The sequence below is a fragment of the Burkholderia sp. AU31652 genome, from assembly GCF_002223155.1.
In the GTDB taxonomy this organism is placed as follows: domain Bacteria; phylum Pseudomonadota; class Gammaproteobacteria; order Burkholderiales; family Burkholderiaceae; genus Burkholderia.
The window spans coordinates 2731951-2789621 of the sequence record NZ_NKFG01000005.1; the positions used below are offsets into that span (position 1 = coordinate 2731951).

The 57671-nt window shown below is 68.1% G+C and carries 46 protein-coding genes (2 of these 46 only partly in view); 24 read left to right on the forward strand and 22 right to left on the reverse strand.

Annotated features, from left to right (window positions below; all coding sequences use genetic code 11):
• From CFB40_RS29800 to CFB40_RS29820, 5 genes are all read left to right on the forward strand, one after another.
• Positions 1 to 1184, forward strand: partial view of a TonB-dependent siderophore receptor gene (locus CFB40_RS29800; protein ID WP_089433197.1) — the 3' portion only. 1006 nt of this gene lie to the left of the window's left edge; the window shows 1184 of its 2190 coding nt (coding positions 1007–2190); its start codon lies beyond the left edge, outside the window; its stop codon occupies positions 1182 to 1184.
• Between the two features lie 423 nt (positions 1185 to 1607).
• On the forward strand, positions 1608 to 2399 hold the full coding sequence (gene tetH, locus CFB40_RS29805; protein WP_089433198.1) for a thiosulfate dehydrogenase: 792 nt from the start codon (positions 1608 to 1610) through the stop codon (positions 2397 to 2399).
• A gap of 10 nt (positions 2400 to 2409) precedes the next feature.
• Positions 2410 to 3468, forward strand: coding sequence for a molybdate ABC transporter substrate-binding protein (locus CFB40_RS29810; protein WP_089433199.1), 1059 nt, complete (start codon positions 2410 to 2412; stop codon positions 3466 to 3468).
• Positions 3469 to 3526: 58 nt separating this feature from the next.
• Complete coding sequence (locus tag CFB40_RS29815) at positions 3527 to 4213, forward strand: c-type cytochrome (RefSeq protein WP_089433200.1); 687 nt, start codon at positions 3527 to 3529, stop codon at positions 4211 to 4213.
• The gene (locus CFB40_RS29820; protein ID WP_089433201.1) at positions 4210 to 5145 is read left to right on the forward strand and encodes a c-type cytochrome; all 936 of its coding nucleotides are present in this window, start codon (positions 4210 to 4212) and stop codon (positions 5143 to 5145) included. The genes CFB40_RS29815 and CFB40_RS29820 overlap by 4 nt, the downstream gene beginning before the upstream one ends.
• A 43-nt stretch (positions 5146 to 5188) precedes the next feature.
• On the opposite strand, the gene CFB40_RS29825 is transcribed toward CFB40_RS29820, so the two are convergent.
• A complete protein-coding gene (locus CFB40_RS29825) occupies positions 5189 to 7111 on the reverse strand; it encodes an SMP-30/gluconolactonase/LRE family protein (protein WP_089433202.1) in 1923 nt (640 codons plus the stop codon).
• A gap of 645 nt (positions 7112 to 7756) precedes the next feature.
• Positions 7757 to 8950 carry a porin gene (locus tag CFB40_RS29830; RefSeq protein ID WP_089426719.1) on the reverse strand — a complete coding sequence of 398 codons (1194 nt, stop codon included), beginning with the start codon at positions 8948 to 8950 and terminating at the stop codon, positions 7757 to 7759.
• 306 nt (positions 8951 to 9256) lie between these two features.
• Here CFB40_RS29830 and CFB40_RS29840 point away from each other — a divergent pair, with 306 nt between their 5' ends.
• The 4 genes from CFB40_RS29840 (at position 9257) to CFB40_RS29855 (ending at position 11954) form a co-directional block, all read left to right on the forward strand.
• Positions 9257 to 9889 carry a LysE family translocator gene (locus tag CFB40_RS29840; RefSeq protein ID WP_089433203.1) on the forward strand — a complete coding sequence of 211 codons (633 nt, stop codon included), beginning with the start codon at positions 9257 to 9259 and terminating at the stop codon, positions 9887 to 9889.
• Between the two features lie 12 nt (positions 9890 to 9901).
• Entirely contained in the window at positions 9902 to 10435 is a 534-nt protein-coding gene (locus tag CFB40_RS29845; protein ID WP_089429029.1) for a GNAT family N-acetyltransferase, read from the forward strand.
• Between the two features lie 111 nt (positions 10436 to 10546).
• On the forward strand, positions 10547 to 11281 hold the full coding sequence (locus CFB40_RS29850) for a metallophosphoesterase family protein (protein WP_089433204.1): 735 nt from the start codon (positions 10547 to 10549) through the stop codon (positions 11279 to 11281).
• A gap of 61 nt (positions 11282 to 11342) precedes the next feature.
• On the forward strand, positions 11343 to 11954 hold the full coding sequence (locus tag CFB40_RS29855; RefSeq protein ID WP_089433205.1) for an alpha/beta fold hydrolase: 612 nt from the start codon (positions 11343 to 11345) through the stop codon (positions 11952 to 11954).
• A 60-nt stretch (positions 11955 to 12014) separates the two neighbouring features.
• On the opposite strand, the gene CFB40_RS29860 is transcribed toward CFB40_RS29855, so the two are convergent.
• Complete coding sequence (locus tag CFB40_RS29860) at positions 12015 to 13337, reverse strand: ATP-binding protein (protein ID WP_089433206.1); 1323 nt, start codon at positions 13335 to 13337, stop codon at positions 12015 to 12017.
• On the reverse strand, positions 13334 to 14074 hold the full coding sequence (locus tag CFB40_RS29865; protein ID WP_089426714.1) for a response regulator: 741 nt from the start codon (positions 14072 to 14074) through the stop codon (positions 13334 to 13336). The genes CFB40_RS29860 and CFB40_RS29865 overlap by 4 nt, the downstream gene beginning before the upstream one ends.
• Positions 14075 to 14301: 227 nt before the next feature.
• Here CFB40_RS29865 and CFB40_RS29875 point away from each other — a divergent pair, with 227 nt between their 5' ends.
• Positions 14302 to 14883: a thioredoxin family protein gene (locus CFB40_RS29875; RefSeq protein ID WP_089426713.1), complete on the forward strand. Its 582-nt coding sequence runs from the start codon at positions 14302 to 14304 to the stop codon at positions 14881 to 14883.
• A gap of 55 nt (positions 14884 to 14938) precedes the next feature.
• On the opposite strand, the gene CFB40_RS29880 is transcribed toward CFB40_RS29875, so the two are convergent.
• Positions 14939 to 15577, reverse strand: a complete 639-nt coding sequence (locus CFB40_RS29880) for an FMN-binding negative transcriptional regulator (RefSeq protein ID WP_089433207.1) — start codon at positions 15575 to 15577, stop codon at positions 14939 to 14941.
• A gap of 123 nt (positions 15578 to 15700) precedes the next feature.
• On the opposite strand from CFB40_RS29880, the gene pdxR reads away from it, so the two are divergent.
• Together pdxR and CFB40_RS29890 are read left to right on the forward strand one after the other, a co-directional pair.
• Positions 15701 to 17215, forward strand: coding sequence for a MocR-like pyridoxine biosynthesis transcription factor PdxR (gene pdxR / locus CFB40_RS29885; protein ID WP_089433208.1), 1515 nt, complete (start codon positions 15701 to 15703; stop codon positions 17213 to 17215).
• Positions 17216 to 17407: 192 nt separating this feature from the next.
• Positions 17408 to 19636, forward strand: coding sequence for a penicillin-binding protein 1A (locus tag CFB40_RS29890; RefSeq protein WP_089433209.1), 2229 nt, complete (start codon positions 17408 to 17410; stop codon positions 19634 to 19636).
• Positions 19637 to 19682: 46 nt separating this feature from the next.
• Here CFB40_RS29890 and CFB40_RS29895 read toward each other — a convergent pair whose 3' ends face one another.
• The 4 genes from CFB40_RS29895 to CFB40_RS29910 form a co-directional block, all read right to left on the reverse strand.
• Positions 19683 to 21608, reverse strand: a complete 1926-nt coding sequence (locus CFB40_RS29895) for a WG repeat-containing protein (RefSeq protein WP_089433210.1) — start codon at positions 21606 to 21608, stop codon at positions 19683 to 19685.
• Positions 21609 to 21662: 54 nt separating this feature from the next.
• On the reverse strand, positions 21663 to 22925 hold the full coding sequence (locus CFB40_RS39275) for a hypothetical protein (RefSeq protein WP_256976922.1): 1263 nt from the start codon (positions 22923 to 22925) through the stop codon (positions 21663 to 21665).
• A gap of 407 nt (positions 22926 to 23332) precedes the next feature.
• The gene (gene add, locus CFB40_RS29905) at positions 23333 to 24433 is read right to left on the reverse strand and encodes an adenosine deaminase (RefSeq protein WP_089433211.1); all 1101 of its coding nucleotides are present in this window, start codon (positions 24431 to 24433) and stop codon (positions 23333 to 23335) included.
• Between the two features lie 46 nt (positions 24434 to 24479).
• Positions 24480 to 25829 carry an NCS2 family permease gene (locus CFB40_RS29910; protein ID WP_089433212.1) on the reverse strand — a complete coding sequence of 450 codons (1350 nt, stop codon included), beginning with the start codon at positions 25827 to 25829 and terminating at the stop codon, positions 24480 to 24482.
• 94 nt (positions 25830 to 25923) lie between these two features.
• On the opposite strand from CFB40_RS29910, the gene CFB40_RS29915 reads away from it, so the two are divergent.
• Entirely contained in the window at positions 25924 to 26835 is a 912-nt protein-coding gene (locus CFB40_RS29915) for a LysR family transcriptional regulator (RefSeq protein WP_089433213.1), read from the forward strand.
• Positions 26836 to 26841: 6 nt separating this feature from the next.
• Here CFB40_RS29915 and CFB40_RS29920 read toward each other — a convergent pair whose 3' ends face one another.
• From CFB40_RS29920 to CFB40_RS29935, 4 genes are all read right to left on the reverse strand, one after another.
• Positions 26842 to 27894 (reverse strand): nucleoside hydrolase, encoded by a 1053-nt coding sequence (locus CFB40_RS29920; protein ID WP_089433214.1) that lies wholly within the window; start codon positions 27892 to 27894, stop codon positions 26842 to 26844.
• A 10-nt stretch (positions 27895 to 27904) separates the two neighbouring features.
• Positions 27905 to 29017, reverse strand: coding sequence for a porin (locus CFB40_RS29925; RefSeq protein WP_089433215.1), 1113 nt, complete (start codon positions 29015 to 29017; stop codon positions 27905 to 27907).
• A gap of 160 nt (positions 29018 to 29177) precedes the next feature.
• Positions 29178 to 30497, reverse strand: a complete 1320-nt coding sequence (locus tag CFB40_RS29930; RefSeq protein ID WP_089433216.1) for a hypothetical protein — start codon at positions 30495 to 30497, stop codon at positions 29178 to 29180.
• 387 nt (positions 30498 to 30884) lie between these two features.
• Positions 30885 to 32303 carry an MFS transporter gene (locus CFB40_RS29935; protein WP_089433217.1) on the reverse strand — a complete coding sequence of 473 codons (1419 nt, stop codon included), beginning with the start codon at positions 32301 to 32303 and terminating at the stop codon, positions 30885 to 30887.
• Positions 32304 to 32752: 449 nt separating this feature from the next.
• Here CFB40_RS29935 and CFB40_RS29945 point away from each other — a divergent pair, with 449 nt between their 5' ends.
• On the forward strand, positions 32753 to 35197 hold the full coding sequence (locus tag CFB40_RS29945; protein ID WP_089433219.1) for a DUF3772 domain-containing protein: 2445 nt from the start codon (positions 32753 to 32755) through the stop codon (positions 35195 to 35197).
• 117 nt (positions 35198 to 35314) lie between these two features.
• On the opposite strand, the gene CFB40_RS29950 is transcribed toward CFB40_RS29945, so the two are convergent.
• Positions 35315 to 35809, reverse strand: coding sequence for a hypothetical protein (locus tag CFB40_RS29950; RefSeq protein ID WP_089426699.1), 495 nt, complete (start codon positions 35807 to 35809; stop codon positions 35315 to 35317).
• Positions 35810 to 35972: 163 nt separating this feature from the next.
• Entirely contained in the window at positions 35973 to 37484 is a 1512-nt protein-coding gene (amaB, locus tag CFB40_RS29955) for an L-piperidine-6-carboxylate dehydrogenase (RefSeq protein ID WP_069252500.1), read from the reverse strand.
• Positions 37485 to 38105: 621 nt separating this feature from the next.
• Between amaB and CFB40_RS29965 the strand changes: the two genes are divergently transcribed.
• From CFB40_RS29965 to CFB40_RS29975, 3 genes are all read left to right on the forward strand, one after another.
• Positions 38106 to 39686, forward strand: a complete 1581-nt coding sequence (locus tag CFB40_RS29965; protein WP_089433221.1) for an amino acid permease — start codon at positions 38106 to 38108, stop codon at positions 39684 to 39686.
• Between the two features lie 156 nt (positions 39687 to 39842).
• Positions 39843 to 41111 carry an NAD(P)/FAD-dependent oxidoreductase gene (locus CFB40_RS29970; RefSeq protein ID WP_089433222.1) on the forward strand — a complete coding sequence of 423 codons (1269 nt, stop codon included), beginning with the start codon at positions 39843 to 39845 and terminating at the stop codon, positions 41109 to 41111.
• 116 nt (positions 41112 to 41227) lie between these two features.
• Complete coding sequence (locus CFB40_RS29975) at positions 41228 to 41902, forward strand: TetR family transcriptional regulator (RefSeq protein ID WP_089426695.1); 675 nt, start codon at positions 41228 to 41230, stop codon at positions 41900 to 41902.
• Positions 41903 to 41977: 75 nt separating this feature from the next.
• Here CFB40_RS29975 and CFB40_RS29980 read toward each other — a convergent pair whose 3' ends face one another.
• Positions 41978 to 43771 carry a phospholipase D-like domain-containing protein gene (locus CFB40_RS29980; RefSeq protein ID WP_089433223.1) on the reverse strand — a complete coding sequence of 598 codons (1794 nt, stop codon included), beginning with the start codon at positions 43769 to 43771 and terminating at the stop codon, positions 41978 to 41980.
• Positions 43772 to 43876: 105 nt separating this feature from the next.
• Positions 43877 to 44635 (reverse strand): DeoR/GlpR family DNA-binding transcription regulator, encoded by a 759-nt coding sequence (locus CFB40_RS29985; protein ID WP_089433224.1) that lies wholly within the window; start codon positions 44633 to 44635, stop codon positions 43877 to 43879.
• A gap of 208 nt (positions 44636 to 44843) precedes the next feature.
• Here CFB40_RS29985 and CFB40_RS29990 point away from each other — a divergent pair, with 208 nt between their 5' ends.
• The 3 genes from CFB40_RS29990 (at position 44844) to nadE (ending at position 47172) form a co-directional block, all read left to right on the forward strand.
• A complete protein-coding gene (locus CFB40_RS29990) occupies positions 44844 to 45029 on the forward strand; it encodes a hypothetical protein (protein WP_006480515.1) in 186 nt (61 codons plus the stop codon).
• 181 nt (positions 45030 to 45210) lie between these two features.
• Positions 45211 to 46080: a DMT family transporter gene (locus CFB40_RS29995; protein ID WP_089426693.1), complete on the forward strand. Its 870-nt coding sequence runs from the start codon at positions 45211 to 45213 to the stop codon at positions 46078 to 46080.
• Positions 46081 to 46323: 243 nt separating this feature from the next.
• Positions 46324 to 47172, forward strand: coding sequence for an ammonia-dependent NAD(+) synthetase (gene nadE / locus CFB40_RS30000; protein WP_089426692.1), 849 nt, complete (start codon positions 46324 to 46326; stop codon positions 47170 to 47172).
• 75 nt (positions 47173 to 47247) lie between these two features.
• Here the strand turns inward: nadE and CFB40_RS30005 are convergent, their stop codons facing one another.
• From CFB40_RS30005 to CFB40_RS30015, 3 genes are all read right to left on the reverse strand, one after another.
• A complete protein-coding gene (locus CFB40_RS30005; protein ID WP_089426691.1) occupies positions 47248 to 48924 on the reverse strand; it encodes a S10 family peptidase in 1677 nt (558 codons plus the stop codon).
• A 75-nt stretch (positions 48925 to 48999) separates the two neighbouring features.
• Positions 49000 to 50607: a S53 family peptidase gene (locus CFB40_RS30010; RefSeq protein WP_089426690.1), complete on the reverse strand. Its 1608-nt coding sequence runs from the start codon at positions 50605 to 50607 to the stop codon at positions 49000 to 49002.
• Positions 50608 to 50855: 248 nt separating this feature from the next.
• Complete coding sequence (locus CFB40_RS30015) at positions 50856 to 51482, reverse strand: LysE family translocator (RefSeq protein ID WP_089433225.1); 627 nt, start codon at positions 51480 to 51482, stop codon at positions 50856 to 50858.
• Between the two features lie 134 nt (positions 51483 to 51616).
• Here CFB40_RS30015 and CFB40_RS30020 point away from each other — a divergent pair, with 134 nt between their 5' ends.
• Complete coding sequence (locus CFB40_RS30020; RefSeq protein ID WP_046549763.1) at positions 51617 to 52081, forward strand: Lrp/AsnC family transcriptional regulator; 465 nt, start codon at positions 51617 to 51619, stop codon at positions 52079 to 52081.
• Between the two features lie 126 nt (positions 52082 to 52207).
• Here CFB40_RS30020 and CFB40_RS30025 read toward each other — a convergent pair whose 3' ends face one another.
• Positions 52208 to 53119, reverse strand: coding sequence for a LysR family transcriptional regulator (locus tag CFB40_RS30025; protein WP_089429028.1), 912 nt, complete (start codon positions 53117 to 53119; stop codon positions 52208 to 52210).
• A gap of 140 nt (positions 53120 to 53259) precedes the next feature.
• Between CFB40_RS30025 and speB the strand changes: the two genes are divergently transcribed.
• From speB to CFB40_RS30040, 3 genes are all read left to right on the forward strand, one after another.
• Positions 53260 to 54216: an agmatinase gene (gene speB / locus CFB40_RS30030; protein WP_011353980.1), complete on the forward strand. Its 957-nt coding sequence runs from the start codon at positions 53260 to 53262 to the stop codon at positions 54214 to 54216.
• Between the two features lie 54 nt (positions 54217 to 54270).
• Entirely contained in the window at positions 54271 to 55596 is a 1326-nt protein-coding gene (locus CFB40_RS30035; RefSeq protein ID WP_089426689.1) for an MFS transporter, read from the forward strand.
• A 173-nt stretch (positions 55597 to 55769) separates the two neighbouring features.
• Positions 55770 to 57272 (forward strand): purine-cytosine permease family protein, encoded by a 1503-nt coding sequence (locus tag CFB40_RS30040; protein WP_089433226.1) that lies wholly within the window; start codon positions 55770 to 55772, stop codon positions 57270 to 57272.
• A gap of 106 nt (positions 57273 to 57378) precedes the next feature.
• Here the strand turns inward: CFB40_RS30040 and metE are convergent, their stop codons facing one another.
• A protein-coding gene (gene metE, locus CFB40_RS30045; protein WP_089433227.1) for a 5-methyltetrahydropteroyltriglutamate--homocysteine S-methyltransferase crosses the window boundary here: on the reverse strand, positions 57379 to 57671 show its 3' end. 2002 nt of this gene lie beyond the right edge of the window; 293 of the gene's 2295 nt are visible here — the last part of the coding sequence; the start codon falls outside the window, past its right edge; the stop codon is at positions 57379 to 57381.

The window sequence follows — 57671 nt, forward strand, 5'->3', positions numbered from 1 at the left end:
GCGTGCGTGCAACCTACGGCTGGGGCCGCGATCGCTACGATCAGTACATTACCCGCGCAACCGCGTTCAACAGCACCACCGGCGCACTGACGCGCTCGTCCGATGCGAATCTCGGGCGCAACGATTCCGACCAGATCGCGACGCTCGGCCTGCTCGGCAACGTGACGCTCGCCGGCATGAATCACGCGATCTACATCGGCGGCGAATACGAGCGGCAGCGCAGCTTCCGCGGCGACACGATCCGCGGCAAGGCAACGAAGGGCTTCAATCTCTACGATCCCGTGTACGACCTGCTCGCGCCGGGCGGCATACCCAACCCGAAGCAAAGCGATTCGCGCTCAGTGGTGCATGCGTATTCGACGATCGTGCAGGACTCGGTGAAGCTCACTGACCGCCTTACCGCGGTAGGCGGGCTGCGTTGGGAAAACTGGCAGCAGGAATCGGGGATGGGGCGGCCGTTCGTGTTCGCCGACCGCTCGCGCGGCAGCGTGTGGCTGCCGCAGTTCGGGCTCGCCTATGCGCTCACGCCGGCGCTGACCGCCTACGCGAACGTCAGCCGCTCATTCAAGCCGAACGTCGCCACGAACGTCGCGGCGCCGCTCGCACCGGAATACGGCCGCGTGCTCGAGGCCGGGCTGAAGTTCAGCCTGAAGCCGGCGATCACCGGCACGCTCGCGGTCTACCAGATCGACAAGCGCAACGTCGCGGTCACGGTGGGCGATCTGACGTCGACGATCGGCACCGCGCGCTCGCGCGGGATCGAGCTCGACGTCGCGGGGCAGATCACGCGCCACCTGAGCGTGATCGGCAGCTATGCGTACACGAATGCGACCGATCGCGACAGCAATACGCCGCTAACCAACGTTGCGCGCCATACGGGCAGCCTCTTCGCGGTATACGACACGGCGATCGCGAACCTGCCCGGCCGCTGGCGCTTCGGCGGCGGCGCACGTCTTGTCGGCTCACGTTCGGGTGACACCGCGAACAGCTTCACGCTGCCCGGCTATGTGACCGTCGACGCGTTCGCCGCCTACGAAACGACGATCGGCAAGTTCCCGACGCGCTTCCAGCTCAACGTGAAGAACTTGCTCGACAAGACCTACTACCCGTCGAGCAACAACAACCTGATCATCGCGGTCGGCGAGCCGCGGCTCGTCACGCTGACGACGACGGTGTCGTTCTGATGGTCTGATGCGCTGATGCGGGCGTGGGCTGGCCGGCAAGCGGCGGCCCACCCGCAAACCCGCATCACATTCGTGGGGGGCGATTATACAAGCCGACCATTTGCTCCCCTCGCCTTATAATCAGTCATCCATATCAATAATCAGGTCAATTCGTGGACCGCAACCGGAACCGCCCGCTGGATGCTTCCGACGACCCGGCGCTGCGAAGAAGGTCGGATGCAACGCTCGCCCCGATGGTCGCTGCACCGATCGCACCGCCCCCGCCCGCCCGTCCAATCATCAGACCCTCGAATACCTCCCATCCGATATCGCGATTTTCCGTATCGAGCACGCGCGGCTAGACTGGCTACGCATTCGCGACGCCGAATCGCCGCACGGCAACGCGACACGCCCCCCCACAAAAACGATTCCGGGAGATATGCCATGTCCGACCGGCATGCACGCCGAGGCGCGCTCAAGACACTCGGCCTCGCGGCCGGCACCGCGCTGCTCGCCGCCGCGCGCCCCGCTCACGCCGCCACGCCCGACACCGGCGCGCTGCTGCCGGGCGGCGCCACGCACCTCGCCGACCTCACGCGCCGCCTCGCGGCCGCGCCGAGGCGGCGCGACTTCAAGACGGTGCCGATGATCCTCGAACGCCCCGACCAGTGGGATCACGCGGCGCTCGCCGAAGTGACCGGCTACCGCGGCGGCCCGAAGCAGGTATGGGACAACACCGAGCTCGGCGGCCCATGGCTGAACCTGATGCGCAATTCGCTGAATGCGCAGATCTGGTCGTACCGTCACCCGGATTTCCTCGTCGTTTCGGCCACGCACGGCAGCGCGCATCTCGCGCTGTTCGACCAGGCCGCGTGGGACAAATACGGCCTCGCGAAATTCGCCGGCGCCGCGTTTCCGTCCAACACGCTGCTCGATGCAAAGCCCGCGCAATCGAAGGGCACGCAAGGCCACGAGTTACTCGACGGCGCGTTCTCGTCGCACGACAACAGCATCGCCGCGCTGCTGCAGCGTGGTGTCGTGTTCTTGTCGTGCCACAACGCGATCTGGGAACTCGCGGAACGGCTCGACGGCGCGAACGCAAATCCCGACAAGCTGCCGCTCGATGCGCTTGCGGCCGACCTGACCAACCACGTGATCCCGTCGGCGATCGTCACGCCAGGCGCGGTCGGCACGCTGCCCGAACTGCAGCAGGCCGGCTTCACGTACGCAAAATGAGAGCCCCGCGATGACATCGATCCCGCTGCAACTGCAACCGCCATCGCGCCGCCGTCGGCGCACGCTGCGCGCCGTGCTGGCCGCGTGGCTCTGCTGCGCGTCGGCCCTCTCGCTCGCCGCGACCGCCGACACCGCCGCAACCGTCTTTCCGCCCTGGCAAAACGGCCGCAACAACGACGCGACGCACCGTGGCCTCGAATTCACGGTGCCGCAGGTCGACGTGCTCGCCGATTTCCACGGCGACCTCACCGCGCCGAAGCTCGTGCTGTTCGTCGGCGGCAACTATTTCTTCGCGATGGCGCCGCTCGTCGCGAAGTTCGAGGAAGATCACCCCGAGTACCGTGGCCGCATCTACTGGGAGACGATCCCGCCCGGTCTGCTCGTGAAGCAGATCCAGGCGGGCGGCACGATCACCGTCGGCAACATGACGTGGACGGTCAAGCCCGATGCGTATTTCGCGGGGCTCGGCAAGATCAACGGGCTGATCGCGGACGGCACGCTCATCGGCCCGGCCGTGCCGTACGTGACGAACCAGCTGACGATCATGGTGCGCGCCGGCAATCCGAAGCGTATCGCATCGCTGAACGACCTCGCGCGGCCCGACGTGCAGCTTGCGATGCCCAATCCGGCATTCGAAGGCGTCGCGCGGCAGATCCGCGCGTCGCTCGTGAAAGCCGGCGGCGACGCGCTCGCGCGTACCGTCTACGACGACAAGGTGCGCACCGGCACGGCCGAGCTCACGCACATCCACCATCGGGAAACCGCGCTGTTCCTGATGCAGGGTCGCGCGGACGCGGGCGTGCTGTGGCAATCCGAAGCGGCGTTCCAGGAACAGGTCGGGCATCCGCTGATGCACATCGACATTCCGGCCGAGCAGAATACGACGGCCATCTATGCGGGGGCGATGGTGAAGGACGCGCCGCATCCGGAGGCCGCGCGCACGTGGCTCGCGTTCATCCGGTCGCCGGAGGCGTTCCGGATTTTCCAGCGCTACGGCTTCGGCCGATACGATGCGGCGACACCGACGCAGCACCTCGCGCCGGAGCAACTGCAATCCGACGCGGGCTGACCGCGCGGCCGCGCCGGCAGTTCGGCGGAGCGAGGGACCTACAACAAGGAGGGGATACGTGAACGATACGGTGGACACACCGCGACGCCGGTTCGCACCGCTGCTGCTCGCAGCGGCGGCGTTGCTGGCCGGCCAGGCGCGCGCGGACGACGCGGCGCTCGGCAAGACGATCGCCACACAGGGCACGACGACGGGCGTCGCCGCGTGCATCGGCTGCCACGGCAGCCAGGGCGAAGGCAACGCGGCGGCCGGCTTCCCGCGCCTCGCGGGCACCCCTGCCGCCTATCTGTCCGCGCAGCTTGCCGCGTTCGCGGACGGCAGCCGCCAGAACCCGGTCATGCAGCCGCTCTCGAAACTGATGACGCCGCACGAGCGCGACGCGGTCTCCGCGTACTTCGCGAGCCTGCCCGCGCCGGCCGGCATCGTGGCCTCCAACGACACGTCGATCGACCCGGCTAACACCGGCGCGTGGCTCGCGACGCGCGGACGCTGGTCGCAGGGCCTGCCCGCGTGCGCGCAATGCCACGGCCCCGGCGGCCTCGGGGTGGGCACCGCGTTTCCGCCGCTCGTGGGCCAGCCGGCCGCCTATATCGCCGGCCAGCTGAACGGCTGGAAACACGGCACGCGCCCGCCCGGGCCAATGGCGCTGATGCCGGCGATCGCCGGCAAGCTGTCCGACGCCGACATCGACGCGGTGGCCGCCTACTACGCGCGCGGCGGCGCGGCACAAGGAGACAAGCGATGATCGACCGCACGACGCTGATCCGCCGCACCCGCGCGGCCCTGCTCGGCGCGGCCTGGATGCCCGTGCTGGCGTTCGCGGCTACCCCGCAGGATGCACCGGCCGCGGCTTCCGCACCCGCGCCGGCCACGATGGCAACGGCCGCCAAACCCTTCGCGCCGCCCGCCGAATCCGCGATACCCGCCGACGAATTCGGCAAGACCGTGAAGCTCGGCGAGCAGATCTTCCTGCACACGCCCGAGTTCGCGGGCAAGTACGTCGGCAACAAGCTGACCTGCGCGAGCTGCCACCTCGACGCGGGCCGCCGGCCCGATTCGAGCCCGATGTGGGCCGCGTACCTGCTGTATCCGGCATACCGCAGCAAGAACGGCCACGTGAACACGTTCGCCGAGCGCCTGCAGGGATGCTTTCGATACAGCATGAACGGCAAGGCACCGCCGGCCGGCGACCCGATCCTCGTCGCGCTCGAGACCTATTCGTACTGGCTCGCGAAGGGCGCGCCGGTCGGCACGAAGCTGCCGGGGCAGGGGTTCCTGAAACTGCCGCCGCCCGCGCAGAAGGCCGACTATGCACGCGGCGCCGCCGTCTACACGCAGCACTGCGCGCTGTGCCACGGGGCGGACGGCCAGGGGCAGTCGAGCGGCGGCAAGGCGGTCTTCCCGGCACTGTGGGGCGCGCGTTCGTTCAACTGGGGCGCCGGGATGGGCGACATCCGCAATGCGGCCGGCTTCATCAAGGCCAACATGCCGCTCGGGCTCGGCGGCACGCTGACCGATCAGGAGGCGTGGGACGTCGCGACCTTCATGGACAGCCACGAACGTCCGCAGGACCCGCGCTTCACAGGCTCGGTGCAGGACACGCGCGCGAAGTTCCACGACTCGCCCGATTCGATGTACGGGCTCAGCGTGAACGGGCGCGTGCTCGGCGCACCGTGATGCAAACGCCGTGCAGGCCACCCGGCCCGCACGGCCTGCGCGTTCACGGATGCCAGCGATACACGATCATGCTGGTGCCGTTGTAGTTGTCCTTCGTGATCACGTATTCGCCGGTCGAGCGCAGGTACGCACGGATTCCGTACATCGAGTCGACGTCGTTGCCGACGTCCATCGCCGACGTGTTCGAGTTGGTCAGCGTCGTCACGAGCGCGCCGGTGTTGAGATCGAACACGTCGACGTTCGGCACGGTGTGCACGTAGCCGACGAACAGGTAGTGGCCGGCCGCCGCGATCGATTTCGGGTTCGCGCTGGTCAGGTTGATCACCGGGTTCGGCGCGGTCGTGTTGCCGTTCTTCCAGCCGTGATAGACCTCGATGTGCCCGTTCATCGCGGTCCAGTCCCAGTTGTTCGCGAGGCCCTGCGCGAGGATCATCGTGTCGCTGTCCGCCTGGTAGACGATGCGCGTCGTCGGCGCCACGGTGCTCGGCACGGGCGTCGTCACCGGCTTGCCCCACGACGGCTTGCCGGTCGCATCGAAGCCCGTCATCGGGTAGCGGGTAATCGCGTTGGTGCCGTTCAGCCCGGCCCACACGTCGCCGTTGCCGTCGATGTCGAAACCGGTCGTGACCTGCAACGTCGTGTTGAACGGCTTGCCCGGCAGCGAGCCGGCCGGATTCGCGATGTAGCCGGTCGCCGGCGTGAAGTAATAGAAATTGAAGTTGCCGGGGTTCTGGCCCGATGCGACGAGAATCCGGTTGCCGCCCACCATCACGAGCTGGCCGAAATGCTGGCCGCGCTGGTAGTCGTTCATGTCGAGGCGCGGGTCCTTCGGATAGGTGAACGGGTCGACCGTGTTCGCGACGAACGTGCCGCCCGCCGAGCCCGTATACACGTTGTTGCCGCTGTAGAAGAACGCGCCGTCGGTCGCCGGGTCGGGCGCGGCGATCGCCTCGAAGTTCAGCGCCTGCAGCTTCCATTGCAGCGCGCCGGTCGGGCTGTACGAATGAAGATCGGTGCTGCCGTTGCGCCCGAGATCCCAGCCGCCGCCCCACGCGTTGTTGAGCACGTACAGGTTGCCGCCCGAATCCTTGCCGATGCCGACCACGCGCGTGAAGCGCTTGTCGCCGACCTGCCCCTTGATGCCCGAGGTCGTGTCGAGATAGCCGCCCTGCACACCGAACGTGCCGATCTGCTGCGGCAGGCCGGCGAGGCTGTAGAGCTTGATGTTCATGTCCGGGCCCTGGTCGCCCACCAGCAATTGCCCCGTCGACGCATCGAAATACAGCGCCGACGGCCGCGCGCCGGCCGCCATCTGGATCGTGTTCAGCAGCGTGCCGGTGGCGCTGTACTGCACGACGACGCCCGCGCTCATGCGCGCGACCCACAGGTTGCCCGCCGCATCGAGCGCCAGCGCACCGGGCCCGGTCACGCCGATGTCGCGCTGCCAGACGCCGTCGGTCGTATAGACGCGCACGCGGTTGCCGTAGAAATCGCTCGCGTACAGCAGGTTGCCGGCCGTCGCGAGGCCGGTGATCACGTCCGGGTTCGGGAGGCCCGTCCACGTGCTGACCGGGATACGCAGGTCGCGTTTGTTCGTACTGCGATCGTAGCGGCCGACCGAGCCGCTGCCGAAGGTGCGGTTGTAGCCGAGCGCGACGAAGATCGACGTCGCGTTGCCGGTAATCGCCCCGCCCTGGAATTCGTCGTGAATACCGATCGTGCCCAACGTCTGGCCGTTCTGGTAGAGCGCGACGCCGCCCGCGTTCTCGTCCCAGCGCGACGACGTATAGATCACGCCCTCGGGCGCGACCCACATCGAGCGCGCGGCATTGCCGACGTGCTGGGCCAGCGTGCCGTACGTGTTCGCGAGCCAGTCGGTCGAGTATTGCACCTGCGCGTGACTCGCCGGCGCCAGCATTGCCATGCACATTCCCAGCAACGCCGCCCGAATTTGTTTCATTGACATGAATAATGCTCCCGAACGTTCAATGGTCGACACTGTAAATCGCGGCGCGTGAAATATTGGTGATTCCGGCTAAAGCGCATTCGCCGCCATCCCGAATTATTCACTCCGTTCCTTTTGCCGTCCGGCGCTTTTCCGTCAACGATGGTCAAACCCGCTCACCGCGCCGCATCAGCTGGCCAGGCGCACGGTTTCGGCGCTTTTTCCCCGGCATTTTCTTCCGGCTCACTCAATGCGAATGCGTCATTTTTTCTGAAATGCCCGCATTGTCTTTTTCATTCCCCGGAAATGGGCCAAATGATTACAAATCGAAATTGAAATGAAAGAGAAAAAATAATATCCGGCGCAATCACGTCATCGCGATTCGGCACGGCGGCATGCGGCGGGAGGAAGGGAGAGGAAAGCGGGATACGGTGGAGCAAACCCACAACCCGCGCGCCGGCCATGCCGGCACGCGGCCGCGATCGTTCAGTTCGCGTCGTCGAGCGTCGGGCCAGCCCGGCCGTCGAGGAATTTCGGCCGCGCGTCCGACGACGTCGATCACGCGGTACCGGTAGTCCAGGAAAGGCGGCGACAGTACGGAAGCCTGCATGCAACGTTGCCGGCATCGGCGGCGGGCAACGTTGCGGCTGCAACGATCGCTGCGCGTCAGAACTTCTGGCGCAGGCCGAGGCTGACGATGGCCTGCGAGCGGGAATCGGACGAGTGGCCGTTCGCCTTGTCCGACACCGAGGCCGTCGCGGCCACCGGGTGGCCGAGCGCGTCGAGCGTCATGCCCGATGCATGCTGGTACGCGCCGAGCAGGTACACGCTGGTGCGCTTCGACAGGTCGTAGACGGCGCCGAGCGTGACGTTGTGATACTGCGCGCGGTCGTCCACGCCGTCGACATCGCTGCCGCGCGTGTAGCTGTAGCCCGCGAACAGTTGCGTCTGCGGGCGCACGTTCCAGCGCGTGAACACGCCTGCGACGTTGAACGTCGCGTGGCCCGTGAACAGCGACTGGCCGCCGCTGCGGTACTGCACGTTGCTGTAGTTCACGCCGACGACGGCCGGCCCGAAGTCGTAGGTCGCGCCGGTCGCGATGATCTGCTGCGACTGCGCGCTCGCATAGCCTTCGTTGATCGACGAGTTGAACAGCCCGTCGTCGGTGCTCTGCCACTTGCCGGCCGTCGGGTCGGTCGCCCCCGTCTTGCTGTTGTCCGACCGTTCGTAACCGACGCCGACGCGCAGCGGGCCCGCCGCGTACGCCGCGCCGACACTCCACGTGTTGCGCTGCTTCATGCTGCCCGGCTGGCCGCCGAAGCCGTACAGCGCGCCGAACGTGAAGCCCGAGTAGTTGGCGCTCGTGTACTTGATCGAGCTGTCGACCCGCGCGGTCTGGTCGAGGTCGTCGATGTCGCCCGGGTGCGCGCCGAAGCCGCCGATGTACGACGACGGGCCGACCGGGCTCACGAAGTCGTCGAGCGACGTGTACTGGCGGCCGAGCGTGACCGTGCCGTAGCGGTCGCTGCCGAGGCCGACGAATGCCTGGCGGCCGAACTGGCGGCCACCCTGCCCCGACGTGCCGTTCGTGATGTCGAAGCCGTTCTCGAGGACGAACAGCGCGCGCATCCCGCCGCCGAGATCCTCGGAACCCTTGATCCCCCAGCGGCTGCCGGACAGGTTGCCGGTCGTGAGCCCGACGCTCGAATGCCCGGTGTACGCGCCCGCGGAGCCGACCCGCTCGTTGCTGCGATAGGTGACGCCCGCATCGACGATGCCGTACAGCGTGACGGAGCTTTGCGCGGCGGCGATGCCCGCGAGCGAGAGCAGCAGCGGGGCTGCGATCAGTTGCTTGTTCATGATTGTCGTGTCTCCGGGCGTTGAACCCGTTGTTCTGGCTGTCAGTTGCGAGCAGCGCGCGGGCGGCGATATATGCCGGCGGTGCGAGGCCGGCCGCGTCCGCGCGCGACGACGCGGCGGGCATGCCCACTGCGGCCGCCATGGTAGTTGGAACCGGTTCCCGTCGAAAGCACAATAATGAAAACAGTTTCTTGCCAAAATCGAGATAGTCGAGCGGGCGGCCTTGTGCGCAGCACGTCGCACCTGTACAGCCCGGGCGGGCGCAACCGATAATCGAACGCGCCGCCATCCATCGGGAGTGCCTTCATGCATGAAACGACCCTGCTGATCTTCGCCGCCGTCGCGTTCGTCGGTATCGCGACACCCGGCCCGACCGTGCTGCTCGCGCTGACCAACGGCTCGCGCTATGGTGTGCGCCGCGCGGCCTACGGCTTCGCGGGCGCGATGCTGTCCGACTTCGTGCTGATCGTCGCGGTCGCGCTCGGCCTCGGCGCACTGCTGATGGCGTCGGCGTTCTGGTTCTCGGTGGTGAAGTGGCTCGGCGCCGCGTATCTCGCGTACGTCGGCATCCGGCTGCTGATGTCGAAGGGCTCGCTCGACGTCGCCGCCACGCACGGTGGCGACATATCCGGGCGCAACGCGTCGATCTTCGCGAAGAGTTTCCTCACGGCGGTGACGAACCCGAAGGGCTATCTGTTCTTCTCCGCCTTCCTGCCGCAGTTCCTCGATCCGTCCGCGCCGCTCGCGCCGCAATACGGCGCGCTCGCGATCACGTTCGCGCTGCTCGACGGGGTCGTGATGTTCGGCTACGCGCTGCTCGGCGCACGCGCGGTGCGGCTGCTGAAGCGCGCGGGGGCGCTGTGGCTCGAACGTACGTGCGGCGCGATGCTGCTCGCGCTCGCCGGGTCGCTGGCGCTGTATCGGCGTCATGCGGCATAGGAGCGGATGCCGTTGAAAATCGCTGCGCCGCCCCGCTCCGGCTTTCCGGGCCTGTCGCTCCGCCAGATCGAACGCGCCGACCTCGACGCGTGGTACGCGTACCTGACGAACCCCGACGTCTATCGCCATACGAGCTGGAACCTGCGCTCGCCCGACGATCTGCTGCCGCTGTTCGACGCCATCGAATCGACGGACCCCGACTCGATCCGGCGTCTCGCCGTGATCGACGACGCATCGGGCGCGCTCGCCGGGACGATCGGCCTGCATACCGTCTCGACCGTGAACCGCTCGGCGGAAATCGCTTACGATCTCGCGCCGTCGCGCTGGGGGCGCGGGATCGCGAGCGCGCTGTGTACGTCCGTCACCGAGTGGGCATTCGCCGCGGGCTTCATGCGCATGCAGGCCGTCGTGCTGACCAGCAACGCAGGCTCCGCGCGCGTGCTGCAGAAATGCGGCTACCGCTACGAAGGGCTGTTGCGCGCGTACAAGATGGTGCGCGGCACGCCGGGCGATTTCGCGATGTACGCGCGCCTCGCGACCGACTGACACACCCATCGCGGCGTCACGTCAAACCGCTCACCGCTTCGCCTGCGCACGCCATTGGACGGCCTGCGCCGAATTGGCGACAATCGCCGTTCCCTTCCTCGCCGATTTGCCATGAAAATCGCCGCACTGTCCGACATCCACGGCAATCTCGCCGCACTCGACGCGGTGCTCGACGACGTCCGCCGCCGCGGCGCCGACGTGATCGTCAACCTCGGCGACATCCTGTCCGGCGCGCTCCATCCGCCCGAAACGGCCGACCGCCTGATCGCGCTCGACCTGCCGACCATCAAGGGCAATCACGAGCGGCAACTGCTCACCGGCGACCGCGAGTCGATGCGGCTGTCGGATCGCTGGGCGCACGACACGCTGCGTGCCGATCATCTGGAATGGATCGCCGCGCTGCCCGAACGCATGACGCTCGGCGACGACGTGCTGATGGTGCACGGCACGCCCGACAGCGACCTCGTCTATTTCCTCGAAACGGTCACGCCCGACGGCTGCCGCGCGGCCACGCCCGATGAAATCGCGCAGCGCGCGGGTGACGAACCGGCATCGCTGATCCTGTGCGGCCACACGCACCTCCCGCGCACGGCCAGACTCGACGACGGCCGGCTGATCGTCAACCCGGGCAGCGTCGGGCTGCAGGCCTACACGGACGACCTGCCGCATCCGCACCGCATCGAGACGGGCTCGCCGCACGCGCGCTACGCGATGGTGACGCGCACGGCCGCCGGCTGGAACGTCGAATTCCATGCGGTCGAATACGACTGGCACACGGCGGCCGCCACCGCGGCCTCGCGCGGGCGCGACGACTGGACCGTCGCGCTGCGCACCGGCCGGTGCTGATCCGCCCGGCTCGCATCGCGCCCCTTCCGCTTCACTTCATTCACCGGGAAACCGCACCGCCATGCCCGTTCCGTCGCAACTGCTCTTCCTGCCCGGCGCATCGGGCAGCACCGCTTTCTGGCAACCGCTCGCCGGCCTTCTCACGCATCCGGCCGGGCGCCGGATCGTCGGCTACCCGGGCTTCGGCGACACGCCGCACGATCCGGCCGTCGACGATTTCGACAGCCTCGTGCGTCATGTGCTGGAAACGATCGACCGGCCGACCGCCGTGATCGCGCAATCGATGGGCGGCGTGATCGCGATGCGCGCGGCGCTCGACAAGCCCGCACTGATCACGCACCTCGTGCTGACGGTCACGTCCGGCGGCCTCGACATGGCCGGGCTCGGCGCGCAGGACTGGCGCACCGGCTTCGCGGAAGCGAACCCGCAGCTTCCCGACTGGTTCCTGACGTTCCGTGCCGACCTGTCGCGGGAGATCGGCCGCATCGCGCAGCCGACGCTGCTGCTGTGGGGCGACGACGACCCGATCAGCCCCGTCGCGGCCGGCCGGCGCCTGCTCGAACGGCTGCCCGATGCGCAATTGCATGTCGTGCCGGGCGGCCGGCACGATCTCGCGGCCGTGCATGCGACGACGCTCGCGCCGCTCGTCGATGCGCATCTGCGGCGCGGGTGACGGCGCGCGCTTCAGCTTCAGCACAAACCTGAAGCCGACGTGCTCACACGCCGCACGCTGTCACGCCGCATTCCTCAACGTCAGCCGCGCCTCGAGCCCGCCGCCGTCCGCCCGGTTGGTCAGCGTGAGCGTGCCGCCCATCGCCAGCGCGAGCTGCCGCGCGATCGCGAGGCCGAGCCCCGTGCCGCCCGTCTCGCGGTTGCGCGACGTCTCCACGCGCCGGAACGGCTCGAACACCGCGTCGAGCTGATCGTCCGGAATGCCGGGCCCGCGGTCGAGCACCGCGATCACCGCGCCGCCGTCCGGCGCGGTGCGCACGTCGATCTCGGCCGCACCCGCGAACTTCAGCGCGTTGTCGACGAGGTTGCCGACGATGCGGCGCAGCGCCTTCGGCCGCGTGACGAGCGCGAGCGGCGCGCGGCTGTGCAGCGCGACGTCCTGCCCCGCATCCGTGTAGTCGCACACGATGCTATCGAGCAGCGCATCGAGATCGATGCGGCGCGCGGCTTCCTCGGTGCCGTGCAGCGTCCGCGCATACGCGACGCCCTCCTTCACCAGATGCTCCATCTCGAGCAGGTCCTGGCGCAGCTTCGCGCCCTGCGCGTCGTCGTCCATCATGTCGGCGCGCAAGCGCATCCGCGTGATCGGCGTCTGCAGGTCGTGCGAGATCGACGCGAGGATCTGCATGCGCTCGGCCATGTACTGCGCGATGCGATCCTGCATCGCGTTGAACGCGCGGGCGGCGCGCGCGACTTCCGACGGCCCGCCCTCGTTCAGCCGCTCGCCCTTCAGGTCGGGGCCGAGCGCATCGGCGGCCTGCGCGAGCTGCTTGAGCGGCCGCGTCGCGAGCCGCACCGCGAGCCAGCAGCACGCGGCCAGCACCGCGAGCTGCAGCACGAGCACGACCGGCAGCCAGCCCGACAGCGGCACCGTCGACATCGGATGGATGTCGATCGTCAGCGGCGATCCGTCGGTCAGCCGCAGATGCACCTGCAGATGTTCGCGGTCGCCGGGAATCGCGTTCGCGGTCAGCGGGTAGTCGCCGCCGATGCCGTCGGAAATCGAGCGCTCGACGCGCGCCGACAGCCGCGCTTCCGGCGGCGTGCCGGTCTCGCCGGGCCCGAGGATGAACGCGTAGCTGCGCCGCGCGAGGCGCGGCACCCACGCGGCCCGCTCGGCCGGCGGCAGGTGGTCGAGCAGCGCGACCGAGCTCGCGACCTCGCGCTCGATGTAGCCCATCATCAGGTTGGTGGTTGCCTGGTCGCGCTCGGTCACGGTGAGCCAGAACGACAGCGTCTGCGCGAGCGCGAGGCCCACGCACAGGATCAGCGCGAGCCGCGCGAACAGCGAGCGCGGCCAGTGCCACGGCATGCGCGCGCTCATGGTGCACCGTCGACGGCGGTCACGGCCGACGAGAACACATAGCCCTCGTTGCGCAGCGTCTTGATGTAGCGCGGTTCGCGCGCGCCGTCGCGCAGGCGCTGGCGCAGCCGGCTCACGAGCAGGTCGATCGACCGGTCGAACGGATCGGACTGCCGACCCTGCGTGAGATTGAGCAACTGGTCGCGCGTCAGCACGCGTTGCGGGTTGTCGAGGAATACGCGCAGCAGCCGGTATTCGGCGCCGCTCAGCGCGACCAGCGTGCCTTCCGCATCGAGCAGGTGGCGCCCGGTCGTGTCGAGCCGCCATTCGCCGAACGCGAGCATCTCCGCGGTTTCCGTCACCTGCATGCCGGGCGGCAGCATGCGCGCGCGCCGCAGCACCGAGCGGATCCGCGCGAGCAGCTCGCGCACCGCGAACGGCTTGGCCAGGTAATCGTCGGCGCCCATCTCGAGGCCGATGATGCGGTCGGTTTCCTCGCCGCGGGCGGTCAGCATCAGCACGGGCACCGTACGGAACTTGCCGGCGCGCAGGTCGCGGCACAGCGTGAGGCCGTCCTCGCCCGGCATCATCAGGTCGAGCACGATCAGGTCGGGCGCGCCGTCGTCCAGCACGTTGCGCATCTCGCGGCCGTTCGCGGCCAGCGACACGCGCATGCCGTTCTTCTCCAGGTAATCCGCGATCAGTTCGCGGATCGCGCGGTCGTCGTCGACGATCAGCACGTGGTCGATCTTGTCCATGAGTCGTGGTCGGTGTCGAGGTATTCGGGCAGGTGATGTCCGCTTTTATACCTCACGGCGGGCATGCGTTTGTATCCCAATGTATCGCGCCGCCGTGACGACACACAACATTGCACACGCGTGGCGCGCCGGACACATCGCAGATACGTCGGCGCCGCTTAATGGGGCCTGTCGAAACCCGTCCGGCCGCCGCCACCGCGCGGCGGCCTCCCGCTCAGGAGAACGCCATGCTGCCCCGACTCAAGATCGCCGCCCTCGTCTTCGCCCTTGCCGCCACGGCCGGGCTCGCCGCCTTCGCGGGCACCCGCGACGACGCGGGCATGCCGACTTCGCAGGCCGGCATGGCCGCACCCGATTTCACCGGCATCGACCGCTGGCACAACAGCGCGCCGCTGACGCTCGGCCAGTTGCACGGCAAGGTCGTGCTCGTCGATTTCTGGACGTACTCGTGCATCAATTGCATTCATACGATTCCGTACGTGAAGGAGTGGGACCGGAAGTATCGCGACCAGGGGCTCGTCGTGGTCGGCGTGCATACGCCCGAGTATCCGTTCGAGCGCGACGCGGGCAACGTCGCCGATGCGATCAAGCGCTTCGGCATCCGGTATCCGGTCGCGCAGGACAACCGCTACGACACGTGGCGCGCGTACGGCAACCAGTACTGGCCCGCGCTGTACCTGATCGACGCGAACGGGAAAGTCGTCTATACGCGCTATGGCGAAGGCGGGTACGACAAGACCGAGGCCGCGATCCGCGGCGCGCTCGCGCAGGCCGGTGAAGGCGCGAAGGGCGCGACGCGCACGCAGTGACGGGCCGGCGTGCGGGCGTGGCGCTTGCCCGCGCATGCCTGCCCGTCGCGGGCGCTCACCCGCGCTTCGCGTCGGCCGCCGCGATCATCGCTTCCCCGATCGCGAGGCTGCCGTTCGCGACCAGCGCGTCGCCGGCGCCGCGGATATCGGCCTCGTCCTTGTTCTGCCCGAGCTTGCGCTTGCCGACGAGCCGCGTGATCTCGATCTGCAGCCCGACGATCGCCTGCAGCATCGCGTCGAGATAATCCGCCGGCGCGTCGCCCATCTTCCACGGCACCGGCTGCGACGCCTCATGCGTGCGCGTCAGCCGCGCGACCACGCCGCGCACGAACTTCGCGTCGTCGCGCACCGTGATGCGGCCGTGCGCATGCACGACCACGTAGTTCCACGTCGGCACCTGCCGGTGTGCGACATGCTTGCTCGGATACCAGGTCGGCGAGATATACGCGTCGCCCGCGCGGAAGATCACGAGCACCTCGTCGCCGTTCGCGACGTCCTGCCAGACCGGATTCGCGCGCGAGACGTGCGCATGCAGTTCGCCGAGCCCACCGTCGCCGGGCAGCAGCTCGAACGGGATGTGATTCGCGTCGAGCCCGCTATTGCCGTGCGTGATCAGGCTGCCGAACGGATGCTGCACGATCAGCTCGCGCAGCGCGTCGGGGTTGGGTTCGTTGAAATCGGCGGGGACGTACATGGCGGCTCCACGGTCATGCGGGGGTGGGAATGGAACGGGCGCGGGCCCGTCATGCGCCGATTGTGGCGCCAAACTGGTTTATGCTGTAGAGCCGGTTTGAAACAATTTCAGCAGACCAGAATCATGGCAAGAACGGCCCGGAACGTCGACATCCCGTCGCTCGGCGCGCTCGATCGTGCAGCCGGCGACCTGAGCCGCCAGCTCGCGCAGGCGCTGCGCGACGCCGTGCGGCGCGGCGACGTCCACCCGGGCGACGCGCTGCCGTCCACACGGCTGCTCGCCGCGTCGCTGCAAGTGGCGCGCGGCACCGTCGTCGATGCGTATGCGCAGCTCATCGCCGAAGGCTTTCTCGAATCGCGCGGCGGCGCGGGCACGCGGGTCGCGAGCGCGCTCGCGCTCGCCGGGCCGCCTCCCGTCAACGCCCCCGAACCGCCTGCCCGACACCGCCCTCCCGCGCGCGCCGGCCTCCCCGAGCCGGCCGCCACCTTCGCGCGGATCGCCGGCGAATTCCGCCCGCTGCCGGCCATGCCGTTCGCGATTTCGGTGCCGATCGGCCTCACCGCGCCCGACGACATCTGGCGCCGGCTCGGCAACCGCCTGCGCGCGCGCGGCGCCGGCGCGCCGTCCGGCTATGCCGATCCGCAAGGCGCGCTGCCGCTGCGCGAGGCGATCGCCGACTACGTGCGCCGCTCGCGCTCGGTGCGCTGCCATGCCGACCAGGTCGTGATCACCAGCGGCACGCAGCAGGGGCTGCATCTCGCGAGCCAGGTGCTGCTCGGCGCGGGCGATCAGGCGTGGGTCGAGAATCCGGCCTATCGCGGCATCACCGCGCTGCTCGACAGCACCGGGCGGCGCGACGCGATGGTGCGGGTGCCGGTCGACGCCGACGGCATCGACGTCGATGCCGGCATCCGTCTCGCGCCGCATGCTCGGGTCGCGTTCGTCACGCCGTCGCATCAATATCCGCTCGGCATGCCGCTCAGCATGGCGCGGCGCAATGCGCTGCTCGCCTGGGCGCGTGGGCAACGCGCGTGGGTGGTCGAGGACGATTACGACAGCGAGCTGCGCTACGAAGGCCATCCGTTCCCGTCGCTGCAAGGGCTCGACCCCGACCGCGTGATCTACCTCGGCACGTTCAGCAAGATCCTGTTTCCGTCGCTGCGGCTCGGCTACGTGATCGCGCCCGACGATCTCGTGCCCGCGTTCTGCGGCGCCCGCGTGCTGATGGATCGCCATGTGCCGACCGCCGACCAGCACGTGCTGGCCGCGTTCATCGCGGAAGGCCACCTCGACCGCCACATTCGCCGCGTGCGCGGCGTGTATGCGGAACAGCGCACGCTGCTGATCGACACGCTCGGTGCGCGGCTGCCGCGCGAACGCGCGTGGGTGCAGCCGGGCGATCAGGGGATGCACGTCGTGCTGTGGCTCGCGGAAGGGATCGACGATCTCGACGTGGTCGAGCGCGCCGCGCAAGCCGGCGTCGCGGTGCGCGCGGTGTCGCCGATGTTCGCGCCCGGCACCGCCCGCCCGGGGCTCGTGCTCGGCTTCGGCGGGTTCGGCCGCGCGCAGATGGAAGCGGCCGCGCAGCGGCTCGCGGAGGTGGTCGCAATGGCCGCCGACGGCGCCGTGCCGCGCTGACCGGACGGCTTCGAGCGCCGGCGGCGTGGCGCGATTCGTCGGGAGAATCGCGCCACGCCGCCCCGTAAAAGGTTGTCGGCGGGCAACAAACGTAATCGTCTGTAAATCCTGCAAGCAAACGGCTGTTTTGGCGGGCGTCGCCCGTGTGCCGTTTGCTAGGATCGCGCCTCTTCCATCCGCGCTCCTGTCGCCTTGAATCGCTTCGTGCCGCTTCTCCGACACGCGTGGCTCCGTTGCCGCGCCCGCGTCGTACCGTTCGCCGCCGCCTGCGGCGTGCGCCTCCGCGCGCTGGGCGCCGGCGTGCTGCATCGCCTGCGTCATCCGACGCGACGCGGCGTCGCGCTGACGCTCGCCGCGATCCCGGTGCTGGGCCTGCTGGTGCTGCTCGCGTTCGTCCCGTTCACGCCGAGCATCGGCGACATCCGCAAGGCGCGCATCGATCGTCCCGCGCGCGTGCTGTCCGCCGACGGCCAGCTGATCGCCGAGTTCCGGCCCGTCAACCGCGAATGGGTGCCGCTCAAGCAGATCTCGCCGCACATGGTCGACGCGCTGATCGCGACCGAGGACCACCGTTTCTACGCGCATCACGGCATCGACGTGCGCCGCACGCTCGCGGCCGGGCTGCACACGTTCTCGGGCGACCGCCAGGGCGGCTCGACGATCACGCAGCAGCTTGCACGCAACCTGTATCCGGATGAAGTCGGCCGCGCGCCGACGCTCACGCGCAAGGTGAAGGAGCTGATCACCGCGTTCAAGATCGAGTCGGTGTACAGCAAGGACGAGATTCTCGAGACCTACCTGAACACCGTGCCGTTCCTGTACAACGCGTACGGCGTCGAAATGGCCGCGCGCACCTACTTCGGCAAGTCGGCCGACCAGCTCGACATCGTCGAAAGCGCGACGCTCGTCGGGATGCTGAAGGGCAACAGCTACTACAACCCGGTGCTGAACCCGGAGCGCGCGGTACAGCGACGCAACATCGTGCTCGACCGGATGGCGCAGATGCACATGCTGACGCCGCAGCAGCTCGCGAAACTGCAGCGCCAGCCGCTGCGCGTCGACTTCGAGCCGCAATCCGGGCAGCCCGGCCTCGCCCCGCACTTCGCGGTGCAGTTGCGCAAATGGCTGATCGCGTGGGCCGATCGCAACAACTACGATCTGTACGCCGATGGACTCGTCGTGCGCACGACGCTCGACGCGCGACTGCAGGACATGGCGACGCAGGCGCTGACGCGGCAGACCGAACGGCTGCAGGCGATCGCCGACAGCGCGTGGCGCGGCCCGTCCGGCTGCGGGCTGCGCAACGACCTGTTCCGCGGCTTCATCCGCCAGACGCCCGACTATCGGCAAGCGCGCGACGCGGGGCTGACCGATGTCGTGGCGCTGAAGCGGCTCGGCGCCAATCGCGATTTCATGCGCGCGCTGTGCGAGCGCAAGACGCAGGTGCAGGCCGGCTTCGTCGCGATCGATCCGCGCAACGGCGCGATCCGTGCGTGGGTCGGCAGCCCCGATTTCGGCAGCGAACCGTTCGATCACGTGTCGCAGGCGCGGCGCCAGCCCGGCTCGACGTTCAAGCCGTTCGTCTATGGCGCCGCGTTCGCGGACGGCATGCGGCCGGGCGATACGTTCATGGACCGCCCCGTGGCGATCCCGATCGACGGGCGCGCGGTCTGGCGCCCGACCGATGCCGAGCCGCCGACCGATGAGCCGATGACGCTGCGCGATGCGCTCGCGCTGTCACGCAACCGCATCACCGCGCAGGTGATGCAGCACGAAGGCGCCGCGAAGGTCGCACAGCTCGCCCGCGCGATGGGCGTGCGCGAAAGCCCGCTCGACGCGGTGCCGTCGCTCGCGCTCGGCACGAGCCCCGTCACGCTGAAGGAGATGGTGTCCGCGTACGGCACGATCGCGAACCGCGGCGTATACGTCGCACCGCAGACGATCACGCGCATCGAGGACCGCGACGGCAAGGTGCTCGCCGTCTTCGGCAGCGCGCCGCCCGAACGTGCGTTGCCCGAGCCCGCCGCGCAGACGCTAGTGGACGTGATGCGCGATGTCGTCGATCGCGGCACCGGCGCCGACATCCGTTCGCGTTACGGCATTCGCGTCGACGTCGCCGGCAAGACGGGCACGACGCAGGACAACGCGGACGGCTGGTTCATCCTGATGCATCCGCAGCTCGTGGCCGGCGCGTGGGTCGGCTTCGACGACGGCAGCGTGACGCTGCGCAGCGATTACTGGGGCGCGGGCGCGCACAGCGCGCTGCCGATCGTCGGCAGTTTCTACGATGCGGCGCTGCGCGCGCGGGCGATCGATCCGCACGCGCAGTTCTCGCCGGATTTCCGGCCGCGCAGCGCGCCGGCGCCACGGCGGCGCACGCCGCATCCGGGCCTGTTCGACTGGCTGAAGTTCTTCCGATGATCGGAGTGCCGGCGCGCCACGCCGGCCTCCACGACAACGGCTCGGCCTATCGAAGCGTCGTCGTCACGTGCCCGTCCGCGTACAGCCATACGGGCACGCCGTCGTCGCGCAATGCGGCGACCGGTTCGCCCACGCTCCAGCTCTGCGCGACCGCGACACGGCGGACGAACCACGGCATCAGCATCGCGTGTCCGTCGGCGGCGTCGCGATCGTCGTCGAACAGCGCATCGTCACCGATGCGCGTGTAACGCGCCGGATGCAGCACGGTGCCGTCCGCGCGAAGCACCGTCGCACGCACGTCGTCGCCGCCCTCCTCCACACCGGCCAGCCAGCCGTGACCGGCGCCCCAGAACAGGCCGGCCACGTCGTCGTAGCGTCCCTGCACGAGCGTCGCGCCCGTCTCGAGATCGCAGATCGCGAGTTGCACCGGCTCGCCCGGCAGGACACCGATCGCGTAACGCGTGAACAGCTCGCCCGGCACGGCTTCGTCATCGGGCAACCACGGCAGCGCCCCCATGTTGACGAAGTCGAACGGCGTCAGCACGCGGCCCTGCCCGTCGACGATCGCGCAACGCCCGTCGTCGCGCCGCACGATATGGCGGATCGCGCCGAGCTCCGTCAGCATGTCCGTCCGTTCGTCGTCGGTCAGCCTGGCGACTTCCGCATAATGCGGCTCGACGACGACGCGGCCTTTCGCATCGACGAGGCCGACGTGACCGTTGCGCCGCGCGACGAAGGCGCCGCATTCGGACGACCATTCGAGCGCGTCCCAATCGGGCTGCGCGCGCCATTGCCCGTCGCGCCCGATCAGCCCCCACCGTTCGCCCTCGGATACCGCCGCGACGGTGCCGTTCTCGAACTCGTGCGCATCGTCGAAACGCGGCGGAATCGCCCACGCACCGCGCGTGTCGACGAAGCCCCAGCGGCCGTCCAGGCTCGCGGACGCGACTCCGCCCGTGAAGTCGCCGAAATCGTCGAGCGACGGTTCGAGCACCCACGTGCCGTCCGTGCGCACGAGTCCGAACCGCTCGCCGACGCGCACGCAGGCGACGTCGCCGCTGAAATCCCACACGGCGTCGAACGACGGTTCGCGCACGATCCGCATCTCGTCGCCGTCGCCATCACCGTCGCGGTCGACATCGCCATCGGCGAACAGCAGGCCGACCTTCCCGTCGCGCTCGGCCCACAGGAGCCGGTCGTCGCGCGCGCCGCTCGTCCACAGGTTCGTCCACTCGGGCGGCACGATCACGTGCCACGCATCGTCGGTTTCACGTCGCACACCCCACAGCCCGTTGCGTGCGTGAAAGCTGAACGTGCCGTAGCCGAGCCGGTCGCCGTGCGCTTCGCCGGCATCGAACAGCTCGGCAAACGCCACGCCGCGCGGCGGCTGCTGACGAACGAAATAGTGATGCAACAGGCCGCCGAACCCGAAGCCCCACGCCCAGTCGCGCCAGTCGGGCGGCGACTCGATCTCGAGCGCATCGCGCACGCCGCGCACGTCGCGGAAATCCATGCAGTTTGCGACCTGCCACCACAGCCGCGTGCAGGCATCGCGTTCCTGGTCGATGTAGTCGTTCGGATCGCCGCCGTCGAGCCACGACAACTCGTCGAGATTCGCGGAAAACCGGGCTGCGCCGTGCGCGTCGCCGAGCGCATCGATCGATTCGCCGAGATGCCGCACGACCGCATCGAACTGGCGCGCGAGCGCCGGATCGTCGCCGGGCAGCGGATACGCGACGACGAACGACGCGAGCCGGCTGAGTCGCGCAAGCGCGGCGCGCGCGTCGCTGGTGAGATTCGGCGTGCCGGCATCGCCGAATACGCGCTGATCGGTGATCGCGTCGCCCGCGCCGCCGTCGGCGAGCAATACGCGCCACAGCAGCGGAAAGTGATTGTTGGATTCCGCCAGCGCGATCGTCCGCGCGTCGTCGCCGTCACCGGCCTGGAGATACAGCCATGATCGATTGCCCATTGGAAGGGTCGCCCTGGTTCTTGTTGTCGTCGTATTGCGTCGGTTCGCCCGCCATCAGCGTGCGGTGGATGCCTTCAGCAGCCGCAGGATCTCCGGCGTGTCGGCGGCGTCCGCCAGCACTTTCGCGGACGGCTTCACGCCGGCGTCGAGCAGGCGCTGCACGCCGTCGACACGGCGCGCAGTCACCTCGCCGTCGAGCAGCGCATCGTCATGCAGCACGTCCGGGTTCGCCTCCTTCGCGAGCAGCACGAAGACCGAAGCGGCCACGGGCGGATTCAATGCGTCCGGCAATGCGACGTCGGCGAGCCGGTACGGGTTGTTGTCATGGAGCTGCCAGCGCAGCACGCCGCGCGCCTGCAACTTGCCGAGCGCGGCGAGTGCCTCCGGTTCCGGCAGTTTCACGATTTCGGCGACGAGGTCGCTCGCGTGCTCTTCGCGGCCATCGCGCAGCGTGTCGGGCGGCGGCAGGCTCGGCACCAGCGCGTCGAGCACGAGTGCCTGCCGGCGCGCGCGATCGGGCGACGCCTGCGCGCCTGCGTCGGGCCGGATCTGCCGCAGCAACTGGCCGGCCACGCGCCAGCGATCGTCGCGGCCGAGTTCGTCACGCGGCACCTGATGCGCGCGCAACAGCATGCCGAGCCGGCGCCACATCGTATCGATTTCCTTGTCGTCGTTCGACATCAGGCCGTCGCCAACGATCTCGTCGAGCGTCTGGCCGCACACGAACGCGCGCTGCCGCACCGGATCGAGGTCGGCGAAATACGTGTGCGCGGCTTCCGGCAGCGCATCGAAGTCGGCCTGGCTCATGTCGGGCGGACGGTGGCCCGGGCACGGGCCCGCGCCGGCAATCTCCCGCCCCGCCACCGCCTTCACGGGCTCCGGCCGCGAATCGCCGCTGCGCGCGACCGGATACAGTTCCATGCCGTTGACCTGAAAACCCTGTATCGCCAGCATCACGACGCCAGTCGTCGAATGCTTCGTCTCGAAGTTCTTGCCGGCAATCGATGTAACCTGATACGGCGCGCCGATCGGCAGCTTGATCAGTTCGCCGCCCGGCACGTCGAGCACGCAGGTGCCCGGCGGCGCCTTGTCGGGACCGTCGGTTTCCAGCTCGGCCTCGTGCGTCGGCGCCGTTTCGACACTCCACTGGCCGGCGTCGCGCACACGCAGCACGATCTCGCCGCCCACTTTCTCGACGCGCAGCGTCGCGGGTTTGCCGGCCGCCGGCGCGTAATCGCCGAGCAACGCATCACAGGCAGTGCCGGCCCGCGCGGACAGCGACGCGAGCAACAGCAGACAGAACAAGGGGGTACGCACGGCTGAAGCCTCTCTCTTCGAATTGTTTTGGGAATATCCGGCGCGACAGCGCACGGCGGCTGCGACACGACCAATCGCTACCGGACGCCAATATAGCGAACGCGGGCGACGCGTGCCAGCCGGCGCGGGCAATAACGGCGATGTGCAGGAAATGAAAAGGTATGGAGAGGCGTGTGCCGGCTCAGGCCACCCGGACGAAGCGGAGCCGCCGCGCGCCGCGCACCATCGTCGTCATCGCTCAACGAGGGGGAGCCCGCATGACCCAGAGCGCAGTCGCGATCGCGAACCTGCTGCACCGCTACGCGGAATCGCTCGACGCCGGCGGCCTGCCGGGCGTCGTGAAGCTGTTCCGGCACAACGAGTCGCCGGCCGGTTGAAGCACCAGCCGGCGTAAAACGCAGCCGCGTTCAGCCCGCTGCGAGCGTGGCAGCCAGCACGTCGAACTCCGGCGCCCACGCCGCACGCCACGCAGCCTTCGTCGCGTCGTCCACCCATGCGCCGTCGATCCCGTTCAGCATGAACTGCTTCAGCTCGGCCACGGTGAACCCGAAATGGCTGAACATCAGCTCCCATGCCTCCGACGGATTGACCTTGTGCAGCGTCGGATCGTCGGTGTTCGGATGGATCTTCAGCCCGAGGCCCGGCATCTTGCGCATCGGGTGAAGTTCCGCCCATTGCTCCGGCGGCAGCGTACGCAGATAGTACGAATTCGTCGGCACGACGGTGAAGACGATCCCGCGCTCCGCATAGCGCGCGCACAGCTCCGGGTTGTCGACGATCGTGTAACCGTGATCGACGCGATCGACCTGCAACAGATCGACGGCCGTCTCGACGTTGCGCCACGGCATCCCGAACTCGCCCGCATGCGCGGTCGTGCGAAAGCCCGCCGCGCGCGCATTGCGGTACGCCTTCCAGAACAGCTCCGGCGGCCGGTCGTTCTCGCGATAGTCGATCCCGAGCCCCGCCACTTCATCCGCGCGATTCGCCTTCATCCATTCGACGATCGCCACCGCTTCGTCGGGATCCTGCTCGCGGTCGATGCTCGGGATCAGGCGCGCGCCGATCCCGAAGTCGCGTGCGGCGTCGCGAATACCCGTCACGATCGCGGCCTGCGCATCCGCATACGCGATCCCCGACACGCGCACCGTACCCGTCGGATTCCAGAAGAATTCCGCATGCCGGACGTGGTGCGCGGCCGCATCCTCCAGATACTCGTAGGCGATCCGCCGCAGGTCGTCGGGCTGCGTGAGCAGATACCGGTCGAGCGCGCGCAGCACATGCAGCACGCCGACCGGCTTCTCGCCCCGCGCATAGAACGCGTCGATCTCCGCGCGCTCGATCGGCGCGCCGCTGCGCGCCGCGAGCGCGACGAACGTGTCGTGCCGCACCGCGCCGAGCAGGTGGCAATGCAGCTCGACCTTCGGCAGCGCGTGGAAGAAGGCCCGGTGGGCCGGCGTGATCTCGATGCCCGTGCGCGCGGCCGGGACGTTACCTGGTGTTGCCTTCATTGCAGTCTCGTTATGGGTAGTGCCGATGCGTCGCGAAAGCCGTCTCTCAGTGCGGCTTCACGACGGTCCAGAAGTAGTAGCCGAGCGGAAGCGCGAGCACGACGAGCCCCCACGACACGTCGCGCCAGCGGCCGGCCAGCAGCTTGACGAGCACGTAGCACAGCAGCCCGCCCGCGATGCCGGTGCCGAAGCTGTTCGACATCAGCGTGAGCAGCACCATCGACATCACGGGCAGCGCATCGGTGAAGTCGTCGAAATGCGTATGGCGGATCGTCGCGAACATCGACAGCCCGATCAGGATCAGCGCCGGCGCGGTCGCCTCTTTCGGGATCGCGAGCGCGACCGGCACGAACAGCAGCATCGCGGCGAACAGCACGGCCGCCGCCAGCGACGACAGCCCGCTGCGGCCGCCGGCCTCGACGCCTGCCGCCGATTCGATCAGCGCGGTCAGCGCGGGAATGCCGAACACGGGCCCGAGCGTCGCCGCGAGCGAATCGACGAGGAACGGCCGGTTGATGTTCGGCAGGTTGCCCTGCTCGTCGAGCAGGTTCGCCTTCGCGCCGACCGCGAGCGCGGTGCCGAGCGTCGAGAAGAATTCCGCCGCGAAGAACGCGAACAGGTACGGCGCGGCCGCGGGGCTCAACGCGCTGCCGATGTCGAGCTTGAACGCGATCGGCGCGATGCTGTGCGGCAGCGACACGAACGACGCGGGCAGATGCGTGACGCCGAGCGGCACGCCGGCCGCGGCTGCGACGAGGATCGCGATCAGGATCGCGCCGGGCACCTTGCGCGCCTGCAGCACGATCGCGACCGCGAGGCCGATCAGCGCAACGAACGCACCCGGCCGCGAGAAATCGCCGAGCGCGAACGCGTTGGTCTTCGCGTTCGCGACGACCATCCCCGCGTTGCGCAGCCCGAGCATCGTCACGAACAGCCCGATCGACGCGCCGAGCCCGAGCTTGATCTGCACCGGAATCAGCCGCACCACGACGCCGCGCGCGCCGAGGATCGTCAGCAGGAAGAACAGCACGCCCGACACGCAGGCAATGCCGAGACCCGTCTGCCAGCCGACGTGCTCGGTCGTCGCGAGCGTCACGCCGATGATCACCGAGCCGCCGATGCCGGGGCCGACGAGGAACGGCAGGTTCGCGTAGAGCCCCATCAGCGTGGTGAACAGCACGAACACGATGATCGTCGCGGTCGTCGCCGCGCCGCGCTCCATGCCGCCCGTCGCGAGCAGCGACGGGATCACGACGAGCAGGTACGCGGCCGCGAGAAACGACGTGACGCCCGCGATCGTCTCCGTGCGCACGCTCGTGCCGCGCGCGGCGAGCGCGAAGCGGCGTTCGAGCCAGTTGGCCGGCGCGTGCGCCGGCATCGTGTCAGTCGCTGACATGGTGGTTCTCCTGTGATTCCGAATATTGTCCTGTGTCGATTCACGCGGCGCGGTCTTATACTGCCGCGTACCGCATCCCGACCGCTATTGCCCGATGTCGTCCGACCGCTCGTCGCTGCTGCCCGCGCTCACGCTGCGGCAGGTCCAGCACTTCGTCGTGCTTGCCCACGCACGCAGCTTCACGCAGGCCGCGCAGGCGCTGTCGCTCACGCAGCCCGCGCTCACCGCGTCGATCCGCCAGATCGAGTTCCTGCTCGGCGGGCGCCTGTTCGCGCGCTCCGCGCACCGGCTCACACTCACCTCCGCCGGCGAAGCCGTGCTGCCGCTCGCCGAACGCCTGCTCAACCAGGCGCGCGGCACCTTCGACGACATGACGCGGCTCATCGGCGAACGCATCCAGACCGTGCGCATCGCGTTCATCCCGTCGGTCGCGGGCCGCCTGCTGCCCGCGCTCAATGCGCTGCGCGACGCGCATCCGACCCTGCGCTTCACCCTCACCGACCTGCCCAACAGCGCGCTCGTCGAAGCCGTGCGCGACAGCGTCGCGGATCTCGGCATCGGCGTGCGCGAACCGGACAGCGACGACGGCACGCTGCGCTACCAGCAGCTCTTCGAGGACGAGATCGTGATCGTCGTGCGGCATGACGATCCGCTTGCCCGTGCGAAGAGCGTCACGTGGGCAAGGCTCGTCGATCGCGAGCTCGCGGTGTTCGTGCGCGGCAGCGTCAGCGAATCGCTGCATCGCACCGGCGGCGCCGAGAAGCTGCGCCTGAACGTCACGTACCGGATGGAGTACACCGAGCCGCTCTACGCGCTTGCGCGCAACGGCCTCGCGACCGCCGTGCTGCCGAGCCTCTACACGATGCATCTGCACGATCCCGAACTCGTCGCGCTGCGCGTCGACAAGCCGCGCGTCACGCGCGCGATCTCGCTGATCTCGCTCACCGGCGACGATCGCGGCCCGCACGTGCGCGCGTGCCGCGAATGGATTGCGAAGCACATCTGAATGCCTTCAGGGCAGCTTCGCGATGCGCTCGACGAGCGCCGCGTAGAAGCGGTCCGCATCGACCTCGTTGATCCACGTCGCGTTCGCCGTACGGCCGCTGCGGCCGTTCCAGTCGACGACCGTCTCGCCGAGTGTCCACTGGCCGGTCGTCTCGACCATCACGTTCACCTTGCGTCCGCCGAACAACGTCGGATCGACGAGATAGCCGACCGCGGTCGGGTCGTACATCGGCGCATCTTCGACGCCGCGCCGCTTCTTGTTGTACGCGAGTTCGGCCTCCATGATGTCCGCGACGATCGCGCCGCAGCGGTTGCCGAGTGCGCGGAACGGCGCGACGCGTGCCGGCGTGATCGGCGCTTTCACCGCGACATCGCGCGGCAGCACGACGATCGGCACGCCGCTGCCGAATACGACTTCGGCCGCCTGCGGATCGACGTAGAGGTTGAATTCGGCGGCCGGCGTGATGTTGCCGCGTTCGAAGAACGCGCCGCCCATCAGCACGATCTCGCGCAGCGCGCCGCGAATCTGCGGCGCTTCGACCAACGCGGTCGCGAGGTTCGTCAGCGGGCCGAGCGCGCACAGCGTCACGCTGCCCGGCGCCGCGCGGCTCAGCGTATCGACGAGGTACGCCACCGCGTGACCGGCGGCAAGCGGTGCGCGCGGCTCGTGCAACTCGACGCCTTCGAGCCCGGTCTTGCCATGCACGTTTGCCGCCGTCACGAGGTCGCGCACGAGCGGACGCGGGCAGCCTGCATAGACGGGCAGCGTCTTCGTGCGGCCGGCCCAGTCGCGAATGATCCGCGCATTGCGTTCGGTCAGGTCGAGCGGCACGTTGCCGGCGACGGCGGTCAACGCGCGCACGTCGAGCCTATCGTGCGCGCCCAGCGCGAACAGGATCGCGATGGCGTCGTCCTGCCCCGGGTCGGTATCGATGATCACCGTGCGGCGCGCGGCGTCGCCGCCGGCCGCGAACGCGCCCGTTTCGGGCAGCAGCGCGGTGCCGGCCAGCGCGGCGGAAAGCTTCAGGAAGGTGCGGCGGGATGCGATCGGATGGGTCATGGTCGGGCGCTCAGAAAACATGCCGGACGCCGAGCGTCGCCATCATCTGGCGCGTGCCGGTCGACCGTGCGTACGCGAAGATCTGCGCATGGTCCGCGTCGCCGGCCGCCTGCTGCGCGATCACCGTCAGCGCGACGTCGGTGCGTTTCGACAGGAAGTAATCGGCCTGCAGGTTCACCTGGTGCCATTTCGGCCGCTTGTCGATCACGTCGTACTTGCCGTTCGTGAACGCATACGCGGCGCCGAGGAAGAGCTGCGGCGTCATCGTGTAGACGACGTTCACGCCGAGGTTCTGCAGGTGCAGGTGCGAATTGTCGAGGTAATCGTAGCGCACGTCGGTAAACATCGCCGCGAACTGCGCGCGGCCGATCGTGTAGAAGCCGCCCGTGCCCGCGATCCGCTGCCGGCTCGCGTAAGCCGCCGGCGACATCGCGCTCTTGCTGAAGATCAGCAGCGGCGACGCATAGTCGTTCGCGATCGCGCCGTCCTGGTTCGTCGCGCTGTACGGATGGTTGTACTGCGCGTAGACCGCGCTCCAGCGCAGCGGGCCCTGCTCGTAGCCGAGCCCGAAGCTGTATGCGCTGTTGTTCGCGAAGCCGGGCGCGTTGCTGAAGCCGTACAGCGCGGTGAATTTCAGGCCGTAGTAGACGGGGCTCACGTACTTCACCGAGTTCTGCACGCGGATGTCGTTGTAGCCGTTGTCGTTGTCGCCGATGTTCACGCCGTTGCTCGCGATGATCACCGGCCCGATGTAGTCGTGGATCGCATCGTACTGGCGGCCGAACGTCAGCGAGCCGTAGGTGCGGTCGGCGAGGCCGACGTAGGCCATCCGCCCGAACTCGCGGCCGTTCTGCGCGGCCGTGCCGGTCATCACGTTGAAGCCGTTCTCCAGCTGGAAGACCGCGGACAGCCCCTGCCCGAGATCCTCCTTGCCCTTCAGCCCCCAGCGCGGGTTCTGGTTCGTGCCGGACAGCGCCTGCCAGGCGTTCTTGCCGCCCTGGTTGGTCGCGAACCCGACACCGGCCGAGATGAGACCGTACAGCGTGATGCTGCTTTGCGCACAGGCATGCGTCGCGAAGGCGCCGAGCATCGCGAGCGGGGCGAGCTTGTAGAGAGTTTTCATCGGGTCGTGTGATCGGTGGTGGTCCAGGCGCGGCAGGGCTCCGCGAAACTGGCCTCGACTATACGAACCCGGATCGGATAATAAAAGTTTGCTTTTATTATGGTTCAATAAAACGGATTTATTCTCATCCGGATCGCTCCCGTGCCCGCCTCGCCGGCCGTCAATCCGCCGTGTCGCCGCCCTTCGGCAGCTTCGACCACGCCTTGCGCCCCGGCAACGGCGACCATGCCGGCCGCGTCTTGCGTGCGCTGTCGATCACGACCAGGTAGCGGCCCGCGATCGGCGTGATGTCGCGATCGCGACGCAGCACCCACAGCGACTTGCCGGCCTCGACGCGTGCCTGGTAGTCGTCGTCGAGCAGGCCGTGCTGGTCGAAGAACGTATTCAGCGAGGCGGGAATGCGCACGCACCCTTTCGAGTGCCGGATGCCCAGCAGCGCTTCGAGGCGATCGGGATCGGTCGCATGCATCTGGAAGCGCATCGGCGACACGCCGCCCTTGCCCCACCCACGCTCGCCGTCCACCCAGCCGAAGTCGTAGATGCGCATGTCGCGGTGCCCATAGCCGCGAATGCCGTTCTCGTTCGTCGTGCCTTCCGCGCGGAAATCCATGTTGTCCGGCGAGTGATGGAACACGCCGAGCGGCGTCAGGAAATGGTCGTACGTGCCCGGCAGCCCGGTGCCGACCGGCGATGCGCCAATCATCATCCACGCGTTGGCCGGCGTCGCGCGGAAGTAGATGAACAGCGCCTGGACGTTCGGCGCGCGGTCGACCATCGCGATGTATTCGCCGGCGAGGTCGCCGAGGTTCGCATCGACGAGCGCTTTCTGGAGACGCTCGCCGTACGCGCGTTGCTCACTTGCGGGCACGTTCAGGCGCCGCGTGACTTCCTGCGTGAAGCGCTTGCGCATGTCGATCGCGCGCGCCGTCGCATCTTTTGCCTCTTCGGCCGACAGGGGAGGATGCTGGCGCGGCGGTGTCGGTGCGGGTGGCTCGGCTTCGCTGGCGGGCGCAGCGGAAGCGGCCGATGCAGGTGCGGCGGCGGAAGCTGCGGAAGGTGCGGATGCGCCCGATGCATTCGCTGCGCCCGACGCCGGGCTGGCAGGCTCCACGGGACGCACGTGTGATGCGGCAGGCGCGGGCCTGGCCGCCGACGCACCCGACGATGCATGCGCCGCCGAAGCGGGATGCGCCCGAGAAGCTGCCGATGCGGGTGACTCGACTGATGAGGACGACGTAGCGACGGGCGCCGATGCGTCGGACGCCGCCAAGGCAGGCCGCTCGACGAGCACGGAGATCGGCAGTGCCGCGGCGATCCCGATACACGCAGCGGCGACACGGGCAAGGCAACGCGGCTTCGCAAATCGCCGCGTGAAGCTGAAAGGCATCATACGTTCGAAGCCATCGGCCGATCCGGCCGCCGCATGCTGCTGTTGCGGGCGGCGCATCTTCCGCGCAAGCCATCGACACGTCCGGCGCATCGTGTGCGCCCGGCGCCGACGCCTCTTCGCGGCGGAGCCGTTCGCTGTTGCAACGCGGTCGGTCCGATGGCGGCTAATGAGTCGTCAGGCCCTTCATTCTACGCGTCTCGGCAAGAATCAGCGGGCTGAACGTCGTGGTTTTGCGCTTCGTCACGCTTTGTTTCAACTCGTTGCCGCTTGCTTGTTCGTTACGTGGCAGTCTCATTTATTGGACGTTTGCGATCGATACAGGAAGCTGCGTGTTTTGCCAAGGCATGACCTGGTCTTCAAATCAATTCGGATACCAGATTACTCTCGATACGCGGTACATGCCGTACGCACGATGCAATCGCCATCGCATCGCACGCACGCCGCACGAACCGTGCGACATGCGTGCGCAACCACCGGTTACTTCGAGATGGTTTCGAGCGCGATGCCCTTCGTGCGCGGCCCCATGAACCCGATCGCAGCCATCACGATCACCATCGCGCCTGCGATGAACGCGAACACGCCGAACGTGCCGAAGCCCTTCAGCACCGCCGCGATCACGAACGACGAGAAGATCGCCGAGAAGCGGCTCCACGAATAGACGAAGCCGACGGCCCGTGCGCGGATCGACGTCGGGAACAGCTCGGCCTGATACGCGTGGAAGCTGTACGACATGATGTTGCTGGCGAGCGTGAGGCCGATGCCGAGCACGATCAGGAATGCGCCCACCGTCGTCTGGCTGAACAGCAGCCCGCAGACGACGATCGCTGCCGCCATCGCGACGATCACCGACTTGCGCTCGAAGCGGTCGGCGATCACGAGACCGATCAGCGGGCCGATCGGCGCGGCGAGCGCGATCACGCTCGAATACATCAGGCTCGACGTGATGGTGATGCCCTGCTTGATCAGCAGCGTCGGCACCCAGTTCGCGAAGCCGTAGAAGCCGACCGTCTGGAACACGTTGAAGATCGTCATCATGATCGTGCGGCTGCGATATGGCTGCACCCACATGTCGCGGAAGCTGCCGCGCGGCGGCACGGGCTCGGCAGGCGCGGGCGGCGGCAGCGGCCGGCCGTATTCGGCTTCGACCTTCGCCTCGAGCGCACGCATGATGCGGTCAGCTTCTTCGACCCGGCCCTGCTGCGCGAGCCAGCGCGGGCTTTCCGGCAGTTCGCGGCGAATCCACCACACGAACAGCGCGCCGTGCGCGCCGATCAGCACGACCCAGCGCCAGCCGTCGAGGCCGAACGGGGCGTGCGGCACGAGCAGGTACGCGAGGAACGCGACCACCGGCACCGCGACGAACCCGACCGCCTGCTCGCACGCGAATGCGCGGCCGCGGATCTGCTTCGGGACGAGCTCGGAGATATACGTGCCGATCGTCACCATCTCGACGCCGAGGCCGAGACCGACGACGAAGCGCCAGAAGTTCAGCCCGGCGGCGGTGTCCTGGAACGCCATCACGACGTTGGCGGCCGTGTACCACAGCAGCGACCACGTGAAGATCGCGCGGCGGCCGAAACGGTCGGCGAGGAAGCCGCACGCGATCGTGCCGATGAAGAGCCCGGAGAACAGCGCGGCGATGAAGCTCGCGACGCCCGTGGTGCCGAACAGGCCGTGCGTCGTTGCCGACAGGATTCCGCTTTTCACGAGGCCGGGGGCGACGTAGCCGCTATAGAGCAGGTCGTAGAGCTCGAAGAAGAAGCCGAGGCTCAGCAGGACGACGAGCTTCCAGACGGTGCGGGTGGGCGGCAGGCGGTCGAGGCGGGCCGAGATGGAGCCGGGGTCGACGGGTGGAGATTGGGCAGGTGCCTGCGAAAGGCTGTCCGTTGAGGCCATCGTGGGCGCGTCTCCTGATCGTGTCATGTTGTTGTCCGGCGACCCGCGAGCCGCCGTCGGGCGAATCGCTGCATTGTACCGGCAGGTCCGTCCGGTGCGAGCGCACCCCGGCCCCGATATCCCGAACGCGATGACGTGCAGCCCCCGGCCGCCGAACCGCTTCGGATACCCCATTTTTGCGTCAGATATTGTGTAACTTGCGTAACCGTCTGTCGGATACGGGAAACGCGCCGGAACGGCTGTGCTGCGCCACATCACGGGGGCGCCTGCCCCACCGTCCGGGCCTGGTGCGCCGTTTCGCGCGGGCACGCACCACCGGAATCACCACAAACGGGGGACGCAATCGGTACAACCACGCGTTCCACACCCCGGTAACATGCTACCGGGCCAACCACCGGCTTCCGGGCGCCTTTCGGCGACCGGTATTGTCGGCAAATCGTAAGAATTCCATGTTCATACAACGACTATCCACCTACGCTCGGCGGATCGCCCTGATCGCGCTGCTGCAGTTCGCGGCGATCGCGACCGCGTCGGCGTTTCCGGCGGCCGCCTCGGCCCCGAACGCGAGCGGCGTCGGCGCGCCCGTCCCGGCCATCTCGCTGAACGACGCGGTCGCGCAGCTCAAGCAGATGCAGGCCGAACTCGACCGCATCAAGCAACAGACCTCGACCGCGTCCAACAGCAAGGAGCTGGACGGGCTCAGCGACTCGACGCAGGAGCTGAGCACCGATGTCGAGAAGCTGCAGAGCGATCTCGTGCCGCAGCGTGCGCAGATCCAGGGGCAGCTCGACGTGCTCGGCCCCGCGCCTGCGGAAGGCGCCGCGCCGGAAACGCCGGCCGTCGCGAAGCAACGGGCCACGCTGAACGCGCGCAAGACGCAGCTCGATGCAGCGCTGAAGCAGGCCGCCGACCAGAAGGCCAGCCTCACGAACCTGAACGAGCAGTTCGCGAAGCTGCATCGCGGCCTGCTGAAGAACCAGCTCGCGTTCCGTTCGGGCGGCATTTTCAGCGCGCAGTTCTGGCTGCCGCTGTTCCATCTTTCGCCGGACGACACCCAGCGGCTCGGGGATTTCGACGAAGAAATGCTCGACATGCTGCGCTCGTCGTGGGTGCCCGGGCAAAAGGCGATCACGGTGCTGCTGCTGGTCGCCGCGTTCGCGGCATGGATGGGCGGCCGCCGGCTCATCGAGCGCGGGCTCGCGTGGTTCTGCGTGAACCGCCTGCCGGCCACCCGTTTGCGCCGCAGCGCGCTGGCGTTGTCGACCGCGCTGTCGACGCTGCTGGCAACCGCCATCGCGGTCCAGATCTTTTACCTCGCCGTCGCGCGCCATTACGACCTCACGCCGGCGCTGAACGATCTGTGGGACCAGTTCGCGAAGCTTGCCGCGACCTGCGCACTGATCGCCGGGCTCGGCCGTGCGCTGCTCTGCACGAAGCATCCGTCGTGGCGCCTGCCCGCGCTCGCCGATCCCGTCGCGCTCGCGATGAAGCCGTTCCCCGGCATCCTGGCCGCGCTGCTGCTGGTATCCGGCACGCTCGAATCGATCAACCGGATCGTCGACACCAGCCTGTCGGTCACGCTGTTCGGCCGCGGGATCGTGTCGCTCGTCGTCGCGGTGACGGTCGGTGCATCGTTGCTGCGCTCGAACCGCGCGCGCAGCGCGCTCGCGGCCGCCGGCGAAGCGCCCGAGCAGCGCTCGACGCTCGCCGGGCTGATCCATGCCGCCGTCACGCTCGCCATCATCGCGACCCTGATCGCGCTCCTGATCGGCTACATCACGGTCGCGCGCTTCATTACCTACGAGCTCGTGTGGTTCGAGATCGTGCTGGGCGCCACCTACATCCTGATCCAGTTGACGCGTGACGCGAGCGAAAGCCTGTTCTCGTCGAGCCTGACGACGGGCCAGCAGATCAAGCACCTGTTCGCGCTTGAGGATCGCCACCTCGACCAGGCCCGCACGGTCCTGTCCGGCTTCGGCACGAGCCTGCTGATGCTGATCGCGGCCATCGCGCTGCTGACGGGCGGCTTCGGCACGACGCCGGGCGACCTGATGGACAGCGCGGTCGCGATGATCGGCAGCCAGCGGCTGCAGAGCCTGAACATCATGCCCGACCGGATCATGAACGCCGTGATCGGGTTCGCGATCGGCTTCTACCTGCTGCGCTCGCTGCGCCGCTGGCTCGACAGCGAGTTCATGCCCGCGCTCGGCATGGATACCGGGATGCGCGTGTCGCTGATCACGCTGTTCACCAACGTCGGCTACGTGCTGCTCGTGCTGATGACGCTCGGGCTGCTCGGCGTCCGGTGGAACAACCTCGCGTGGATCGTCAGTGCGTTGTCGGTGGGTATCGGTTTCGGCCTGCAGGAGATCGTGAAGAACTTCGTGTCGGGGCTGATCCTGCTGACCGAGCGCCCGGTGAAGGTGGGCGACATGATCAGCATCGCGGGCGTCGAAGGCGACATCCGCCGCATCAACGTGCGCGCGACCGAGATCCAGCTCAGCGATCGCTCGACCGTGATCGTGCCGAACTCGCAACTGATCTCGCAGAACCTGCGCAACGTGACGATGGGCAACAGCACGCAGGGCGTCGCGACGCTGGTGCTGACGTTCCCGCTGAACACCGATCCCGAGCAGGTGCGCGACCTGCTGCTCGAAGCCTATCGCTCGCATGCGGCGATTCTCGAGAAGCCGGCGCCGTCGGTCACGTTCAGCCAGCTCACGCCGGACGGCATCACGCTGAGCGTGACCGGCTACGTGTCGAGCCCGCGGATCGCCGGCTCGACGAAGAGCGACCTGCTGTTCGAGATCCTGAAGCAGTTGCGCGCGGCGGGGATCACGCTGTCGAGCCCGCAGATGCTGGTCGTGCAGAACATGCCGGCGGCGGAGCAGTGATGCACGTTCCGCGCCGCGCGCATTCACGCTAGGCGAGCTGTCCGCAGGCGGTGCGAAGGTTCGCGATATCGTCCCGCTCGCCTGCGGTTGGTTTGCCGGTATTCGGCCGGATGCCGATCAACCCGACGCATTCGTCAATGGCGGCAAGGGAATCCCGCCCTGCTCCAGGACGGCGATGGCCTTGCGAAGAAAGGCCAGCGGCTGATCGGTTCTCGTGCCGTACAAATCGACGATCCCGACTTCGACGACGGCTTCGACCAACGTCATGAATCTTTGCAACTCGCCCTCCGGCAGTGCCGATTCGATTCCTGCCGGAACGGGATCGCCTCTGCCGTTGAGTTCGAGCAAAGCTCCGCTGTACTCCCACTCGGGCAAGCTTCCGGCGACAGCGATGGAATCGAGATGAGCGAGAAGCGCGTCGATGGCCGCGTGCGAAAACCCGTTTGCGTCGCAATAGCGACGCAAACACGAAGACGCATAGACTTGCATCCCGACCGGCGACAACATCGCCAGTCTCTCGAGAAGCTCTTTTCCGTTCACGATCTCGGTACCATCAACCGGGGTCGGCTGATCCGTTTTGCCCGAGAAAGAGTCTGTCGACGTGTCGCCCATACGCGTTCCCGGCCGGTCATCGATTAATCACCCGCGCCAATCGCCCCAATCGACGCCTACGCGCACGATACCGTATTCCCCGCTCCAAACATAAAGAGCCGGCACCGCAACGCGGCAGCCGGCCCTTTCTCCTTCTACGCAGCGCCCTCCCGGGCGCTCCGCATCAAACGTCGAACTTCACGCCCTGTGCCAGCGGCAGCTGACGGCTGTAGTTGATCGTATTCGTCGCGCGGCGCATGTAAGCCTTCCACGCATCCGAACCCGACTCGCGGCCGCCGCCCGTTTCCTTCTCGCCGCCGAACGCGCCGCCGATCTCCGCGCCGCTCGTGCCGATGTTCACGTTGACGATCCCGCAGTCGCTGCCCGCCGCCGACATGAACTGCTCGGCCTCGCGCATGTCGTTCGTGAAGATCGCCGACGACAGGCCTTGCGGCACCGCGTTGTGCAGTTCGATCGCGTCGTCGAAGTTGTCGTAGACCATCACGTACAGGATCGGCGCGAACGTCTCGCGCTCGACCACCGCCGATTGCTTCGGCATCCGCACGATGGCCGGACGCACGTAGTACGCATCCGCGTGACCGACGTCGACGCGCTCGCCGCCCTTCACTTCGCCGCCCTGCTCGCGTGCATCGCCCAGCGCCTTCTGCATCGCATCGAACGACGCGCGATCGACCAGCGGACCGACCAGCGTGCCTTCTTCAAGCGGGTTGCCGACCTTCACCGACGCGTAGGCCTTCTCGATGCGCGGCAGCAGCTGCTCGACCAGGCTGCGATGCACGATCAGGCGGCGCAGCGTCGTGCAGCGCTGGCCGGCCGTGCCGACCGCCGCGAACGTGACCGCGCGCACCACGAGATCCAGATCGGCGCTCGGCGCGACGATCATCCCGTTGTTGCCGCCGAGTTCGAGGATGCCGCGCGCAAGACGCTGGCTCAGCACCTTCGCGACTTCCTGGCCCATCCGCACGCTGCCCGTCGCGCTGACCACCGGCACCTTCTTCGATGCCGTCAGCACCTCGCCGACATCGCGCATGCCGAGCACCAGCTGGCTCAGTTCCGCCGGCGCGACGCCCGGGTGGGTCTTCTCGAATTCGCGGATCGCCTTCTGCAGCAGCACGTGGCATGCGATCGCGGTCAGCGGCGTCTTCTCGGACGGCTTCCACACGACCGAATCGCCGCACACGAATGCGAGCGCCGCGTTCCATGCCCACACGGCGACCGGGAAGTTGAACGCCGAGATCACGCCGCACACGCCGATCGGGTGCCACGTTTCCATCATCCGGTGGCCCGGGCGCTCCGAGGCGATCGTGAGGCCGTAAAGCTGGCGCGACAGACCGACCGCGAAATCGCAGATGTCGATCATTTCCTGCACTTCGCCGAGGCCTTCCGACGTGATCTTGCCGGCTTCGAGCGTGACGAGGCGGCCGAGTTCGGCCTTGTGCTCGCGCAGCACGTTGCCGAACACGCGCACGAGTTCGCCGCGCACCGGTGCCGGCACCGTGCGCCACTTGAGGAATGCGTCGTGCGCGGCGTCGATCTTGCGCTCGGCGTCGGCGGGCGTGTCGACGGCCAGCGTCGCGAGCGTCGCGCCGTCGAGCGGCGAACGCGCGGTCAGCGCATTGCCTTTCCACTGGGCGAGATCGATGTCGAGCGCGGCAAGAATGTCGTTGAATTGCATCACTTCCTCTTCAGGGACAGATTGATCGGTGCGGCGGCAACGCCGCCCGCGTGATTCGATTGGAGCGCGTTCGCGCGCCCTGTGCAAGCGGATGCGCCGCGCGGCAGGCCCGGTGCGCCGTCGGGCGCATCGCGCCGCGCCGCCGCCGGAAGCCCGCCGGACGGCGCGCTCCCGCCTCGCAGGGCACGATCCATGAAACACATTGTCGGTGGCCACAAGTCGGCCCGCTATTGATATTAACTCACGACTTCATTCCGAAAACGCAACACCCTGGCGGGATGACGCCGTGCGTTTCTTCGCTGATATCAGACTTGCCCAAGGCCCGTGACCGAGCATCGGCGATGCCGTGACGCGGCGCAAGTTGATGACAAAGTCGCATCACCCTGTTCTGAAATATCGTTTGCCGCCCGTGCACCGCGCACACACAATCGTTGCGACGTCGGGGTGCACCGCACCCGGCGCGCCGCCGGCCGCCATCACGGCTGCCGGACGACAGACGAAGGCGACACGCATCGCGGCCCGCTCACCCGGCCCGTTTCAGCACCGCATCACCGCTGCCCGGCAACGCGTCGCGCTTCGTCACCGAAAAAACAATCCCGGAGACAGCGCCCAGCGCCCGCCATGCATTCAGATGCCCGCCCCGATTCGCCCCGCCCCTCCGGCTCGCCGCCCGCGAAGCCGTCCCTCCACCGCGCGCTGCAGGCACGCCATCTGCGGATGATCGCCATCGGCGGCTCGATCGGCACGGGCCTGTTCGTCGCGTCCGGCGCGTCGATCTCGCAGGCCGGCCCCGGCGGCGCCATGCTCGCGTACATGGTGATCGGCCTGATGGTCTATTTCCTGATGACGAGCCTCGGCGAGATGGCCGCGTTCATGCCGGTGTCGGGCTCGTTCGCGACCTACGGCGCGAAGTTCGTCGACGAAGGCTTCGGCTTCGCGCTCGGCTGGAACTACTGGTACAGCTGGGCCGTGACATTGGCCGTGGAGCTCGTCGCCGGGCAGCTCGTGATGAACTACTGGTTCCCGCACGTGCCGGGCGTCTGGTGGAGCGCGCTGTTCCTCACGCTGATCTTCGCGCTCAACGCGCTGTCGGTGCGCGGCTTCGGCGAAGCCGAATACTGGTTCGCGCTGATCAAGGTGCTGACGGTGCTCGCGTTCGTCGGCGTCGGCCTGCTGATGATCTTCGGGATCATGCAGGGCGGCCCGAGCGCGGGCTGGAGCAACTTCACGATCGGCGACGCGCCGTTCGCCGGCGGCTGGGCGACGATGCTCGGCGTCGCGATGATCGCGGGCTTCTCGTTCCAGGGCACCGAGATGATCGGGGTCGCCGCCGGCGAATCGGAAAACCCGCGCACGACGATCCCGCGTGCGGTGAGCCAGATCTTCTGGCGCATCCTGCTGTTCTACGTGCTGGCGATCTTCGTGATCGGCGTGCTGATTCCCTACACCGACCCGAGCCTGCTGAAGAGCGACGTGACCGACATCGGCGTGAGCCCGTTCACGCTCGTGTTCCGCCACGCGGGCCTCGCATTCGCCGCCGGCGTGATGAACGCGGTGATCCTGACGGCCGTGCTGTCGGCCGGCAACTCGGGCATGTATGCATCGACGCGAATGCTCTACAACCTCGCGGTCGAAGGCCGTGCGCCGAAGATCTTCGCGAAGCTGTCGCGCGGCGGCGTGCCGCGCAATGCGTTGTATGCGACGACGGCCGTCGGCGCCTTGTGCTTCCTCACGTCGCTGTACGGCGACAAGACCGTGTACCTGTGGCTGCTGAACACGTCGGGCATGGCCGGCTTCATCACGTGGCTCGGCATCGCGGTCAGCCACTACCGCTTCCGCAAGGGCTTCCTGAAGCAGGGCTACCGGCTCGACCAGTTGCCGTACCGGTCGAAGTGGTTCCCGTTCGGCCCGCTGTTCGCGTTCGCGCTGTGCGCGGTGATCGCGCTCGGCCAGGATTACCAGGCGTTCCTCTCCGACAAGATCGACTGGGTCGGCGTCGCCGCGACCTACATCGGCCTGCCGTTCTTCCTCGCGATCTGGCTCGGCTACGCGATCGTGCGCAAATGCCGTCTCGTGCGCTACGAAGACATGGAGATCGCTCCCTGGATCGAACGCAACGCGACGCCCGAGCCCGCCCGCCAAGCTGAAACCGGCTACGCGAGCTACGGCGCCCGTCCGGCCAACCCGACGCCGGGCGCCTGATCGCGCGGATCGGCCTGGATCAATCCGGATCGCACCGGCCGCCATGCGAGTGCGGCGGCCGGTGCCCAGACAACCCCCATTCGACGCGGCGCGCACGTTCAGGCAAGATCGACGCGCGCCGCCTGTTTTTCCGCCGTCAAGAGTCAACGAAATCGCATGCAGAACTTCTACGAAGCCACCGTTACCCGCCAGCCCTACCCGCAACTGACCGGCACGATCGACACGCAGGTCTGCATCGTCGGCGGAGGCCTCGCCGGCCTGTGCACGGCGCTCGGCCTCGTCGAGCGCGGCGTGCATGACGTCGTCGTGCTCGACAGCGAACGCGTCGGCTTCGGCGCATCGGGCCGCAACGGCGGCTTCGTCTTCGGCGGCTACAGCCTCGACAACGCCGACCTGCTGCGCACGCTCGGCCGCGACGAAGGGCGCCGGCTGTACCGGCTCACCGTCGACGCGGTCGACCTGATCCGCGCACGGATCGCGCGCTACGGTATCGACTGCGACATCGTCGACCAGGGCGTGATGCTCGCGAACTGGTTCGACGATCCGTCCCGGCTCGACAGCGTGCGCACGCTGATGAAGGACGAACTCGGCGTCGACTGGGAACCCGTTTCGACGGACGCGCTGCGCACGCGGCTGAAGACGCAGCGCTACTACGGCGGCCTGTTCGAGCCGAACGCCTTCCACTTCCATCCGCTCAAGTACGTGCTCGGCGTCGCGGCGGCCGCGTCGCGCGGCGGTGCGCGGGTGTACGAACGCTCGGCCGCGCTCGGCATCGCGCGCGAAGGCGCCGGGTACGTCGTGCGCACGGCGCAGGGCACGGTGCGCGCGAAGGACGTCGTGTTCGCCGGCGGCGGCTACGCGCGCGGCGTGTCGCCGCGCATCGAGCGCGCGGTGCTGCCGATCGCGACCTACGTGATCGCGACCGAACCGCTCGGCGCGCGCCTGCCGGACGCGATCGACGCGCCGTACGCGATCTACGACACGCGTTTCGCATTCGACTATTACCGTCCGCTGAAGGACACGCGCATCCTGTGGGGCGGCCGGATCTCCGTGCTCGACCGCGGCCCCGACGCGATCGCGCGCCTGCTGCGGCGCGACCTGCTGCGCGTGTATCCGCAACTGGAAGGCGTGAAGGTCGACTACGCGTGGGGCGGGCTGATGAGCTATGCACGGCACAAGATGCCGCAGATCGGCCGCGACGCGGACGGCGTGTGGCACGCGATCGCGTTCGGCGGCCACGGGATGGCGCCGACCACGGTGGCCGGCGAAGTGCTCGCGGCCACGCTGGCCGAAGGCCGGCCGGTGCCGGAGGGCTTCAACGCGTTCGGGCTCACGCGCACGTTCGGGCTGGTGGGCCTCGCTGCCGCCCAGCTCACGTACACGGCGTACCAGGCCCGCGACGCGCTCGCGTCCTGCCGCCGCTGAGCGGCGGCCATGGCGGCCGAAACCGCCCTGCCGATTAGAGCGGAAGGTCGGCCGGGCGGGAATTTCCCACATGCTAGAATGGCTTTTCCAAGCCGCCGAAGCCACAATAAAGCCACATGAAAGCAGGAAGCAAGGCCGCCACGTCCGACCCCCGCGCGCTTCCGTCCGATGCGCGGCGCAAATACGATCCCGAGCAAACCAAGCGCAACATCCTCGACGTCGCCACGCAGGAATTCTCCGCGATGGGCCTCGCCGGCGCGCGCGTCGATGCCATCGCCGAGCGCACGAACACGACGAAGCGGATGCTCTACTACTACTTCGAAAGCAAGGAAGGCTTGTACGAGGCCGTGCTGGAGAAGGTGTACGGCGACATCCGCGCGCTCGAGCAGGAGCTGCACGTCGGCGACATGGAGCCGCGCGAGGGCATGCGCCGCCTCGTCGAATTCACGTTCGACTATCACGACAAGCATCGCGACTTCGTTCGCCTCGTGTCGATCGAGAACATCCACGGCGCGAAGTATCTCGAACAGCTCAAGTCGTTCAAGAACCGCAACGTCAGCATCATCAAGACGCTCGAGGAACTGGTCGAGCGCGGCGCGGCGAGCGGCGCGTTCCGCAAGGACATCGACGCATTCGACCTGCACCTGCTGATCAGCTCGTTCTGCTTCCACCGCGTGTCGAACCGTTACACGTTCGGCGCCGCATTCGGCCGCGATCCGTCGGCGCCGCGCCTGCGCGCGCGGCACCGCGACACGATCGCCGACGCCGTGCTGCGCTACGTCGCCGCGTAAGCGGCGGCGGCAGCCGGTTTCCCTGCCGGACTGACACCGGGCGCGCGACATCCGCGCCCGGCCTTCTCTCGTGGGTCAATCCGTCGGCGCGGTCGACGCCAGTGCGATCCTCGCCTTCTCTTCCGGGCTTCCCGCCACGTAGTACTTCTTCGCCCAGCTCGAATCGGGTGCAAGCGCGAGTCGCGCATGCGCGCCCGTGCCCCCGTCCGTGCCGTGCTGCTTCGCATGGATCGCCAGTGCCCGCGCGCGGTAGTGCTCGTACAGCCGCAGGAATTCCGCGAGATAGATCGCCGCGATCCGCTGATCACGGATCTCGAGCAGGTTCTCGTCGTTGTACTGCTCGGAATTGCGGCTCATGTTCGCCGAGCCCGTATAGACGACCGGATTCGCGCCCTCCGCATCGATCACGATGAACTTGTGATGGATCACGACGGGCGGAAAAGCCGGCGCCGGCTCCCCCGGAAACAACCGCAATTCCGGCTCGAAACCCTGCGGCACGGTGGCCGGCGAGAAATACTGGGCATCGATCACGTCGTGGTTGTCGCGGCTGCGGTGGTACAGCTCGAGGTTCGCGAGCGTGGCCGCATCGAGCGTCTGGCCGGCCTGCTGCCCGGCATCGGCCTTCGTCGCGCTGCCGACGTTGATCTTGTTCACCAGCCCGAACATCATCAGCCCGCGGTCACCGGCCGCGAAACACGCGTCGCGCAGCGCCGCGTCGGTCGGCATGAACAGGCAGAACGACACCGAATGCTTCGCGGCCGCGATCGCGGCGACGATCGTGTCGATCTCGGTGCGCTGCCCCGCCGGCTCCGGCGAAAACGCGAGCCGCACCTGCGCGCTGCCGATCGTCATCGGTGCCGACCAGCCCGGCGACAGCTTCGCCGTCTCCGCGATCGACGGATTCCCGGCCAGCGCATGCGCGCGATCGTTGTACAGCGCGGCGAGCGCGGGCGAGTCGAATGCGTGCAGCACGTTCGCCTGCTCCGTGAGCCCTTCGGTCGTGAAATTCGCGGAACCGGTCAGCACGCGCGAGGGCGCCGCATTCGCCGACGCATCGGTCACGATGAACTTGTCGTGCATGATGTGCGTCTTGTCGCGCGGCGCGAGCGTCGCGAGACCCTGCAGCGCGTCGACGGCCGGCTGGTTCGGCGACGGCAGCGGCGGCTTGCCCTTGCGCGCCGTCGTGTGCGCGTCGTAGACGATCGCGAGCGACGCTTCGCCGTGCTGGCGTCCGAACGCTTCGAACGCGGGCAGCGCCCACAGCGTGTCGGTCAGGTGATAGACGGCCGACGCCGCGCGCGACGCGGGGTCGAGCATCTCCGCGAACACCTGCTCCATGTCGTTCGCGAGCCACGTGCGCAGCTTCAGCGCCTGCGCAGCGCTCGGCGCCGCATTCGGCGCGAGGCCCAGCGCCGCCACCTGCCTCGCGAAGGCCTGCGAGCTGACCACCGCACGGTTGAACCACGTGCCGATGCCGTCCTCGATATGCGCGGGCAGCACCACGTCGCACACGCCGGCTTGGACGTCGAGCACCTGCAGGTTCGCCGGCGTGCCGACGACCGGATACACGTCGTAGCGGAACGCCGCGCCGCGATCCTGCGGATCGATGCGTGCATCCCACCACATGAATTTCTGGATCGGCGCCTGGTCGGTCGGCGCATCGCCCTGCGTGTGTGCGGCCGGGCCATCGAACGTCAGGCGGTTCGGCAGCCAGCTGTCCGGCGCGCGCGTCTTGCCGTCGGCCGACCAGAACCCCGGCGTGCGCCGGATCGCGAAGCCGAGGAAATCGGAACGCGACGCCGCATCGGGCCAGTCGAAGGCCAGCAGGACCAGGGTGGGGGAAAGATAGCTGCGCACGCTGACGGTCATTCGTTGCTCCCTGGCCTGGCGGCCGGTCGAGGTGAATGGGTCAGTCTTGACGGCAGTTCTTCCCTGCGGATGACGGTTCGATGAACCTTGTATGTCGGACGCGCGTCAGTCGCACACGAGCAGCTCGATCCCGCGCGCGGTCAGCGCGCGGCGCACGGCCTTGTCGGGCGCGCGCTCGGTCACGAGATAGCGGGCCGCCGCCGTGCCGTTGATCCGCACCGGCGTCACGCGGCCGAATTTCGAATGGTCGGCGACGATCATCGCGGTGCCGGCCGCCGCGATCATCCGGCTGCGCACCTCGGCCGCGAGCCGCGAGTAGTCGGTGCATTCGCCGTCGGTCGTGATGCCGCCGGCGCCGACGAACGCGAAATCGACGTGGTACTGCGCCAGCTGCTGGATCGTGTCGAGCCCGAAGGTGGCGTCCTCGTCGTCGGACAGCTCGCCGCCGAGCAGTGTCACGCGGTTGCCGTTGCGCCGCGCAAGCACGAACGCGGTACGCCAGTCGTTCGTGTAGATCGACAGCCGGTGCCGGTCGGCGAGCGCGAGCGCGACCGCATGCGGCGTGCTGCCCGAATCGATCAGCACCGACGCATCATCGGGCACGAACTCGGCCGCGCGCCGCCCGATCGTGCGCTTCGCCTCCGCGTTCGCGGCTTCGCGCTCGGACAGGCTCGGCTCGCGGCGATCCGCGGCCAGCGCGCCGCCGTGCGTCATCACGAGCAGGCCGCGTGCGGCCAGTGCGTTCAGGTCGCGCCGCACAGTCTCGCGCGACACGTCGAGCGAGCGGACGAGTTCCGCGACCGACAATGCGCCCGACCGTCCGAGTTCCGACAGGATGAATTGATGACGTTGTTCCGCCAGCATCGCGTGTGCGCCCGAGGCGACTGGTAATGGGTAAGCCGACCATTGTATTACGGCCGTTTGACCGGCATTTGACTGCGGCGGGAAACGCGCCGGGCCGCGTTTCCCGAAAGCGAAATTCTGTATTGCCTGACGCGCGCGAATCGGCGCGGCGCCGGTTGCTACACTTTGCGCTTCGCCGAACGACCGACCAAGCAAAGGGGCTCGCGCCATGTATCGCAAAGGCAGTGTGATCGAAATCCAGTTTCCGCCCGAACGTCTCAACGACGCGGCCGGCGATCCGTACTGGATCGACCTGACGCTCGACGAGGCCCGCCGGCTCTACGAACAGCTCGCCGCGCGTTTCGCGACCGACGCACGCGCCAACCAGCCGCTCGACACGTTCTCGATCGACTGATCTCCGCGGCTTCACGCGCGCGCGCTCCGCATCCCGGGGCGGCGCCCCGCCTTCTCCCGGCACCGGCGGCCGCCTGCGCGGCACGCGGCATGAGTGCAGGATTCGACAAGACGCCCGCGTCGCTTCCCCCGATACTGGCCGACTTCACGATTCTGTCCGGCCGCGTCGCGGCCCGCCACGCATGCTGACCTCGCTCGTCGCCGCCGCTTTCGTCGCCCTCTGGTCCACCGGCTTCATCGTTGCGCGGGCAATCAAGCCCTACGCCGATCCCAACCTGTTCCTGCTCGCGCGCTTCGCGGGCACCGCCGCGCTGTTCGGCGCGGTCGCGCTCGTCTCGCGCGCGCCATGGCCGGCCCGGCGCGAATGGCCGCGCCACCTGATCGCGGGCGCGCTGCTGCAGGGCGTCTATCTCGGCGCGAGCTACTGGGCCGTCGCGCAAGGGCTGAACGCCGGCGTCATGGCGCTGCTCGGCGCACTGCAGCCGCTCGCCACCGCCGTGCTCGCCGTCCCGCTGTTCAACGAGCGCCTGCCGGCGCGCGGCTGGTTCGGGATGGCGCTCGGCCTCGCCGGCGTCGCGCTCGTGCTGGCGCCGAAGGTCACGGGCGGTGTCGCGCCGCCGCCGGGCGCCGCGCCCGCGTGGCTGGTCGTTGCCGTCTCGGTGCTCGCGGTCGGGTCGATCACCGCCGGCTCGCTGTACCAGAAAGGCAAGCTCGCGCAGAGCGACCTGCGCACGGCGGTGGCCATCCAGAACTTCGGTGCGGCCATCGTCGCGGCCATCTTCGTCGCGCTGCTGCACGAGACGCGCTGGATCGGCGCGCCGGCGCTGTGGGTATCGCTCGTGTGGGGTGTCGTGTTCCTGTCCGGCGGCGCGGTCACGATGCTGATGTGGATGCTGCGGCGCGGCAACGCCGCACGCGCGACGTCGCTGCTGTTCCTCGCACCGCCGCTGGCCGCGCTGCAGGGCTACTGGCTGTTCGGCGAAACGCTCGCGGCGATCCAGCTCGCCGGCTTCGCGCTCGCGCTGGTGGGCGTCGTGCTCGCGCGGCGCTGACGCGGCCGACCGTGTGGGGGCGCCATGCGGCCGCGCCCACACCAGCCGCCACGCGCATCGAATACCGGCCGCGCGAACGCCCGTTACGCGGCATCGTCGCACCTGCCCGGCGCACCGTGCACCACGGCGATGCGGCCCGTCTCGCCGAAGCAACGCGAAATCGCCGGATCGCACGCCCAGCGCGGCACCGCGCCGCGATTGCGCTTATGATGGGCGCCTTGATTTCGTTCCGGAACTCCTTTCATGACATCCGCCGATTACGCCAGCCGCCAACGCGCGATCATTGCCGAACTGAACGTCGCCCCGCACTTCGACGCCGAGGCCGAAATCGCCCGCCGCGTCGAGTTCCTCGCGCAATACCTTCGTTCAACCGGCCTGCGGACCTACGTGCTCGGCATCAGCGGCGGCGTCGATTCGTCGACGGCCGGCCGGCTCGCCCAGCTGTCGGTCGAAAAGCTGCGCGCCGGCGGCTACGATGCCCGCTTCATCGCGATGCGCTTGCCGAACGGCGTGCAGAACGACGAAGCCGATGCACAGCGCGCGCTCGCGTTCGTCCGTGCGGACGAGGAATTGACCGTCAACGTGAAGCCGGCCGCCGACGCGATGCTCGGCGCGCTGGTCGCGTCCGGCCATGCGTTCGAGACGCCGGCCCAGCAGGACTTCGTGCACGGCAACGTCAAGGCACGCGAGCGCATGATCGCGCAGTACGCGGTGGCCGGCGCGCGGCGCGGCATCGTGATCGGCACCGATCACGCGGCCGAGTCGCTGATGGGTTTCTTCACGAAGTTCGGTGACGGCGGCGCGGACATCCTGCCGCTCGCGGGGCTGAACAAGCGTCGCGTGCGCGCGGTGGCCCGTGCGCTCGGCGGCGACGAACTGATCGTGATGAAGGTGCCGACGGCCGACCTCGAGGAACTGCGCCCGCTGCGCCCCGACGAGCACGCGTACGGCGTCACCTACGACGAGATCGACGATTTCCTCGAAGGCAAGCCCGTCGCCGACCACGTGTACGAAACCGTGCTGCGCTTCTACGACGCGTCGCGCCACAAGCGCGCGCTGCCGTACACGATGTTCGACTGGCCGGCCGCGTAAGCCGGCCGCCCACGCAAAAAAACAACGCCGCGCGCACCGTCCTGGCTGCGCGCGGCGTATTACTGATGGGCACCGTTATGCGTGCCCGCCCGTCTTCGTCGCCTGCAGCGCACGAATCCGCATCCGCGCACCCGTATCGCTGACCGTCGCGTCGTACATCGCCGCGAGATCGCGCTTGAGCGCGGTGCGCGAGCCGCCGTCGAGATACACCATGTGCCCCGACGGATAGAAACGCGCGGACAGGTTCTGCCGCACCTTCTGATCCTCGAGCGGCATCTGCTGCAGGTCGATCACGGTCTGGTAGAACGGCGTGACGAAATCGTAGAGGCCGTTCGCCGACAGCACCTTCAGGTCGACGTTCAACGCCATCACCGCCGCGAGGTCGCCGGCCGTGTAGAGGATCACGTTCCCTTGCGCATCGATGCCTTGCTGCGCGCCGGTCGGGTCGGTGTGATGGAAATCCCAGTTCTGGAAAGCCTGGTCGTTCAGGTCGGTGAACGCGGAACTCGACGTGAACTTCAACTGCTCGTTCAGGTAACTGTTCCACATCGCCGTATAGACGCCCGTCACGGCCGTCATCGTCGGATCGTTGCCGCCGGAGTTCGGGTCGATCTTGCCGGCGATGCCCGACGAGATCCCGGTCACGCGGCCGTCGTACGAACCGAGCGCGAGCCCCTGTGCCTGCAGCAACGTCGTCAGGAACAGCGAATTGCCGCGCGCGTTGTAACCCGCAATGTCGAGCCCCCACGTCTGCAGCGTCGCCGTGTCGATGCCCGTGTATTGCGACAGCTTCTTCACGGCGGCGGGGTCGGCATGCGGCACGTTGCGCAATGCGGTCAGATAGTCGGTGCGCGCGAACTGCGCGACTTCCTCGACGAACGCGCCGAGATCGGTCGGTGCCGGCGTGACGCCGAGTTTCTTGTGATACCACGCATCGGCCGCGGCGGTCGGCAGCGCGCCGACCGGGTTGCCGGCCTGCCGGTAGTCGAGGATCGACGATTGCAGCGTGATGCCGTTCAGGTCGACGCCGTCCTCGTGCAGCTTGTACGCGAGCACGCAGCTGCGCGCGGTGCCATAGGATTCGCCGAACAGGTATTTCGGCGAATTCCAGCGGTTGTTTTTCGTCAGGTAGCGCTTGATGAACTGCTTCAGCGAATCCGCATCCTGATCGACGCCCCAGAAGTTGCGATTCTTGTTCGGCGCGACGGCCGCCGAATAACCGGTGCCGACCGGGTTGATGAACACCAGGTCGCTGTGGTCGATCATGCTGTCCGGGTTGTCTTCCATCTGGTACGGCGCGGGCGGCGTGAACCCCGGCATCGACGTCTTGATGCGCTTCGGCGCGAACGAACCCAGCAGCACGAACACCGACGACGAGCCCGGCCCGCCGTTATAGAAGAACGTCACGGGCCGCGTTTCTTCCTTCGCGCCGTCGGCCGTGAACGCGACGTAGAAGAGCTTCGCGGCCGGCTGCGAACTGCTCGGGTCGACCGTCACGAGGTGGCCGGCCGTCGCCGTGTACGCGATGCGCTTCCCGTCGATCAGGATCGTGTGATGCGTGATCGCGGCCGCCTCGGTCGTGTCGGTCACCGAGTCGTCGGGACCATTGCCGTACGCGACCGGATCGAAGAACGGCTGGTCGCGGCCGTGGCTCAGCGCGACCGGGTTGATGGTCGGCGGCACGCCATGCGAATTGTGGTCGCCGTGATGCAGCGGATACACGCCGCCGGAAGATGCGGAATCGATGCCCATCGTGCTGCTCCTGGAGGTGAGAAAAAGGCGCGGACAGGAAGCCCGCGCCATACGGAAAGACGTGTAACGCGGCCGTCAGCTCGACGGCTTGCGCGTCAGGATCGCGGCGAGCTGCGCGCCGTTCGGGCTGCCGAGGCCCGTGCACGCATCCCAGCCCTGCGCGGCCGCGTACGTACCGTTCGATCCTTGCGTGATGTCGCGCAGCGCACCCGGATTCTTGTAAAGCACCGGATTGATCCAGCCGGCAGTCGCACCGCCCGCCGCCGCACTCGCCGCCGCATTGATCCGTGCAATCAACGCGGCCCACAGCGGCGCGACCGCGCTCGTGCCGCCCATCACCGTGGCCGTGCCCGCGATCGACACTTCGTAGCCCGTCTGCGGCGACGCGTCGCCCGCCACATCCGGCACGCCCCGCTTCGCGAGCGGTGCGCTGCTGCCGTCGGCGCGCGTGAGCTTCAGCCCCTGCTGCCACGCCGGCAGGTCGAACAGCGTGCTGACGCCGCCCCCGCCCGCGCCGCCGCCGGCCGCCTCGTCGTTCCACGTGACCTCGCTGCGGATGCCCTGCCCGGGCAGCGCGTCGAGCTGCGTGCCGCCGCAGCCGAGCACGTACGGGCTCGATGCGGGGAAGTCGACATGATCGGCACCGTCCTGCAGCCCGTCGCCCGAACCGCTGTCGCCCGATGCCGCGCACACCGTGATGCCCTGCGCGGCCGCCGCCTGCAGCACGCGGTTGAACGCCTGCGCGGACTGCGCCTGCCAGATCGCTTCCGGCCCGCCCCAGCTGATCGAGATCACCGACGGCTTGTTGGTCGTGTCGCTGACGGCCGCGTTGACGGCCTGGATGAAGCCCGCGTCGCTGTTCGGCGCGAAGTACACGGCAATCTTCGCGGCCGGCGCGATCGCGCCGGCGATCTCGATGTCGAGCGCGACTTCGCCGTCCGGGCCGCTCGGGTCGCCGGTGGGCGTGTTGCGGCCGGTGCCGACGTTCACGTCGACGAGCGTCGGCGGCGTCGTGATGCCGAGCCCGCGGAAATATTGCTGGATGTCGGCCGCGCGGTAGCCGCCGCCGAGCTCGATGATCGCGATGCATTGCCCGGCGCCGTCGCCGGCCGGGAAGCCGTACAGCGAGGCCAGCTGGATCGGGGTGAACGTGACGCCCGCCGCACCGCCGCGCGCGGGCTTGAACGGCGGTCGCAGCCGGAAGTGCGGCCGTGCCTGCGGGCGGCTGTCGAGGCCGAGCACGGCCGTGACGGCATCGCCGAGATCGTCGGGCAGCGCGATCGGGCCGGAGCGGCCGCGATACTGGCCGATCGACCGATGCTCGAAGCGCTCGAGCTTGACGCTGAACGCGGCTTCGAACTGCTGGATCGTGCCGGACAGCACGACGACGCTTTCAACGGGATCGACGCGATCGACCGTCAGCTGATGACGATGCGCGAAGTCCTCGGCCTTGCGAATATCGTCGGGATTGGCGGAAAAGCGTTGCGCGAAGGTGGCGCGCGACACCGGTTTCGCTTGCGCGTCGCCGGTGGCGAGCTGGTGAAGCAGCGTATCGAGTTGCCCTTCTTCCTGCCGCCGCAACATGATCGTGACGTGGATGCGTTCTGCCGGATCGCACGGGCCGAGGCACTTGGACTCGGCGACGATTCGGGGTTCACGGTCGGCGTGAAGATGCCTTGCCATGTTCAGACCCTCCTTGGTACCGCGTTGCACGGAACAGCCAGGAAATCGGACAGGGCCGGCGGGAGACGGTTCCGTTCGGTCGGTCGGGTTCGCGCAGCGCGAAGTAACAGGGAGTTTAGAACAGTCAGACGATTTGCGCGCACGCCCTTCTGCGACGGGGCGCACGCACGGGCCGGCGTTGCGCACGGCCTGCATCGAGTGCGGCGACGCGCCGCGCGACCTGCGCCGGCGCGCCGCCGCATCGGCACTCAGTCCATCGACAGGCGCAGCGCGAAGCCGATCAGTGCCGCGGAAAACGTCCAGCGCTGCACCGTCTGCGCGAGCGGATGCGCGCGCATCCACGCGGCGATCCGCGACGCGCCGAACAAGCACGCGAGGTCGAAGCACACGCCGGCCGCCACCAGCAGTGCGCCCAGCTCGAACATCTGCAACACGACCGGCCCGGCCTCGGGACGCACGAACTGCGGCAGCAGCACCGAACAGAACAGCAGCGCCTTCGGGTTCAGCAGGTTGGTGAGCAGGCCCTTCACGAACGACTGGCGCAGCTCGCCCGCCGAGGCCGCCGCATCGCCGTCGCCGAGCGCGAACACGGGCGAGCGGAACACCTGGATCGCGACATAGGCGAGATAGAGCGCGCCGCCGTAGCGGATCACTTCGTACAGCCACGGTGCGCTGCGAATCAGCGCCGCGACGCCGCAGGCGGACAGCGTCACGTGCGCGGTGCGCGCGAGCGACAGGCCGGCCGCCGCCGCCATCCCCGGCCGCACGCCGCGGCCGATGCTGGTCTGCAGCACCAGCGCCATGTCGGGCCCCGGCATCGCGTAGATGGCCGCCAGCGCGGCGAGATAAATCAACAGCAAATGCGTGGAAATCATGGTCCGCCCCTGTCCTCTTACGACGATATATTGCCGCCAGAGGGCGAGGGATTATTGGCCATATTTGGTTCAGGATTGGCGATCCGTAGGGGAATCCGCCACAATCATGCAATCCATAAAAGGATTCCGCCAACATGACCGAACTCGACAAAACCGACCGCGCCATCCTTGCCGCGGTGCAGCGCGACGGCCGCCTGCCGATCGCGCGCCTCGCCGATTCCGTGGGTCTTTCCGAGACGCCTTGCGCGCGGCGCCTGAAGCGTCTCGAAAACGACGGCTACATCGAGCGCTACCGCGCGCAGTTGTCACGCCAGGCGCTCGGCTTCGGTGTCGTCGCATTCGTGCTCGTGCGGTTCGCGACGCACGATCGCAAGACCGCCGACCGCTTCGAGCGGGAAGTCCTTGGCATCGAGCGGATCCTGGCGTGCCACAACGTGGCGGGCACGGCCGACTATCTGCTGCAGGTCGTGGCGCGTGACCTCGACGACTACGGCACGTTCCTGCGCGAATCGCTGCGGATGCTGCCGGGCGTGACGTCGATCGAATCGGCACTGTCGCTGCGCGAGGTCAAGCACGACGCTGGACTGCCGGTGCCGTGATGCCGGTGGGTGGCCGCCACGCACAAGCCGATCCCGTCGCCCGGTTCGTCACGTCGACGCCGATCGATGTGGGCCGCGTCAGGCCGCGCCGCCGCAACACTCGTCCACATTGTTGAGGCCGGCAGCCTATGCGAAGTCGGGCGGCTGGTGCGCGCGTTCGAGATCCTCGAGAAACGCTTCCACGAGCGGATTGCCGCGCCCGTTGCGCGCGACGACCATGTGGAACGTCACGTCGTAGCGCAGCTGCTCCGGATTGAGCGGCGCGAGCAAACCCTGCGCGACGTACGGCGCCGCGAAGTGCTGCGGCAGGTAGCCGAGGTGGTGGCCGGACAGGATCAGCAGCGCGACGGCCTCCATGTTGTCGGCGGTCGCGGTCACGCGGTCGGGCGTCGTCGACATCTGCGCTTCGGGCAGCGGATACGAGCGCCACGCCCATTCGAAGCCCGCGACATCGGCCGGCGTCAGCGCGCCGGCGCCGTCGAACAGCGGATGGCCGCGCCCGCAGTACGCGACCTGGCGCTCGATGAACAGCGGCGTGTAGTGCAGCGACGGCACCCGGTGCCAGAAGTAGCCGACCGCGATCTGGATCTCGTCGCTCAGCAGCTTCTCCTCGAGATCGCCCGGCGCGCGCACGGAAATCGAGAAACGCACAGCCTCGTCGCGGGTGCGGAACGCGGCGATCGCTTCGGCAATCCGCGCGTTCTGGCTCACCGGCGTATGGCCGATCAGGCCGATGTGCAATGTACCGACCAGCTGGCGGTCCATGTGCCGCGCGGCCATCCCGAATTCGTCGAGCGCGGCGAGCAGCTTGCGGCTCATCGCGTGAAACCGCTCGCCCTTCGGCGTGAGCCGGAAACCGCTGCGGCCGCGCTCGCAGAGACGGTAGCCGAGCCGCGTCTCGAGCGACGAAAGCTGCGCGCTGATCGTCGACTGGCCGACGTTCAGCACGGCCTGCGCGGCCGAGACGCCGCCCGCGTCCGTGACCGCGAGAAATACGCGGATCAACCGCAGATCGAGGGTCGACAGATTCCCCAGCACGTTCATCCCCTTCCATACATCGATGAAAATCGATGTTTACGTCGATATCTTCGCATTCTTCTTTGCGGGCCGAGCGCGTAAAACTGTGCGTCAAGCCGCGTCGCATGATACGGCAACCCCACATCGGAAGAGACAGCCCCATGAACGACCACACTCATTTCCAGCCGCTCGGCGGCAATGAAATGCCGCGCTGCGGCGGCATCGCGACGATGATGCGCCTGCCGCACGTGGCGAGCGCCGAAGGCCTCGACGCCTGTTTCGTCGGCGTGCCGTTCGATCTCGGCACCTCCAACCGCACCGGCGCGCGCTTCGGCCCGCGCCAGATCCGTACCGAATCCGTGCTGCTGCGCCCGTACAACATGGCCACGCGCGCCGCACCGTTCGATTCGCTGCAGATCGCCGACATCGGCGACGTCGCGATCAATCCGTACAACCTGCACGATTCCATCGCGCGCATCGAAGCGGCGTACGACGCGATCCTCGAGCACGACTGCAAGCCGATCACGCTCGGCGGCGACCATACGATCGCGCTGCCGATCCTGCGCGCGATCCACCGCAAGCACGGCAAGGTTGCATTGATCCACGTCGATGCACACGCCGACGTGAACGACACGATGATGGGCGAAAAGATCGCGCATGGCACGCCGTTCCGCCGCGCGGTCGAGGAAGGCCTGCTGCACGGCGACAAGGTCACGCAGATCGGCCTGCGCGGCACGGGCTACGCCGCCGAGGATTTCGACTGGTGCCGCGAGCAGGGCTTCCGCGTCGTCCAGGCCGAGGAATGCTGGAACAAGTCGCTCGCGCCGCTGATGGAAGAAGTGCGCGCACGCGTCGGCGACACGCCCGTCTACATCAGCTTCGACATCGACGGCATCGACCCGGCCTACGCGCCGGGCACCGGCACGCCGGAAATCGCGGGCCTCACGGTGCCGCAGGCGCTCGAGATCATCCGCGGCGCGAAGGGGCTGAACATCGTCGGCTGCGATCTCGTCGAAGTCGCGCCGCCGTACGACCCGTTCGGCACCACGGCGCTGCTCGGCGCGAACCTCGCGTACGAGCTGCTGTGCGTGCTGCCGGGCGTCGCGTACCGCGACTGATCCTCGCGCCGCCACCTATTCCAAATCAGAGGATTCAGAGGAGCACACATAAAGATGGGGACTTCCGTCAAGCAACCCAAGCGGGCGGCGCTCGCGTCGTTCGTCGGCACCACGATCGAGTGGTACGACTTCTATAGCTACGCGACCGCCGCCGCCATCGTGTTCGGGCCGCTGTTCTTTCCCGGCGAAAACCGCTTCATCAGCCTGCTCGCGTCGTTCGGCTCGTTCGCGGTCGGCTTCTTCGCGCGGCCGCTCGGCGGCGTGATGTTCGGCTACCTCGGCGACCGCTTCGGCCGCAAGCGCTCGCTGCTCGCGACGCTGATGCTGATGGCCGTGTCGACGGTTGCGATCGGCCTGCTGCCGACCCATGCGCAAGCCGGTGTGATCGCACCGATCCTGCTCGTGCTGATGCGCGTGCTGCAAGGCATCGCGGTCGGCGGCGAATGGGGCGGCGCGGTGCTGCTCGCCGGCGAGCATGCGCCGGAAGGCAAGCGCACGTTCTTCGCATCGTTCGCGCAGCTCGGCAGCGCAAGCGGCCTGATCCTGTCGATGCTCGCGTTCGGCGCGATCAGCACGCTGTCGAAGGAAGACATGATGAGCTGGGGCTGGCGCGTGCCGTTCCTGGCGAGCTCCGTGCTGCTGATCGTCGGCTTCGTGATCCGCGCGAGCGTGTCGGAGTCGCCCGAGTTCGAGGAAGTCAAGAAGAGCGGCAACATCGCGCAAAAGCCGCTGCGCGAGGCGCTCAAGTACTGGCCGCTGCTGCTGCTCGCGATCGGTGCGAACGTGTACGGCATCGCCGGCGTGTATTTCAGCAACATCTTCATGATCAGCTACGCGACGCAGTTCCTGTCGCTCGACCGGTCGATGGTGCTGCATTGCATGACGATCGTCGCCGTGCTGCAGTTCGTCGTGCAGCTCGCGGCCGCGTTCCTCGCGCAGCGCTTCGGCACCACGCGCGTGCTGCTGATCACCGGCGCATGGGCCGCGATCGTCCCGTTCGTCATGCTGCCGCTCGTGCACATGGGCACGCCGCTGTCGATCACGGTCGGCGTCGGCCTCGCGACGCTCGCGGAATCCGGCTACTACTCGGTGGTCGCAGGCTTCGTCAGCGGCATCTTCGTCGCACGCATCCGCTACACGGCGATCTCGATCGCGTACCAGGTGTGCGGCGCGCTCGCCGGCGGCCTCACGCCGCTCGTCGCGACCATCATCGCGCAGAACACCGCGCCGCAATGGTGGCCGCTTGCGCTCCAGTACACGAGCGCCGCGATCCTGTCGTCGCTGTGCGTGTGGCTGATCTCGCGCCGCGTGAGCATCGACGATGCGGGCGCGGCGGACCGGAAGGAAACGCCGCTGCCGCGCGGCGCACGCACCGCGTAACCGCTCGCAACGGGCAGGCCCCTCGCCTGCCCGTTTTTCGTTGCACGCCTCGTGCGGTGCGTCGCACCGCCCTCCGGTTCCACGCTATTCATCGCTTGCCACGCGGACGTCGCGGCAGGCCGGCGCACGCGGTCGCCCTGCCGAACCGCGCACGACCCAGGAGACAAGTCGTCATGACCCGCCCCGACACCCTCGATCTCGGTCGCACCGAATCGGCCGGCCTTGCGATCGAGCACCACTCGATCGACTACATTCCGGAACACGAGCGCCACGCGAAGCTCGCCAGCCAGGGGCCGTTCTGGTTCCTCGGCAACTTCCATTTCTTCACGATCTCGATCGGCTTCGTCGGGCCCGGCATGGGCCTGTCCGCCGGCTGGACGACGCTCGCGGGCGCACTCGGGATCATGTTCGGCACGATCTTCATGGCGTTTCACGGCTCGCAGGGGCCCGAGATGGGGCTGCCGCAGATGATCCAGTCGCGCGCGCAGTTCGGCTATCGCGGCGTGATCGTCGCACTGCTCGCGACGTTGTTCGTGTTCGTCGGCTTCAATGTCGTCAACGTGTCGTTGATGGTCGACGGCGTGCACAACGTATTCGGGATCGATGGCGGCTTCGTCGCCGTCGCCGCCGTGACGACGGGCGCGCTGCTCGCCATCTACGGCCATGACCTGATGCATCGGACTTTCACGTGGGCGCTGATCGCGACACTGCCGCTCTATGCGCTCGTGACACTCGCGCTCGCGTTCGGCCATGTGACGCCGGCACCCACCGCCGTCGCACCGGTTGCCGCGCCAGGCTTCAACTGGATCGCGTTCGCCACGCAATTCGCGATCGCCGCGAGCTACAACATTTCGTATGCCCCGTATGTGTCGGACTATTCGCGGTATCTGCCGAAAAACACGCGCCGTGCGAAGCTGATCGCCGTGATCTTCGCCGGCGCGTCGCTGTCGGGCACCTGGATGATCGGCCTCGGCGCGTGGCTCGCGCAGAAGCTGCATGCGGCCGATGCGCTGGTCGCGATGAACGCCGTCGGCACGTCACTCATGCCGGGCCTCGGCAAGCTGATCGCGATCGTCTCAGTGGTCGGCTTCCTGCCGATCATCGCGCTCAACGCGTACAGCGCGATGCTGACCGTACTGACCGCCGCCGATTCGATCGTGCCGATCCGGCCGACGCGCCGCGCGCGCGTTGCATCGATCATCGCGATCAGCACGTTCGTGCTTGCCTGCGTATTCGCGATCCGCGGCAACGGCATCGCGCTGCTGCAGACGTTCCTGACGCTGATGCTCTACTTCCTCGTGCCGTGGACCGCCGTGAATCTCGTCGACTATTTCTTCGTGCGCCGCGGTCACTATGCGATCGCGCACTTCTTCGTGCCGAACGGGCTCTACGGCGCGTGGCAACCGCGCGGCATCGTCGCTTACCTCGTCGGCTTCGCGGCGATGGTGCCGTTCTTCTACATCTTCGACGCCGAAGCGAACCGCGAGATTTTCGTCGGGCCGTTCGCTCGCATGCTCGGCGGCGTGGATATCGCGTGGCTCGTCGGCCTGGTCGTCGCGGGCGCTGCGTACTGGCTGCTGTCGCGGTCGCTCGACCTCGCACGCGAACGCCGCATCATTGCCGAGACGCCATCACCCGAGACGCTCGCGGGCCCCCTCGAACACGAGCGCGCATGATCCCGCACTGCCCGTGACGCCGGGCCAGCCCGTCACGGAATGAGTCACGCCGCCGGCCGCCCCGCCCGACCATCGAGCGCGGCGGCCGGCACGCAACCTGCGCGCGTTATTGCATCGCGTTGCGCAGCGTCTTCGCGGCGGCGACCATGTTCGTCAGCGCCGGAATCACTTCCGCCCACTGGCGCGTCTTCAGGCCGCAGTCCGGGTTCACCCACAGGCGTTCCGCCGGAATCCGCTCGGCCGCCTTCTTCATCAGGCCGACGATGTGCTCCTGCGTCGGGATGTTCGGCGAATGAATGTCGTACACGCCCGGCCCGATTTCGTTCGGATACTTGAAGGTGTCGAACGCGTCGAGCAGCTCCATGTCCGAGCGCGACGTCTCGATCGTGATCACGTCCG

Coding starts and splice junctions, on each gene's coding strand:
- tetH (WP_089433198.1), top strand. CDS start 1,608: ATGTCCGACCGGCATGCACGCCGAGGCGCGCTCAAGACACTCGGCCTC.
- CFB40_RS29810 (WP_089433199.1), top strand. CDS start 2,410: ATGACATCGATCCCGCTGCAACTGCAACCGCCATCGCGCCGCCGTCGG.
- CFB40_RS29820 (WP_089433201.1), top strand. CDS start 4,210: ATGATCGACCGCACGACGCTGATCCGCCGCACCCGCGCGGCCCTGCTC.
- CFB40_RS29825 (WP_089433202.1), bottom strand. CDS start 7,111: ATGTCAATGAAACAAATTCGGGCGGCGTTGCTGGGAATGTGCATGGCA.
- CFB40_RS29830 (WP_089426719.1), bottom strand. CDS start 8,950: ATGAACAAGCAACTGATCGCAGCCCCGCTGCTGCTCTCGCTCGCGGGC.
- CFB40_RS29840 (WP_089433203.1), top strand. CDS start 9,257: ATGCATGAAACGACCCTGCTGATCTTCGCCGCCGTCGCGTTCGTCGGT.
- CFB40_RS29850 (WP_089433204.1), top strand. CDS start 10,547: ATGAAAATCGCCGCACTGTCCGACATCCACGGCAATCTCGCCGCACTC.
- CFB40_RS29855 (WP_089433205.1), top strand. CDS start 11,343: ATGCCCGTTCCGTCGCAACTGCTCTTCCTGCCCGGCGCATCGGGCAGC.
- CFB40_RS29860 (WP_089433206.1), bottom strand. CDS start 13,337: ATGAGCGCGCGCATGCCGTGGCACTGGCCGCGCTCGCTGTTCGCGCGG.
- CFB40_RS29865 (WP_089426714.1), bottom strand. CDS start 14,074: ATGGACAAGATCGACCACGTGCTGATCGTCGACGACGACCGCGCGATC.
- CFB40_RS29875 (WP_089426713.1), top strand. CDS start 14,302: ATGCTGCCCCGACTCAAGATCGCCGCCCTCGTCTTCGCCCTTGCCGCC.
- CFB40_RS29880 (WP_089433207.1), bottom strand. CDS start 15,577: ATGTACGTCCCCGCCGATTTCAACGAACCCAACCCCGACGCGCTGCGC.
- pdxR (WP_089433208.1), top strand. CDS start 15,701: ATGGCAAGAACGGCCCGGAACGTCGACATCCCGTCGCTCGGCGCGCTC.
- CFB40_RS29895 (WP_089433210.1), bottom strand. CDS start 21,608: ATGGGCAATCGATCATGGCTGTATCTCCAGGCCGGTGACGGCGACGAC.
- add (WP_089433211.1), bottom strand. CDS start 24,433: ATGAAGGCAACACCAGGTAACGTCCCGGCCGCGCGCACGGGCATCGAG.
- CFB40_RS29910 (WP_089433212.1), bottom strand. CDS start 25,829: ATGTCAGCGACTGACACGATGCCGGCGCACGCGCCGGCCAACTGGCTC.
- CFB40_RS29915 (WP_089433213.1), top strand. CDS start 25,924: ATGTCGTCCGACCGCTCGTCGCTGCTGCCCGCGCTCACGCTGCGGCAG.
- CFB40_RS29920 (WP_089433214.1), bottom strand. CDS start 27,894: ATGACCCATCCGATCGCATCCCGCCGCACCTTCCTGAAGCTTTCCGCC.
- CFB40_RS29925 (WP_089433215.1), bottom strand. CDS start 29,017: ATGAAAACTCTCTACAAGCTCGCCCCGCTCGCGATGCTCGGCGCCTTC.
- CFB40_RS29930 (WP_089433216.1), bottom strand. CDS start 30,497: ATGCGCCGGACGTGTCGATGGCTTGCGCGGAAGATGCGCCGCCCGCAA.
- CFB40_RS29935 (WP_089433217.1), bottom strand. CDS start 32,303: ATGGCCTCAACGGACAGCCTTTCGCAGGCACCTGCCCAATCTCCACCC.
- CFB40_RS29945 (WP_089433219.1), top strand. CDS start 32,753: ATGTTCATACAACGACTATCCACCTACGCTCGGCGGATCGCCCTGATC.
- CFB40_RS29950 (WP_089426699.1), bottom strand. CDS start 35,809: ATGGGCGACACGTCGACAGACTCTTTCTCGGGCAAAACGGATCAGCCG.
- amaB (WP_069252500.1), bottom strand. CDS start 37,484: ATGCAATTCAACGACATTCTTGCCGCGCTCGACATCGATCTCGCCCAG.
- CFB40_RS29965 (WP_089433221.1), top strand. CDS start 38,106: ATGCATTCAGATGCCCGCCCCGATTCGCCCCGCCCCTCCGGCTCGCCG.
- CFB40_RS29970 (WP_089433222.1), top strand. CDS start 39,843: ATGCAGAACTTCTACGAAGCCACCGTTACCCGCCAGCCCTACCCGCAA.
- CFB40_RS29975 (WP_089426695.1), top strand. CDS start 41,228: ATGAAAGCAGGAAGCAAGGCCGCCACGTCCGACCCCCGCGCGCTTCCG.
- CFB40_RS29980 (WP_089433223.1), bottom strand. CDS start 43,771: ATGACCGTCAGCGTGCGCAGCTATCTTTCCCCCACCCTGGTCCTGCTG.
- CFB40_RS29985 (WP_089433224.1), bottom strand. CDS start 44,635: ATGCTGGCGGAACAACGTCATCAATTCATCCTGTCGGAACTCGGACGG.
- CFB40_RS29990 (WP_006480515.1), top strand. CDS start 44,844: ATGTATCGCAAAGGCAGTGTGATCGAAATCCAGTTTCCGCCCGAACGT.
- CFB40_RS29995 (WP_089426693.1), top strand. CDS start 45,211: ATGCTGACCTCGCTCGTCGCCGCCGCTTTCGTCGCCCTCTGGTCCACC.
- nadE (WP_089426692.1), top strand. CDS start 46,324: ATGACATCCGCCGATTACGCCAGCCGCCAACGCGCGATCATTGCCGAA.
- CFB40_RS30005 (WP_089426691.1), bottom strand. CDS start 48,924: ATGGGCATCGATTCCGCATCTTCCGGCGGCGTGTATCCGCTGCATCAC.
- CFB40_RS30010 (WP_089426690.1), bottom strand. CDS start 50,607: ATGGCAAGGCATCTTCACGCCGACCGTGAACCCCGAATCGTCGCCGAG.
- CFB40_RS30015 (WP_089433225.1), bottom strand. CDS start 51,482: ATGATTTCCACGCATTTGCTGTTGATTTATCTCGCCGCGCTGGCGGCC.
- CFB40_RS30020 (WP_046549763.1), top strand. CDS start 51,617: ATGACCGAACTCGACAAAACCGACCGCGCCATCCTTGCCGCGGTGCAG.
- speB (WP_011353980.1), top strand. CDS start 53,260: ATGAACGACCACACTCATTTCCAGCCGCTCGGCGGCAATGAAATGCCG.
- CFB40_RS30035 (WP_089426689.1), top strand. CDS start 54,271: ATGGGGACTTCCGTCAAGCAACCCAAGCGGGCGGCGCTCGCGTCGTTC.
- CFB40_RS30040 (WP_089433226.1), top strand. CDS start 55,770: ATGACCCGCCCCGACACCCTCGATCTCGGTCGCACCGAATCGGCCGGC.